Annotated in this window: 50 protein-coding genes (2 of these 50 running past the window's edge); 20 read left to right on the top strand and 30 right to left on the bottom strand. The window is 75.5% G+C overall.

Features of this window, described 5'->3' with window-relative positions; all coding sequences use genetic code 11:
- Window positions 1-1270, top strand: partial view of a PLP-dependent aminotransferase family protein gene (locus HUT16_RS29090; RefSeq protein WP_176191015.1) — the 3' portion only. 146 nt of this gene lie to the left of the window's left edge; the window shows 1270 of its 1416 coding nt (coding positions 147-1416); the start codon falls outside the window, past its left edge; its stop codon occupies window positions 1268-1270.
- 18 nt (window positions 1271-1288) lie between these two features.
- On the opposite strand, the gene HUT16_RS29085 is transcribed toward HUT16_RS29090, so the two are convergent.
- The gene (locus tag HUT16_RS29085; protein ID WP_176191014.1) at window positions 1289-2137 is read right to left on the bottom strand and encodes a DMT family transporter; all 849 of its coding nucleotides are present in this window, start codon (window positions 2135-2137) and stop codon (window positions 1289-1291) included.
- A 276-nt stretch (window positions 2138-2413) separates the two neighbouring features.
- Between HUT16_RS29085 and HUT16_RS29080 the strand changes: the two genes are divergently transcribed.
- From HUT16_RS29080 to HUT16_RS29065, 4 genes are all read left to right on the top strand, one after another.
- A complete protein-coding gene (locus tag HUT16_RS29080; protein ID WP_176191013.1) occupies window positions 2414-3346 on the top strand; it encodes a 1-phosphofructokinase family hexose kinase in 933 nt (310 codons plus the stop codon).
- 118 nt (window positions 3347-3464) lie between these two features.
- Window positions 3465-4403 (top strand): ROK family protein, encoded by a 939-nt coding sequence (locus HUT16_RS29075; protein ID WP_176191012.1) that lies wholly within the window; start codon window positions 3465-3467, stop codon window positions 4401-4403.
- 193 nt (window positions 4404-4596) lie between these two features.
- Window positions 4597-5415 carry an AraC family transcriptional regulator gene (locus tag HUT16_RS29070; protein WP_254898035.1) on the top strand — a complete coding sequence of 273 codons (819 nt, stop codon included), beginning with the start codon at window positions 4597-4599 and terminating at the stop codon, window positions 5413-5415.
- Between the two features lie 56 nt (window positions 5416-5471).
- Window positions 5472-6209, top strand: coding sequence for a class I SAM-dependent methyltransferase (locus HUT16_RS29065; RefSeq protein ID WP_176191011.1), 738 nt, complete (start codon window positions 5472-5474; stop codon window positions 6207-6209).
- Here the strand turns inward: HUT16_RS29065 and HUT16_RS29060 are convergent.
- Together HUT16_RS29060 and HUT16_RS29055 are read right to left on the bottom strand one after the other, a co-directional pair.
- On the bottom strand, window positions 6199-7191 hold the full coding sequence (locus HUT16_RS29060) for a YdcF family protein (protein ID WP_176191010.1): 993 nt from the start codon (window positions 7189-7191) through the stop codon (window positions 6199-6201). The two genes, HUT16_RS29065 and HUT16_RS29060, sit on opposite strands and share 11 nt — an antisense overlap.
- A gap of 123 nt (window positions 7192-7314) precedes the next feature.
- Window positions 7315-9378, bottom strand: a complete 2064-nt coding sequence (locus tag HUT16_RS29055; protein ID WP_176191009.1) for an MDR family MFS transporter — start codon at window positions 9376-9378, stop codon at window positions 7315-7317.
- 118 nt (window positions 9379-9496) lie between these two features.
- Here HUT16_RS29055 and HUT16_RS29050 point away from each other — a divergent pair, with 118 nt between their 5' ends.
- Both HUT16_RS29050 and HUT16_RS29045 read left to right on the top strand, forming a co-directional pair.
- Window positions 9497-10024 (top strand): SigE family RNA polymerase sigma factor, encoded by a 528-nt coding sequence (locus tag HUT16_RS29050; RefSeq protein ID WP_176191008.1) that lies wholly within the window; start codon window positions 9497-9499, stop codon window positions 10022-10024.
- Window positions 10025-10111: 87 nt separating this feature from the next.
- Window positions 10112-11317, top strand: a complete 1206-nt coding sequence (locus HUT16_RS29045; protein ID WP_176191007.1) for a hypothetical protein — start codon at window positions 10112-10114, stop codon at window positions 11315-11317.
- Between the two features lie 66 nt (window positions 11318-11383).
- Here the strand turns inward: HUT16_RS29045 and HUT16_RS39405 are convergent, their stop codons facing one another.
- Together HUT16_RS39405 and HUT16_RS29035 are read right to left on the bottom strand one after the other, a co-directional pair.
- A complete protein-coding gene (locus tag HUT16_RS39405) occupies window positions 11384-13108 on the bottom strand; it encodes a serine/threonine protein kinase (RefSeq protein ID WP_303392109.1) in 1725 nt (574 codons plus the stop codon).
- A gap of 334 nt (window positions 13109-13442) precedes the next feature.
- Window positions 13443-14369: an AraC family transcriptional regulator gene (locus HUT16_RS29035; RefSeq protein ID WP_176192921.1), complete on the bottom strand. Its 927-nt coding sequence runs from the start codon at window positions 14367-14369 to the stop codon at window positions 13443-13445.
- A gap of 163 nt (window positions 14370-14532) precedes the next feature.
- On the opposite strand from HUT16_RS29035, the gene HUT16_RS29030 reads away from it, so the two are divergent.
- Complete coding sequence (locus tag HUT16_RS29030; protein ID WP_176191005.1) at window positions 14533-15696, top strand: alpha-hydroxy-acid oxidizing protein; 1164 nt, start codon at window positions 14533-14535, stop codon at window positions 15694-15696.
- Between the two features lie 262 nt (window positions 15697-15958).
- Here HUT16_RS29030 and HUT16_RS29025 read toward each other — a convergent pair whose 3' ends face one another.
- Complete coding sequence (locus tag HUT16_RS29025; RefSeq protein ID WP_176191004.1) at window positions 15959-16396, bottom strand: ATP-binding protein; 438 nt, start codon at window positions 16394-16396, stop codon at window positions 15959-15961.
- Window positions 16397-16601: 205 nt separating this feature from the next.
- Between HUT16_RS29025 and HUT16_RS29020 the strand changes: the two genes are divergently transcribed.
- On the top strand, window positions 16602-16853 hold the full coding sequence (locus HUT16_RS29020; RefSeq protein WP_176191003.1) for a hypothetical protein: 252 nt from the start codon (window positions 16602-16604) through the stop codon (window positions 16851-16853).
- Window positions 16854-16974: 121 nt separating this feature from the next.
- Here HUT16_RS29020 and HUT16_RS29015 read toward each other — a convergent pair whose 3' ends face one another.
- Window positions 16975-17457, bottom strand: coding sequence for an Lrp/AsnC family transcriptional regulator (locus HUT16_RS29015; RefSeq protein WP_254898034.1), 483 nt, complete (start codon window positions 17455-17457; stop codon window positions 16975-16977).
- Between the two features lie 111 nt (window positions 17458-17568).
- Here HUT16_RS29015 and HUT16_RS29010 point away from each other — a divergent pair, with 111 nt between their 5' ends.
- Window positions 17569-18720 carry a PLP-dependent aspartate aminotransferase family protein gene (locus tag HUT16_RS29010; protein WP_176191001.1) on the top strand — a complete coding sequence of 384 codons (1152 nt, stop codon included), beginning with the start codon at window positions 17569-17571 and terminating at the stop codon, window positions 18718-18720.
- 188 nt (window positions 18721-18908) lie between these two features.
- Here the strand turns inward: HUT16_RS29010 and HUT16_RS29005 are convergent, their stop codons facing one another.
- From HUT16_RS29005 to HUT16_RS28985, 5 genes are all read right to left on the bottom strand, one after another.
- A complete protein-coding gene (locus tag HUT16_RS29005) occupies window positions 18909-19721 on the bottom strand; it encodes a DUF1028 domain-containing protein (RefSeq protein WP_176191000.1) in 813 nt (270 codons plus the stop codon).
- A 113-nt stretch (window positions 19722-19834) separates the two neighbouring features.
- The gene (locus tag HUT16_RS29000; RefSeq protein ID WP_176190999.1) at window positions 19835-20146 is read right to left on the bottom strand and encodes a GNAT family N-acetyltransferase; all 312 of its coding nucleotides are present in this window, start codon (window positions 20144-20146) and stop codon (window positions 19835-19837) included.
- 31 nt (window positions 20147-20177) lie between these two features.
- The gene (locus HUT16_RS28995) at window positions 20178-20807 is read right to left on the bottom strand and encodes an FMN reductase (RefSeq protein WP_176190998.1); all 630 of its coding nucleotides are present in this window, start codon (window positions 20805-20807) and stop codon (window positions 20178-20180) included.
- Window positions 20804-21892: an LLM class flavin-dependent oxidoreductase gene (locus tag HUT16_RS28990; RefSeq protein ID WP_176190997.1), complete on the bottom strand. Its 1089-nt coding sequence runs from the start codon at window positions 21890-21892 to the stop codon at window positions 20804-20806. The genes HUT16_RS28995 and HUT16_RS28990 overlap by 4 nt, the downstream gene beginning before the upstream one ends.
- A 66-nt stretch (window positions 21893-21958) precedes the next feature.
- A complete protein-coding gene (locus HUT16_RS28985; protein ID WP_176190996.1) occupies window positions 21959-22522 on the bottom strand; it encodes a PadR family transcriptional regulator in 564 nt (187 codons plus the stop codon).
- 286 nt (window positions 22523-22808) lie between these two features.
- Here HUT16_RS28985 and HUT16_RS28980 point away from each other — a divergent pair, with 286 nt between their 5' ends.
- Entirely contained in the window at window positions 22809-23687 is an 879-nt protein-coding gene (locus tag HUT16_RS28980; RefSeq protein ID WP_176190995.1) for a S1 family peptidase, read from the top strand.
- Between the two features lie 81 nt (window positions 23688-23768).
- Complete coding sequence (locus HUT16_RS28975) at window positions 23769-24359, top strand: hypothetical protein (RefSeq protein WP_176190994.1); 591 nt, start codon at window positions 23769-23771, stop codon at window positions 24357-24359.
- A gap of 7 nt (window positions 24360-24366) precedes the next feature.
- Here the strand turns inward: HUT16_RS28975 and HUT16_RS28970 are convergent, their stop codons facing one another.
- Window positions 24367-26373 (bottom strand): NADPH-dependent 2,4-dienoyl-CoA reductase, encoded by a 2007-nt coding sequence (locus tag HUT16_RS28970; RefSeq protein WP_176190993.1) that lies wholly within the window; start codon window positions 26371-26373, stop codon window positions 24367-24369.
- A 135-nt stretch (window positions 26374-26508) separates the two neighbouring features.
- On the bottom strand, window positions 26509-26772 hold the full coding sequence (locus HUT16_RS28965; RefSeq protein WP_176190992.1) for a hypothetical protein: 264 nt from the start codon (window positions 26770-26772) through the stop codon (window positions 26509-26511).
- 61 nt (window positions 26773-26833) lie between these two features.
- Between HUT16_RS28965 and HUT16_RS28960 the strand changes: the two genes are divergently transcribed.
- Window positions 26834-27226 carry an RNA-binding S4 domain-containing protein gene (locus HUT16_RS28960; RefSeq protein WP_176190991.1) on the top strand — a complete coding sequence of 131 codons (393 nt, stop codon included), beginning with the start codon at window positions 26834-26836 and terminating at the stop codon, window positions 27224-27226.
- 77 nt (window positions 27227-27303) lie between these two features.
- On the opposite strand, the gene HUT16_RS28955 is transcribed toward HUT16_RS28960, so the two are convergent.
- On the bottom strand, window positions 27304-27798 hold the full coding sequence (locus tag HUT16_RS28955) for a hypothetical protein (protein WP_176190990.1): 495 nt from the start codon (window positions 27796-27798) through the stop codon (window positions 27304-27306).
- A 176-nt stretch (window positions 27799-27974) separates the two neighbouring features.
- Between HUT16_RS28955 and HUT16_RS28950 the strand changes: the two genes are divergently transcribed.
- A complete protein-coding gene (locus tag HUT16_RS28950) occupies window positions 27975-28388 on the top strand; it encodes a YchJ family protein (protein ID WP_176190989.1) in 414 nt (137 codons plus the stop codon).
- Between the two features lie 7 nt (window positions 28389-28395).
- Here the strand turns inward: HUT16_RS28950 and HUT16_RS28945 are convergent, their stop codons facing one another.
- Window positions 28396-29451, bottom strand: a complete 1056-nt coding sequence (locus tag HUT16_RS28945) for a GNAT family N-acetyltransferase (RefSeq protein ID WP_176190988.1) — start codon at window positions 29449-29451, stop codon at window positions 28396-28398.
- A 28-nt stretch (window positions 29452-29479) separates the two neighbouring features.
- Window positions 29480-30412, bottom strand: coding sequence for a polysaccharide deacetylase family protein (locus tag HUT16_RS28940; protein WP_176190987.1), 933 nt, complete (start codon window positions 30410-30412; stop codon window positions 29480-29482).
- Window positions 30413-30658: 246 nt separating this feature from the next.
- Between HUT16_RS28940 and HUT16_RS28935 the strand changes: the two genes are divergently transcribed.
- From HUT16_RS28935 to HUT16_RS28925, 3 genes are all read left to right on the top strand, one after another.
- On the top strand, window positions 30659-33148 hold the full coding sequence (locus HUT16_RS28935; RefSeq protein WP_176190986.1) for an ATP-dependent Clp protease ATP-binding subunit: 2490 nt from the start codon (window positions 30659-30661) through the stop codon (window positions 33146-33148).
- Window positions 33149-33234: 86 nt separating this feature from the next.
- Entirely contained in the window at window positions 33235-33876 is a 642-nt protein-coding gene (locus HUT16_RS28930; RefSeq protein ID WP_176190985.1) for a hypothetical protein, read from the top strand.
- 179 nt (window positions 33877-34055) lie between these two features.
- A complete protein-coding gene (locus HUT16_RS28925; RefSeq protein ID WP_217712104.1) occupies window positions 34056-35816 on the top strand; it encodes a choice-of-anchor P family protein in 1761 nt (586 codons plus the stop codon).
- An 84-nt stretch (window positions 35817-35900) separates the two neighbouring features.
- Here HUT16_RS28925 and HUT16_RS28920 read toward each other — a convergent pair whose 3' ends face one another.
- The 10 genes from HUT16_RS28920 to HUT16_RS28875 all read right to left on the bottom strand — a co-directional run bounded on the left by HUT16_RS28920 (window position 35901) and on the right by HUT16_RS28875 (window position 49769).
- Window positions 35901-36068, bottom strand: a complete 168-nt coding sequence (locus tag HUT16_RS28920; RefSeq protein WP_176190984.1) for a hypothetical protein — start codon at window positions 36066-36068, stop codon at window positions 35901-35903.
- A gap of 77 nt (window positions 36069-36145) precedes the next feature.
- Window positions 36146-37333 carry a PRC and DUF2382 domain-containing protein gene (locus tag HUT16_RS28915; RefSeq protein WP_176190983.1) on the bottom strand — a complete coding sequence of 396 codons (1188 nt, stop codon included), beginning with the start codon at window positions 37331-37333 and terminating at the stop codon, window positions 36146-36148.
- Window positions 37334-37471: 138 nt separating this feature from the next.
- On the bottom strand, window positions 37472-37672 hold the full coding sequence (locus tag HUT16_RS28910; protein WP_176190982.1) for a hypothetical protein: 201 nt from the start codon (window positions 37670-37672) through the stop codon (window positions 37472-37474).
- Between the two features lie 97 nt (window positions 37673-37769).
- Window positions 37770-39122: a DUF2252 domain-containing protein gene (locus HUT16_RS28905; protein ID WP_176192919.1), complete on the bottom strand. Its 1353-nt coding sequence runs from the start codon at window positions 39120-39122 to the stop codon at window positions 37770-37772.
- A 194-nt stretch (window positions 39123-39316) separates the two neighbouring features.
- Window positions 39317-40723, bottom strand: coding sequence for a dihydrolipoyl dehydrogenase (lpdA, locus tag HUT16_RS28900; RefSeq protein ID WP_176190981.1), 1407 nt, complete (start codon window positions 40721-40723; stop codon window positions 39317-39319).
- Window positions 40720-42135: a M1 family metallopeptidase gene (locus HUT16_RS28895; RefSeq protein WP_176190980.1), complete on the bottom strand. Its 1416-nt coding sequence runs from the start codon at window positions 42133-42135 to the stop codon at window positions 40720-40722. Before HUT16_RS28895 ends, lpdA begins: the two co-directional genes overlap by 4 nt.
- Before the next feature lie 71 nt (window positions 42136-42206).
- The gene (locus HUT16_RS28890; RefSeq protein ID WP_176190979.1) at window positions 42207-46022 is read right to left on the bottom strand and encodes a Pls/PosA family non-ribosomal peptide synthetase; all 3816 of its coding nucleotides are present in this window, start codon (window positions 46020-46022) and stop codon (window positions 42207-42209) included.
- A gap of 286 nt (window positions 46023-46308) precedes the next feature.
- On the bottom strand, window positions 46309-48297 hold the full coding sequence (locus tag HUT16_RS28885; RefSeq protein WP_176192918.1) for an APC family permease: 1989 nt from the start codon (window positions 48295-48297) through the stop codon (window positions 46309-46311).
- Between the two features lie 221 nt (window positions 48298-48518).
- Window positions 48519-49079, bottom strand: a complete 561-nt coding sequence (locus HUT16_RS28880; protein ID WP_176190978.1) for a DUF421 domain-containing protein — start codon at window positions 49077-49079, stop codon at window positions 48519-48521.
- Window positions 49080-49190: 111 nt separating this feature from the next.
- On the bottom strand, window positions 49191-49769 hold the full coding sequence (locus HUT16_RS28875) for an O-methyltransferase (RefSeq protein WP_176190977.1): 579 nt from the start codon (window positions 49767-49769) through the stop codon (window positions 49191-49193).
- A gap of 293 nt (window positions 49770-50062) precedes the next feature.
- Here HUT16_RS28875 and HUT16_RS28870 point away from each other — a divergent pair, with 293 nt between their 5' ends.
- The 3 genes from HUT16_RS28870 to HUT16_RS28860 all read left to right on the top strand — a co-directional run bounded on the left by HUT16_RS28870 (window position 50063) and on the right by HUT16_RS28860 (window position 54634).
- Window positions 50063-52300, top strand: a complete 2238-nt coding sequence (locus HUT16_RS28870; protein ID WP_176190976.1) for a PP2C family protein-serine/threonine phosphatase — start codon at window positions 50063-50065, stop codon at window positions 52298-52300.
- A 165-nt stretch (window positions 52301-52465) separates the two neighbouring features.
- Window positions 52466-53248: a VOC family protein gene (locus HUT16_RS28865; protein ID WP_176190975.1), complete on the top strand. Its 783-nt coding sequence runs from the start codon at window positions 52466-52468 to the stop codon at window positions 53246-53248.
- A 174-nt stretch (window positions 53249-53422) separates the two neighbouring features.
- Complete coding sequence (locus HUT16_RS28860; protein WP_176190974.1) at window positions 53423-54634, top strand: aminotransferase class V-fold PLP-dependent enzyme; 1212 nt, start codon at window positions 53423-53425, stop codon at window positions 54632-54634.
- A gap of 69 nt (window positions 54635-54703) precedes the next feature.
- Here the strand turns inward: HUT16_RS28860 and HUT16_RS28855 are convergent, their stop codons facing one another.
- The 3 genes from HUT16_RS28855 to HUT16_RS28845 all read right to left on the bottom strand — a co-directional run.
- Window positions 54704-55114 (bottom strand): DUF3224 domain-containing protein, encoded by a 411-nt coding sequence (locus HUT16_RS28855; protein ID WP_176190973.1) that lies wholly within the window; start codon window positions 55112-55114, stop codon window positions 54704-54706.
- A 74-nt stretch (window positions 55115-55188) separates the two neighbouring features.
- The gene (lepB, locus tag HUT16_RS28850) at window positions 55189-55848 is read right to left on the bottom strand and encodes a signal peptidase I (protein ID WP_176190972.1); all 660 of its coding nucleotides are present in this window, start codon (window positions 55846-55848) and stop codon (window positions 55189-55191) included.
- A 111-nt stretch (window positions 55849-55959) separates the two neighbouring features.
- Window position 55960 carries a 1-nt sliver of a serpin family protein gene (locus HUT16_RS28845; protein ID WP_368662747.1) on the bottom strand. It continues 1226 nt past the right edge of the window, so only 1 of the gene's 1227 nt is visible here; its start codon lies off the right edge, out of view — the gene reads right to left on this strand; only part of the stop codon is in view: it crosses the right edge, with 1 base visible at window position 55960.

The following is a 55960-nucleotide window of genomic DNA, read 5'->3' as shown; positions in this document are numbered from 1 at the left end:
GGAGGGCGTGGTGGTGTCCCGGCCGGGCGCGGGCGTGTTCCGGGCCGAACCGGGTCCGGCGCCCGCCGTGCGGGGCGACTTCTCCTGGCAGGAGGTGGCGCTCAGCGCGGAGGCGGGGGCGCCGCCGGCCCGGGTGGTGGACGCCTCGGGGGTGCTGGCCGCCCTGACGCAGGCCCCGCCGGAGGTGATCGACCTGAACAGCGGCTACCCGCACGCCTCGCTGCTGCCGGAACGGGCGCTGGCCGGTGCGCTGGCCCGGGCGGCCCGCCGTCCGGGCGCGTGGGGGCGGCCGCCGCTGGAGGGGCTGCCGGAGCTGCGCGGCTGGTTCGCCCGGGAGGTGGGCGGCGGCGTCACGGCGGCGGAGGTGCTGGTCACCGCAGGCGGGCAGAGCGCGCTGACCTGCGCGCTGCGCTCGCTGGCCCCGCCGGGTGCGCCGGTGCTGGTCGAGTCCCCCACCTATCCGGGGCTGTTGGCGATCGCCCGGGCGGCGGGCCTGCGGCCGGTGCCGGTGCCGGTGGACGCGGACGGGGTGATCCCGGAGCGGCTGACCGAGGCGTTCGCGGCCTCGGGGGCGCGGCTGTTCGTCTGCCAGCCGCTGTTCCAGAACCCGACCGGCACCGTTCTGCCCGTCGAGCGGCGGCGGGCGGTGCTGGCGGCGGCGCGGCGGGCGGGGGCGTTCGTGGTGGAGGACGACTTCGCCCGGCTGCTGGTGCACGCGGACGCGGGCGAGCTGCCGCCGCCGCTGGCCGCGGACGACCCGGACGGCACGGTGGTGCACGTCCGTTCGCTGACCAAGGCGGCCTCGCCGAGCCTGCGGGTGGGGGCGCTGGTGGCCCGCGGTCCGGCGCTGGCCCGGCTGCGCTCGGTGCAGGCGGTGGACTCCTTCTTCGTTCCGCGGCCGCTCCAGGAGGCCACCCTCGAACTGGTCGGCTCCCCCGAGTGGAGGCGCCACCTGCGGTCGCTGGCCCGGGAGTTGGGCGAGCGTCGGCAGTCGTTCGGCACCGCCCTGGCCCGGCGCGCCCCGGCCCTGCTGCCGGCCCGGCTGCCGCGCGGCGGCTTCCACCTGTGGCTGCCGCTGCCCGCCGGGGCCGAGCCGGCCGCCTTCGCCGCCGCCGCGCTGCGCCGGGGCGTGGCGCTCTCCCCCGGTTCGCACTACTTCACCGCCGAGCCCGCCCCGCACGTCCGGGTCAGCCTCGCCGCCGCCGAGACGGCCGCCCGGCTCACCGCGGCGGCGGACCACCTGGCCGACGCCCTGGAGTCGGCGGCCTGACCCGCGGCCGGCTCCGGTTCAGTGCGCGAACTCCAGCAGCGCGATGCCGGTCAGCACGGTGGCGCTGGCGGCCAGCCGCAGGGTGCCGAGCCGTTCGCGCAGCACCAGGGTGCCGATCAGGGCGGCGATCACGATGGAGGTCTCGCGCAGCGCGGCGATGGTCGGCAGGTCGCCGACGGTCTGCGCCCAGACCACCAGCCCGTACGCGGTGAGCGACATCAGGCCGCCCGCGAGCCCGACGGCGCGGCCCTCGCGCAGGGCGGGCCGCAGGGCGCGGCGGCGGACGGCGGCCACCGCGGCGAGCACGGCCAGGCCCTGGAGGAGGAACATCCAGGCGATGTACCCGGCGGTGGAGTGCGCGGCGCGGACGCCGCCCGCGTCCACCACGGTGTACCCGGCGATCAGCACGCCGTTGCCCAGCGCGGCGGCGACGGCCGGGAGCCGGGCCCGCCCGGGGAGGCCGCCGACCAGCGCGAGCCCGGCCAGGCCGAGCGAGATGACGGCGACGGCGGCGAGCTGCCCGGCGGGCAGCGGGCGGTGCAGGACGGTGGCGGCGAGCAGCGCGACCACCGCCGGGGAGGTGCCGCGGGCGATCGGGTACATCTGCCCGAAGTCGCCGAGCCCGTAGGCCCGGACCAGCAGCAGCTGGTAGCCGGTCTGGAGCGCGGCGGAGGCCAGCAGGTACGGCAGGGCGGCCGCTCCCGGCGGCGGGACGAACAGCGCGAGCGCCGCGCCGAAGGCCGCGAACACCAGGTTCATCTGCGCCGTCCCGGCCATCCGGTCGCGCACCCCGTGCACCAGCGCGTTCCACACCGCGTGCAGCAGCGCGGCGGCCAGCACCACCACCGGAACGGCGCCCTGACTCACGTGCCTCCCCCTCCAGCCGGAGCGATCCCGGAAAGATGTACAGCCAACTTAGCGTCCCGTGCGACCGGGTCGGCCACCGCCCCCGAACGTTCGCCGACCCGTCGACCGGCGTTCGGACGACCGGCGCCGGGGCGGCCGACGGGCACCCCTTCCGCTCCGGGCGGTCACAAATCCCCCAACGATGCTCGAAGCTGCGCGAAAACCGATATGATCGCGCAGATTCAGTCATTCGCTCGCTCCGGCGAGCAGCACCGAACACCCTGGGGGGCGTCCGCCGTGATCCTCACCGTCACGCCGAATCCGGCGCTGGACGTCACCTACACCGTCCCCGACTTCCGTCCGCACGCCAGCCACCGGGTCTCCGAGGTGGCCGCCCAGGCGGGCGGCAAGGGCGTCAACGTGGCCCGGGTGCTCGCCGCGCTGGGGCGGGCCGTCCGCTGCGTGCTGCCGCTCGGCGGGCCCACCGGGGACGCCGTCCGGGCCGACCTGGCCGCCGCCGGGCTCGACCACGCCGAGGTGCCGATCGGCGGCGACACCCGGCGCACCGTCACCGTCGCGGACGGCACGGACGCCACCGTGCTCAACGAACCCGGCCCGGTGCTGACCGCCGCCGAGTGGGACGCCCTGCTCGGCGAGACCGCCCGGCACCTGCCGCAGGCCGCCGTCCTGGTCCTCTCCGGCAGCCTGCCGCCCGGCGCGCCCGCCGACGGCTACGGCCAACTCGTCGCCCTGGGACGGCAGTTCGACATTCCCGTGGTGCTCGATGCGGACGGCCCGGCGCTGCTCGCCGCGCTCCCGGCCCGCCCCACCGTGATCAAGCCGAACGGCGCCGAACTCACCGCCGCCACCGGCCTGCCCGACCCCCGGGACGCCGCCCGGGTGCTGATCCGCCGCGGTGCCGAATCGGTGCTCGCCTCGCTCGGCCCGGACGGCCTGCTCGCCGTCGACCGCCAGGGCGCCTGGCGCTGCACCCCGCCCGCCGCCGTCACCGGCAACCCCACCGGCGCGGGCGACTCCGTGGTCGCCGCCCTCGCCGCCGGCCTCTCCGGCAACGCGGGCTGGCCCGCCGTCCTCCCCGACGCGGTCGCCCTCTCCGCCGCCACCGTCCTACACCCCCGGGCCGGCCACTTCGACGCCGCCTCCTACCGCCACCTGCGCGCCACCCTCACCGCCACCCGCCTCGGCGGCGTCGCCTCGGCGGCCCTCTGAGCCGACCGCGCGCCCGGGCCGCCGTCCCGGCCCTCGCGGGGCCGTCGACCTGCGGTTTCCGGTAGCCTGGCCAGTCCGACAAGTCGCACCGAGTCGGACATGTCAGGAGGTGTGCGCCGTGGCCGCCGACCCGTTCCCGTCGCCGTTGGCGGCCGCCGTCGATCTCGGCGGGACGAAGACCGCCGGTGCGCTCGTCACCGGCTCCGGCGAGCTGCTGGCCCGGGCGGAGTGTCCGACGGCCGCGGACGGGGACGCCGAGGCGGTGTTCGCGGGCGTCGCCCGGGTGCTGGAGGAGCTCGCGGGGCACCCGGCCTGGCCGGGCGTCGCGGCGGTCGGCGTGGGCAGCGCGGGGCCGGTCGACACCGCGGCGGGCACCGTCTCCCCGGTCAACATCCCGTCCTGGCGCGGCTTCCCGCTGGTGCGGCGGATCGCCGGGCGCACCGCGCTGCCGGTGCGCCTGCTCGGTGACGGGGTGGCGCTCGCCGAGGCCGAACACTGGCTGGGCGCCGCCGCCCGGTACCGGGACGCGCTGTGCATGGTGGTCTCCACCGGGGTCGGCGGCGGCCTGGTCCTGGGCGGCCGGGTGCACCCCGGCCCGAGCGGCAACGCCGGGCACATCGGCCACGTCAGCGTCCAGTGGGACGGCGAGCCCTGCCCGTGCGGCGGCCGCGGCTGCCTGGAGGGGCTGGCCAGCGGCCCCGCGATCGTCCGGCACGCCCGCGCGGCCGGCTGGCGCCCCGCCGAGGGCAGCCCGCTCACCGCCCGGGCCGTCGCCGACTCCGCCCGCACCGGCGACGGCGCCGCCCTCGCCGCGTTCGACCTGGCCGCCCGGGCCCTGGCCGCCGCGATCGCGGGCACCGCCGCCCTGGTCGAACTCCAGGCGGTCGTCATCGGCGGCGGCGTCGCCCAGTCCGGCCCCCTGCTCTTCGACCCGCTGGCCCGCCACCTCACCCACTACGCGGGCCTCCCCTTCACCCGCGGCATCCACCTCCACCCCGCCCGCTTCGGCCCCGACGCCGGCCTGATCGGCGCGGCCGCGGCCGCCCTGCGGCATTAGCGCGTTCAGGGGCCCGGGGAACGGCGGGGCCCAGGCTGCTGCGGGTTCACTGCCGTGGCGGTCATCGGCTTCTGGTTCTGTTCACTGCACACAGCAGCACGAACGTTCCGACGGGCTCCGGCCGTCAGCAGCACGAGCCCGCCGCTCCCCGGGCCCCTGGTCCGTCCCCCTTGCGTCTGCCTACGCTGGAACCGTGCAGCCATCAGCGTTGTGGGAGATCGCGACCCCGTCGCGGGGCTTACGGCTGCCCGGGGTGGCGATGGCGGGTTTCCGGGCGCGGGGGGCGGCGGACCTGGGGGTGGTGCCGTTCCCGGCGGTGACCCTGGCGATCGACCTGGGCGAGCGGCCGCTGACCGTCGCGGACGGCCGGCGGCCGGTGCGGGGCAGCGCGGTGGTCGGGCTGGGGACGGAGGGGCTGCGCGGCAGCGGGCGGGACGTGCGGTGCCTACAGGTGCGGTTGTCGCCGGTGGTGGCGCACACGGTGCTGGAGGGGTTCGCGGCGGCGGGCGGCCCGCTGGTCGGCTGGGACGAGGTGTGGGGCCGGGAGGCCGTCCGGCTGGAGGAGCGGCTGCGGGCGGAGCCGTCCTGGGAGCGCCGGTTCGCCCTGGTGGCCGGGGAGTTGGCGGTGCGGCAGGCGGAGGGCCGCCGGATGGATCCGGAAGTGGCCTACGTCTGGGGCGAGTTGGCGCGCTCGCACGGCACGGCGCGGGTGGACGCGCTGGCGGCGGAGGTGGGGTGGAGCCGAAAGCGGCTGTGGTCCCGGTTCCGGGCCCAGGTGGGGACGGCGCCGAAGCAGGCGGCCCGGCTGGTGCGGTTCGACCACGCGGCGCACCGGCTGGCGGCGGGTCGGCCGCCGGCCGCGGTCGCGGCGGAGGCCGGCTACGCGGACCAGTCCCACCTGCACCGGGAGGTCGCCGATTTCGCCCGGGTGACGCCGTCCGCGGTGGCCCGCGCGCCGTGGCTGTCGGTGGACGAGGTGGCCTGGTCCGCCCCGGGCTACCTGCGCGGCTGAAGCCCCGGGAACATTCGTCCAAGACCGGCCCGCTCCCCCGCCGTGAGACTGCGGGCATGACCGAGAACCTGTTCACCTCCCTGTCCCGCTACGGCGTCGACGCGCCCGGTTTCGTCGCCTCGACCTCCGCCCTCGGCGCGGCCTGCACGCTCGCGGCCGCCGCCCGCCCGTTCCGCGGCCGGGCGGCGGTGGCCGGGCTGGGGGCCGGGCTGCTGGCGCAGGCGGGGGTGTACCTGCACACCACGCTGCACGGCAAGTTCCGGGTGTGGGAGCGGGAGTTGGACGCGCTGGGGCTGCGCGGCGACGAACGGGCGCTGGACCTGGGGTGCGGCCGGGGCATGGTGCTGGTCGGTACGGCGCGGCGGCTGCCGCGCGGCCGGGCGGTGGGGGTGGACCTGTGGGCGTCGAAGGACCAGAGCGGCAACACCCCGGACGCGACCTGGGCCAACGCCACCGCGGCCGGCGTCCGGGACCGGATCGAGGTGCACACCGCCGACATCACCGAACTGCCCTTCCCCGACGCGGATTTCGACCTGGTCACCTCCGCCCTGGTGATCCACAACATCCCCACCGTGGCGGCCCGGCTGCGCGCCGTGGACGAGGCGCGGCGCGTGCTGCGCCCGGGCGGGCGGCTGCTGCTCGCCGACATCGCGCCGATGGTCCGCCGCTACGCCGCCCACCTGGGCGCGGGCACCGTCCGCGACCTCGGCCCGGCGTACTGGTACGGCGGACCGTGGCTGCCGGTGTCGATGCTGGAACTGGTCGAGGAGGGTCGAGGGGCGCTCAGAAGCTGAGCGACTCCAGCACCAGCAGGGTGCCCACCGCGAGGTTGGCCCACCGGTAGATCACGAGCACGGCGACGAACTCGCGGATGGTCGCGCTGGGCCAGAAGTACGCGGCGGTGGGCGAGCCGACGACGTGGCCGTGGACGCCCTCGCGGCGGGCGAAGACGGCGGCCCGGAAGGCGTGGAAGTTGTTGGTGACGACGACGCAGCGGTAGTCGGGGTCGGCGGCCTCCATGATCGCGTGGCTGAAGCGGAGGTTCTCCTCGGTGGTGCGGGAGCGGTCCTCGCGGACGATCCGGTCGGCGGGGAAGCCGCGTTCGACCAGGTAGTCGGCCATCGCGTGGGACTCGGGGAGCTGTTCGTCGGAGCCCTTGCCGCCGGAGGTGACCAGCAGCGGGGAGCGGCCCCGGTCGACCTGCCGGTCGTACAGGCGGCGGCCGCGCTCCAGGCGGCTGGCGAGCAGCGGCGGGACGCGGCTGCCGTCGAGCAGGCCGGTGCCGAGGACGACCACGTAGTCGACGTCCTCGCGCGGGGTCAGGCGGCCGTACAGGTAGGCGTAGCCGACGAAGCAGGCGAAGAGGAAGGACAGGTAGCAGGCGACCACGAAGACGGTGCGGGCGACGACCACCAGCGCCTCGGAGTCGGCCCGGGTCGCGGCCAGCAGCAGGGCGAAGACGGCCAGGATGCCGAGGCCGCACAGCAGGGCGAGCAGGCTGCCGAGGCTGCGGCCCTCCTTGCGGACCGTCTTGAGGCCGTTGGCGATGAGCAGTCCGGCGAGGACCAGGCTGCCCAGTGCGGGGGTGAGCACCACGATGATCAGGACGGTCTCGGCGGCGACCGAGTCGGCCCGGTGCAGGGTGCCGAGCAGGGCCAGGGCGAACAGGGCGACGGAGAGCCCGAGGCAGACGGCGTTGCCGAAGCGACGCCGGTCGCGCAGCATGCCGATGACGAACAGCAGCAGGGTGACGAGCGCGAGGGCGTACAGGAGCATGGGGAGAAGCCTAGGAGACGGCCCCGCCCCGCAGTGGATCTCCGCGAAACGGGGCGGGGCGGACCGAGGCGGAGCAGTGACGCGGCGTCAGCGGCGTCAGCCGTGTCAGCGGCGTCAGCCGTGTCAGCGGCGGCCGGAGAGCGCGCCGCCCTTCTCCGGCAGCCCTTCGGCGAGGTCCTCGGCGATCATGCGCTTGGCGATGGCGTCGGCGGCGGCGCGCAGTTCGGCGCTGCGCGGGCGGCCGCGGTCCTCCTCCAGGCGGTGGTTGAGCCAGTCCGCCCAGGCCCGGGTGATGGTCGCGGCCTCCCGCCGTCCGGCCTCGGTGTGCTGGTAGAAGCCGTTGCTGGCCTCCAGGAAGCCCTCGACGACCATCCGGTCGAACACCGGCTGGAGGACCTCCGGGGGGATGCGGCGGCGGGCGGCGATCAGGTTGAGGCTGGCGTGGCCGACGGTGCGGGTGAAGAGTTCGACCTGCATGACGGCCCAGCCGCCGGCCACGTCGAGCCGGGTGCCGGAGGAGTCGAGGACCTGCCGGGCGGTGTCGAGCCCGGCGGTACCGAGGAGTTTGGCCACCGAGAGTTCCAGGACCCGGGAGGAGTCGCCGGAGGAGGGCTGGGCGAAGCCCTCGCCCATGTCGGCGGAGCTGGCCCGGGCGGAGTCGCGGAGCTTGACCTGCTTGAGGAAGAGCGCGACCACGAAGCCGACCACGGCGACCGGGACGGTCCACAGGAAGACGGTGTGCAGCGAGTCGGCGTACGCCTGGATGACCGGCGCGGCCTGCTCGGGGGGCAGGCCGTGGACGCCGTGCGGGCTCTGCGCGGCGGCGGCGAGCTGCTGCGGGTCGGCGCCGGTGGCCCGGGCGGCCTCGGCGACGCCCGCGGCCAGGTTGGTCTTCAGCGAGTTGGTGTAGATGGTGCCGAAGACGGCGGTGCCGAACGAGGAGCCGAGGGTGCGGAAGAAGGTGACGCCGGAGGTGGCGGTGCCCAGGTCGGCGTAGTCGACGGTGTTCTGCACGGCGATGGTGAGCACCTGCATGGACAGGCCGATGCCGGTGCCGAGCACGAACATGTAGACGCTGGCCAGCCAGGCGCTGGTGCCGACGTCCAGCAGCGAGAGCAGGTACAGGCCGACGCCCATCACCACCGAGCCGATGATCGGGAAGAACCGGTACTTGCCGGTCTTGGAGACCACGTTGCCGGAGAAGATCGAGGCGATCAGCAGGCCGAGCACCATCGGCAGGGTGCGCACGCCGGAGACGGTCGCCGAGTCGCCGTCGACGTACTGCAGGAAGGTCGGCAGGAAGGTGAGCGCGCCGAGCATGGCGAAGCCGACGATGAAGCTGAGGATCGAGCAGACGGTGAACACCTGGTTGCGGAACAGCCGCATCGGCAGGGTGGGTTGGGCGGCCCGGGTCTCGGCCCAGCAGAACAGCGCGAGCGCGACGACGCCGGCCGCGAACAGGCCGATGATCACGGCCGAGCCCCAGGCGTACTCGTTGCCGCCCCAACTGGTGGCCAGGATGAGGGCGCTGGCGCCGATCGCCACCAGGGTGATGCCCAGGTAGTCGATGACCGGGCGGACGCCGGACTTGACCACCGGGATGTTCCGGGCGGCGGCGATGACCACCACGACCGCGATCGGCACGTTCACGTAGAACGCCCAGCGCCAGGACAGGTGGTCGGTGAACAGGCCGCCGAGCAGCGGGCCGACCACGGTGGCCACGCCGAAGACCGCGCCGATCGCGCCCTGGTACTTGCCGCGTTCGCGCAGCGGGATGACGTCGGCGATCAGCGCCATCGAGGTGACCATCAGGCCGCCGGCGCCGACGCCCTGGACGGCGCGCCAGATGATCAGCAGCAGCATGTTGGTGGACAGGCCGCACAGGAACGAGCCGACGATGAAGACGATCGCCGAGACCTGGAAGACCACCTTGCGGCCGAACAGGTCGCCCATCTTGCCGACCAGGGCGGTGGTGACGGTCTCCGCCAGCAGGTAGGAGGTCACCACCCAGGACATGTGGGAGGCCCCGCCGAGGTCCGCCACGATGGTGGGCAGCGCGGTGCCGACGATGGTCTGGTCGAGGGCGGCCAGCAGCATGCCCAGCATGATGGTGCCGAACACGACGTTCCGCTGCCGACGGTCGAGGACGGGCGGGGCCGCCTGGCTGACTTCGCTGGTGGTGGTCACCCCGGCATCGTCACATTTCGTCCCGCTTTGCCCGTCCCGACACCCCGGCCGGACGACACGCCGACGCACGATCAGCCGATGGTGCGACAAGCGGACGGGCCCGCCGCGTTAGAGGGGCATGGACAGCTCGACGACCACCGGAGCCGAAGGCGGCCCCCTGGAGTTCCGGGACTTCGCGGCCGCCCGGTCCCGCCATCTGGTGCGCACCGCGTACCTGCTGACCGGCGGTGACGCCCACCTCGCCGAGGACCTCGCCCAGGAGGCGCTCGGCAAGCTGTACGGGAGCTGGCGCCGGATCTCCCGGATGGAGAACCCGGCCGGGTACGCCCGCACCGTCCTGGTCAACACCTTCCTCAGCCACCGGCGCCGGCGCAGCAGCAGCGAGCACGTCACCGACACCTTCGCCGAGACCGCCGCGCCCCGGGACGATCCCGCGCTGCGGATCGCCCTGCTCGGCGCGCTCGCCGAACTCCCGCAGCAGGACCGGGCCGTGCTCGTCCTGCGGTACTGGGAGGACCTCGACGTCGAGGAGACCGCCCACGCGCTGCGGCTGACCTCCAGCGCCGTCCGGTCGCGCGCCTCCCGGGCCCTGGCCCGGCTGCGCACCCGCCTGGGCGACCAGTTCGACGACCTCGCCCGCTCCTGAACCCGCCCCTGAAACCGCGCCCCTGAAGCCGCGCCCCGCCCCCGGACCCGCCCCGCACCTCCCTCACCGCACGCCACGGAGCCCGCCATGCCCTCGCCTTCCGAAGAAGAAGACTTCGCCCGCGTCCTGCGGGCCGGCGCCGAACTGGCGCCCGCCGTGCCCGCCCGGGAGTTCGCGCTGCGCGCCGAGCGGCGCGGCCGCCGCCGCGTGCTGCGCCGCCGGATCGGCGTCGCCTCGGCGGTGGTCCTGGTCGCCGCCGCCGGGGCCGTCCCCAGCCTGCTGCCCGACCGCGCGAAGCCGTCTGCCCAGGCCGCCGCCCCGACGCCGCCCCGGGTCGACGACGCGTTCATGCTGGGCACCCTGACCGCGCTGCTGCCGTCGGGGGGCACCGTCAGCGACGGGCAGGGCCTGGCCCCCGATCCGAACCGGCCCGGGGTGGTCCCGCAGGCGTACCTCGGCTACGACGACGGCCGCGGCGGCCGGGTCCAACTCCTGCTGGCGATCGACCTGGTGGCCTCCCCCGTCACCACCGACGCCCAGCGGCTGCTGTGCTACGAACCGATCGTCCCCGGCAGCGCCACCTGCGACCCCGCCACCCGCCCCGACGGCTCGCGCCTGCTGACCACCGGCTACGGCGGCCCCGGCACCGACGAGCACAGCCTGAGCGTGGTGTACACCCTGGCCAACGGCCGCCAGGTACGGGTCCAGGAGGTCGCCGCCGACCGGACCGTCCAGGAACTCCCGCTGGACCAGAACGAGTTGACCGAGATCGCGACCGCCGCGCAGTGGCAGTGGGTGTTCGGCCCGCTGGGCCCCGCCCCCTCCCGGCCTCCGGCCCGGCCCGCCCCGGCCGGCGACCGGATGCTCGCCGCCCTGACCCCGCTGCTGAAGGACGTCCACCTCGACACCGGCCGCACCGCGACCGACCTGCCCGGCCGGATCCGGGTCGACGTCACCGCGAACGGCCGCACCAGCGCCCTGCTGCTCAGCGTCACCCCCGGCTGGCGCACCAGCTACCCGGCCGACCCGCAGCGCACCTTCTCCGCCATGCACCGCAGCACCGACCGCCGCCCGGACGGCACCCTGGTCAGCGCCACCACCACCCTCGGCGGCGTCCAGCACGCCGCCAACGGCGGCTACGTCGCCGACGCGCTGCTCCCCGACGGCACCGAGGTGAGCGTCCGGATCTGGAACTCCGGCACCGGACGTGACGGCGAGCGGCCCGGCGACCCCGTGCTGACCCCCGACCAGCTGTCCGCCCTGGTCGCCTCCCCGGTCTGGAGCACGCTCTGACCCCGGCGACCCCGGTGACCCCGGCGCCCGGCAGCGGCCCCCGCCGCCGGAGCACCGGCCCGCGGGTCAGTCGTTGCGCGCCATGTCGCCGGAGAAGCCCTGCTGGACGAAGTGCAGGGAGCCGTCCTTGTTCGGGGTGAGGACCGCGTCCCCGCCGATCGGGTCGCAGCCCACGCTGACGGTGCCGTTCACGGTGCGGGCGACCAGCCGGGACTTGGTGGCGGAGACCAGGGACTCCTCGTTGGTGCACAGCACCTGGCCGGTGCCGAGGCCGCCGTCGGTCTCCACGTAGGCGACCGGGTCGCCGACCGCGCCCTGGTGGATGGTGAACCGCATGACCAGCCGCAGCCCGTTCGAGGAGGCGGCCGCCCCCTCGAAGGTGCCCAGGAAGGCGTCCGCGACGGCGTCCCCGTCGTCGGCCGAGGGCGAGGGCGAAGGCGAAGGTGAAGGTGAGGGCGGCGGGTCGCTCTTGCGCCCGGCCGGGGTGACCGAGGTGTCCGGCTCCGGCGACTTCCCGCCGTCCTTGCCGGCCACCACCGCCGGACTGCCGGACGGGCTGCCCGACGCCTTGTCGCCGCCGCCCGGCCCGCCCGTCGCGGCCCACACGCCCAGCCCCGCCAGCGCCGCCGCGACGAGCCCGGTGGCGATCAGCGGCGCCGCCCGCCGCTTGGCCGGCGGCTGCACGACGACGGTCTGGTACGGGTAGGCGCCCGGCGGCGTGTGGGAGACGTACGGGTTCGGCGCCGGGTACGCCCCCGGCGGGGTCTGGGACACGTACGGGTTCGCGGGCGGCCCGAACGACGGGTGCGCCTGGTACGGGGCGGTCGGGGGCATCGGCCCGGCCGCCGTCGGGGCGGTCGGCGGAAGCTGCGGCGGGGCCTCCAGCACGGTGGGCGCGGGCGGCCGGACGGGGTCGGGCCGGGACTCCAGGTCCAGCAGCGCGACGGCCATCCGCGCCACCTCCTCGGAGACCGCGGCGGGCAGCCAGCCCCGCTCGCCGAGCCTGGTCGTCCCCGAGGCGCTGCGCGCCAGCCGCTCCCGGAGGGCGGCCGGGGTCGGCCGGCGCTCCGGCTCCTTGTCCAGGCAGTCCCGCACCAGCGCGAGCAACTCGCCGTCCAGGTCGCCGAGTTCCGGCTCCTCGTGGACGATCCGGTAGAGCAGCCCGGCCGCGCTGTCCTGCTCGCCGAACGGGGCCCGCCCGGTGGCCGCGAAGACCAGCACCGCACCGAGCCCGAACACGTCGCCGGCCGGACCGGAGGGGCGTCCCTTGGCCTGCTCCGGCGACATGAACCCCGGCGAGCCGACCACGTACCCGGACCTGGTCAGCGCGGACGTCGCGTCCAGCGCCCGGGCGATGCCGAAGTCGATCAGCCGCGGGCCGTCCAGCGCCAGCAGCACGTTCGACGGCTTGACGTCCCGGTGGACCAGCCCCAGCGCGTGCACGGCCTCCAGCGCGTCGGCCAGGCCGGTGCCCAGCGCCCGCACCGTGTCCGGCGGCAGCGCACCGAACCGCTGCACCGCGTCCGTCAGCGAGGGCCCCGCGACGTACCCGGTGGCCACCCACGGCTGCGGCCCCTCGGTGTCGGCGTCCAGCACCGGCGCGGTCCACCGGCCGCCGACCCGCTGCGCCGCGGCCACCTCCTGCCGGAACCGCTGCCGGAACTCCCGGTCCGCGGCGAACTCCTGGCGGACCGTCTTCACCGCCACCGTCCGCCCGCCGGCCGTCCGTCCGAGGAACACCTCCCCCATCCCGCCGGCCCCCAGCCGCCCGAGCAGCCGGTACGGCCCCACGGCATGCGGATCGCCATCGCCGAGAGTCTCCAACGTTCCGCGCTCCTAGACTGCTTGCCGAACCAGCAGGAAATACCCCGACCCCGCTCACGGGATCTTCACGAGGCACCCTAGGGCTTCCCCGGCGCCGAACGGCACGAGTCCCCCCTTTCCGGACCAGATCGGAACCTGACGGTTACTCTTCCACGACAGGACCGACCCCCCCCGCCCCACCAACCCCACGGCCCCGCCCCGCCCTCACCCCGCCGGAGGCGTCCCCCCGCCCGCGCCGCGCACCGCCGCCCTTCCCCTCGCCCTCCCCACCCCGCCGGAGGCGTCCCCGCCCTCACCGCCCTCACCCCGCCGGAGGCGTCCCCCCGCCCGTGCCGCGCACCGCCGTGCGGAAGGCGATCGGGGTGGTGCCGGTGCGCTGGTGGAAGAACTTGGCGAAGTTCGCGGCGTCGGCGAAGCCCAGGTGGTCGGCGATCCTGGCGGCGGAGCTCTCGCTGTGGGCGAGCAGGCGCTTGGCCTCCAGGACGACGCGGCGGTCGATGAACTCCTTGGCCCCGACGCCCGCCGCGGCGAGGGTGGCCCGGGAGAGGGTGCGCGGGGAGTAGCCGAGGTACTTCGCGTAGTCCTCGACCCGCCGGGTGTGGGTGAAGTGGTGCTCGACGGCCTGCCGGAAGCGCCGGTAGGTCTCGCCCGGTTCGGTCGCGGCGCTGCCGCACGGCACCGCCGGGTTGGCGAGGCGCAGCAGCAGCGCGGCGAGCAGGTGGCGCAGCAGCGCGTGGTGGATCTCGGCGGGCAGGTCCGCGCCGGAGGCGTACTCGCGGTGGAGGTGCCGCACCGCGTGCCGCAGCGCTTCGCGGTCCGGTCCGTCGGCGTGCAGGACGGCGGCGGCGAAGGGGTCGTCGAGCCTGGCGGCGGCGACCGTCGCGGGGTCGGGGAAGCCCGGCTCGAACAGCACCAGGGTGCCGTCGGCGTCGCCGAGTTCGCCCCACTGCTGGACCTGTCCGGGCCGGACCCACAGCCAGCTGCCGGGTTCGACGGTGTGCGCGGTGAAGTCGACGGTGTGGCGCAGGCTGCCGCGGTCGAGGGTGAGCAGGTGGTGGAAGGCGGGCCGTTGCGGCCGGTGGAAGTCGTCCGCGGGGGCGGCGGTGGCGCGGCGGTGGCGGAGTTCGGCGAGCGTCATGACTTCGACGCCGGCCGGTCCGCCGGGGGGCGCGGTGAACGGGACCTCGGGGATCACCGTCCCGGACGCCTGGAGTTCGTTCGCTCGCATGGTCACCACATCCGCTGCCAGGCTACCTCCGGTTGATCTTCCACCGGGAGGGCTGCGGTCCGGCCCGGGTCGGTGCGGTCGGCCCGCCCTTGACTACCGCCGGGTAACCGGTGGAGCGTGGCCCCACCCTCACCCCGACCCCGACCACCCCCGAGGAGCGCGGATGGCCCCCCAGTTCGGCGACTACCAGAACGAGATCTACTTCGAGGCGCTGTTCGGCGTCGCCCCGAAGTACCCGATGACGTACGCGGGCCTGGCCGAGCGGGCCCGGCACGCGCTGGCGCCGGAGCTGTGGTCGTACGTGGCGGGCGGGGCGGGCGACGAGCACACCCAGCGGGCGAACGCGGCGGCGTTCGAGCGGTGGGGGCTGGTGCCGCGGATGCTGGTGGGCGCGAAGGAGCGGGACCTGCGGGTGGACCTGTTCGGGCTGGAGCTGGCCTCGCCGCTGTTCCTGGCCCCGGTGGGGGTGCTGGGGCCGTGCGCGCCGGACGGGCACGGGGACGTGGCGACGGCCCGGGCGGCGGCCCGCACGGGGGTGCCGATGGTGGCGTCCACCCTGTCGGCGGACCCGATGGAGGCGGTGGCGGCGGAGCTGGGCGGCACGCCGGGCTTCTTCCAGCTGTACACGCCGACCGACCGGGCGCTGGCCGAGTCGCTGGTGCACCGGGCGGAGGCGGCCGGGTTCAAGGCGCTGGTGGTCACCCTGGACACCTGGGTGACCGGCTGGCGGCCGCGCGACCTGGGCAGCGGCAGCTTCCCGCAGCTGCGCGGGCACTGCCTGGCGAACTACACCTCCGACCCGGTGTTCCGGGCCCGGCTGCAGGACCCGGACGGGGACCCGCGCGGCGCGGTGATGGACTGGGTGCAGGTCTTCGGCAACCCGCTGACCTGGGACGACCTGCCGTGGCTGCGGTCGCTGACCGGCCTGCCGATCGTACTGAAGGGCCTGTGCCACCCGGAGGACGTGCGCCGGGCGAAGGACGCGGGCGTGGACGGGGTCTACTGCTCGAACCACGGCGGCCGGCAGGCGAACGGCGGCCTGCCCGCGCTGGAGTCGCTGGCCGAGGTGGTGGCGGCCGCGGACGGCCTGCCGGTGCTGTTCGACTCGGGCGTGCGCAGCGGCGCGGACGCGGTGAAGGCGCTGGCGCTGGGCGCGACGGCGGTCGGCGTGGGTCGGCCGTACGTGTACGGGCTGGCGCTGGGCGGCGAGGCGGGCGTGGTGCACGTGCTGCGCTCGCTGCTGGCGGAGGCGGACCTGCTGATGGCGGTGGACGGCTACCCGTCGCTGGAGAGCCTGCGCGCGCCGGGCGCACTGCGGCGCTGCTGAGCGCCCCACCCGCTCCGCCCGCGCCCGGCCCGTCGCCCGGCCTATTGCCCGGCCTTCCGCCCGGCCCGTCGCCCGGCTTATTGCGAGTTACTTGCAATAACTTGATGCGTGCAGCAGAGTGGAGGCTGCGGGGTCGTCCGACGATCGTCTTCCCAACCGGCGCCCGCCGGGACAACGGCGCCGGCCCCGCGCCAACCTCCCCCGGGCCCGCACGGCCGTGCGCCCGCGGCCCGCCCGAACGGAGTTTCCGGCGCCGCCGCGCTCAGGGCTCCAGCGGGAGCCGCACCAGCATGGTCTTGCCGCCGCCGTCCTCGTCCGCCACGGTCTCCACCAGACCGCCGGCCAGCGCGGCCACCTCGTGCACCAGGGCCAGGCCCCAGCCGCCGCTGCCGTCCTGGTGCGGCACCTGCGGGCGCTGCGGACAGTGCGGGTGGCGGTCGTGCACACGAACCGTCAGTTCCTCGGCACAGAAGTCGAGTTGGAGCGTGGTGCGGGGTGATCGGGGGGCGGCGTGGCGGACCGCGTTGGTGACCAGTTCGCTGACCACCAGCAGCACCGTGTCGGTCAGTGGATGATCCGCGTCCAGCCCGCGGGCGGCGAGTTCGGTCCGCGCGCCGCGACGCGCCTCGGGCACGGACGCGGGTACGGTCGCCAGGCTCAGGCGGTAGCGCACGGTCTGGGGTGGGTCCGCGACAGCCATGGTCGGTCCCTTCACAACGGGGGCGACCGGGTGGGAGCGGGAGGGCGCCGTCGTCCGGCCGCGTCGGAGCTCGGCAGCGCTGCCCCGTCCGGAGGAACCGGACAGATTACCGATACTCAGTACGGTAAGGCCGAACCCCCTGAACTGCGGCGGCGGATGCTGGACAGTGGCCACAACTCGCCACCGCCGCCACATCCCGGGGATCATGTCCGACGACCTGTTGGAACCACTCGGCCTCGGCCCGCCGGAGAGCGCGCTGCACCTGCGGGTGCCGGCCTCCCCGCGCTCCGCCTCCACCCGGCTCGCCGAGTCGGTGGACGGCTCCCCCGGCGCGCGCTCTCGTACGCCGACCTCGGGCCGTCCGTCTCCAGCAAGGGGGCACCTCCCGGCCGAAGGCTGGGAGATGGTCGAACCGATCGAGGGCCAGGACGCGCTGCGGCACCGCAGCGCACCATGACCCGCCGGATCGCCCAGCCGATGGGCGAGCTGAACGCCCGGACCCGCTTCCAGGCCGGGCCGCAGGCCGCCAAGTGCGGCTGGTTGTAAGCAAGTTGACGCTGCGTCAGCCGATCGGCCGGTCAGAACGACGGCCCCGCGCCCGGGACGCGCTCGAAGACCAGGTTGGTGCGGGTCTGCGCGACCGCCGGATGGGCCGTCAGGTGGTCGACCACGAAGCAGCGCAGCGCCTCCGGGTCGGCCACCGCCACGTGCAGCAGGTAGTCGTCGCTGCCCGCCATGTGGAACACCGCCAGCACGCCCGGCAGTCCGGGCGCGGCGGCCCGGAAACTGCCGTTCTGCTCCCTGGTGTGGGCCCGCAGCCGCACCGAGATCATCGCCTGCAGCGGCAGCCCGACCGAGGGCAGGTCCACCTCCGCGTGGTAGCCGGCGATCACCCCGCGCTCGCGCAGCGCCCGCACCCGGGCCAGGCAGGTGGACGGGGCGATGCCGACCCGTTCCGCCAGCGCGTTGTTGGGCGTCCGGGCGTCGGCCAGCAGCACCCGGACGATCGCCCGGTCGACGGCGTCGAGCCCCGCCGCGCGGGCCCGTGGAATGTTCGGCACGCCACCAGCCTGGCCGTCCGCGCCGAACATCCGCAAGGGCGCCCCCGCCCGGACCGAATCATCTGCCGCCGCTCTGGCCACCGGACGTCCGGGCGTTCACCATCGGGCGCCATGAGCCGACTCGACACCCGAGCCGTGCACGCCGGCCGCGAAGACCTCGCCGGACTCGGTGCGCACGTCCCCCCGCTCGACCTGTCCACCACCTACCCGGTGCCGGACCTCGCCGCCGGCGGTGACGCCTACCAGGCGCTGGCCGGCGGCGGACGGCCGCCCGCCGACGGCGGCCTGGTCTACCAGCGGCTGTGGAACCCCACGGTCGCCCGCTTCGAACGGGCGCTGGCCGAGCTGGAGGGCTGCGCCGAGGCGGTGGCCTTCTCCTCCGGCATGGCCGCGCTCTCCGCCTGCCTGCTGGCCGCCGCCGCGGACGGCCGCCGGCACGTGGTCGCGCTGCGCCCGCTGTACGGCGGCTCCGACCACCTGCTGGACTCCGGGCTGCTCGGCACCGAGGTGACCTGGGCCGCCCCCGGCACGCTGGCCGCCGCCCTGCGCCCGGACACCGGGCTGGTCCTGGTCGAGACCCCCGGCAACCCCACCCTGGACCTGCTGGACCTGGCCGCCGTCGCCGAGCACTGCGGCCGGGTGCCGCTGCTGGTCGACAACACCTTCGCCACCCCGGTGCTGCAACGGCCCGCGGCGTTCGGCGCCACCCTGGTGCTGCACTCGGCGACCAAGTCGATCGGCGGGCACGGCGACGTGCTGGCCGGGGCGGTGGCCTGCACCGCCGAGTGGGCCGAGCGGCTGCGCCGGGTCCGGGCGGTCACCGGCGCGGTCCTGCACCCGCTGGCCGGCTACCTGCTGCACCGCGGCCTGCAGACCCTGCCGCTGCGGGTGCGGGCCGCGTCCGCGTCCGCCGCGCTGATCGCCGACCGGCTGGCCGGGCACCCCGGGGTCGCCGCCGTGCACTACCCCGGCCGCTCCGGCTCGCCGCTGCTGGGCACGCAACTGCTGGGCGGCGGCAGCACGCTGGCCTTCGAGGCGGCCGGCGGCTTCGCGCACGCCGCGGCGGTCGCCGAGCGCTGCCGGTTGATCACCCACGCGGTGTCGCTCGGCGGCGTCGACACCCTGATCCAACACCCCGCCTCGCTCACCCACCGCCCGGTCGCCGCCGCCCACAAGCCGTCCCCGGCCCTGCTGCGGCTGTCCGTCGGCCTGGAGGACCCGGACGACCTGGTCGCCGACCTCACCGGGGCGCTGGCCCGCTGACCGGCCGCACCGCTCCCGCCGGGCTCCGGCGGCCGGTGCGGGGACCGGCCCGGCACCGCGCACGGCCGCCGACGCCGGGATCGACGCCGACGTCCTGCCGACCGGCGGCGGGGAGGACGACGGGCAGGACGAGGCGTCCCGCTCCGCGGTCGTCCGGCCCGGGCCCGGTGCGCACCCGCGGAGGGCCGTCACGCCCCGGCGGCGGCCGTCCGCAGGTGTTCCAGCACCAGCGGGTCTATCCGGCCCTCGGCGAGGCGGCCCTCCAGGTTCTCCACGCCCGCCCAGCGGTCCAGCGAGTCGTAGCCGAGACCGCCCAGCAGCCCCCGCACTTCCTCGGCCAGCGCCCCCTCCAGCGGGAGCAGCGCGGCCGGGTCGGAGGCCCCGTGCAGCACCTCGTGGACGGTGAGCAGCCGACGCAGCTCGGCCACCGGGTCCGCGTGGTCGTCCACCCGCAGGTCGTACGCGGTGTCGCCCCAGCCGCCGACGCCCCGCCCCGGGTCGAGCACGTACAGCGCGGCGCTCTGTCGGCCCCGGGCGTCCCCGCCCGCCGCGTCGCCCGCCGCCAGTGCGGCCACCAGCCGTTCGGCGAAGGGCAGTTCGGCGGAGGCCAGCCAGACGGCCGCCATCTCCCGGACCACCTCGGGCCCGGTCAGGATGTTCCCCTGGACCGCGTACCCGTCCCCGGCCAGCCCGCCCGCCCAGGGCAGGCACTCCGCGCCGGTGTACGTCACCGCGGCGCCGTCCGCCCCGACCACGCCGACCTGCCGGTGCGCCCGCCCCTCGTCCGCCGCCAGCAGCGCGGCCAGCACCCCGGCCGGTGCGACACCGCTGCGCAGCATCGCCAACCCCTGCGGCCGGTAGGCGACGTTGGCCCAGGCCTGCGTCGCCAACGCGCCGGCACCGACCTCCGCCGCGGGCACCAGCGCCCCGACGGACAGGAACTTGCTCGCCACGGCGACACCGAGCGCGGTGCCCTGGCGGGCCACGATGGAGAAGGTCACGACCGGCGACGATAGCCCCCGCCCGGCGGTTCGTCCACGCTTCGAACCGCCCCGGCACACCCTGGCAAGAACCACCGGGAAGCGGTGCCGGGGGCGGGTCCCGGCAGCGGGTCTCAGAGGTCGAACTTGGCCCGCTTCTCCTCCGGGACCAGGTCCACGTACTCCGGGTGCTTGGCGATCCAGCCGCGGATGAACGGGCAGTACGGCAGGACGCTCGCGCCGCGCGCGCGGACGGCGTCCAGCGCGGCGCGGGCCAGCCTGCCGCCGAGGCCCTGGCCCTCGAACGCGGGGTCGATGACGGTGTGCACGAAGGCCACCGTCCGCCCCTCGTCGCGGAGTTGGTACTCGGCGAAGCCGGCGGGCCCGGCGTCCGTGCTGATCTCGAAGCGGGACTGCTCGGCGTTGTCGTGGACCTGGGGTTCCATGGTGATGACTCCTCGGGTGTCGGCGGGGGTGTCAGTGGGCGCGCAGCGCCGCGAGCTGCTGGGCGAAGGGGACGACCTGCCCCGGCTCGGCCGCCCGGGCCCGGGCGGCGGCGGGCCGGCCGGTGAGGCTCTCGGCGAGTTCGCCGGCCGCGCGGGCGATCCGCCCGGCGAGCGAGCCGTCGGCACCGTTCGCGCCCCAGTCCTCGGAGGCGGCGAAGACGGCGGTGGGGACGACCGCGGCCCGCAGGTACGCGAACAGCGGCCGCATCGCGTGTTCGAGGGCGAGGCTGTGCCGGGCGGTGCCGCCGGTGGCGGCGATCAGCACGGGCTTACCGGTCAGCGCGTCCCGGTCGAGCACGTCCACGAAGGACTTGAACAGGCCGCTGTAGGACGCGGAGAAGATCGGCGTGACGGCGATCAGCCCGTCCGCCTCCTCGACCGCCCGGACGGCGTCGCGCAGCGCGGGCGGCGGGAAGCCGGTGACCAGGTTGTCGGCGATGTCGCGGGCGAGTCCGCGCAGTTCGACCACCTGCACGTCCACCTCCCGGCCGGTTCCGCGCAGGTCGCGGGCGGTGGCCTCGGCGAGGCGGTCGGCGAGCAGCCGGGTGGAGGACGGGACGCTGAGCCCGGCCGCCACCACGACGAGCTTGAGGGTGTTCACGGGGTGGTCACCTCCTCGCGGGCGGCGACCCGCGCGGCGTGGGTGGGCCCGTCGGGCACCTCGGCCGGCCGGTTCTTGGCGAACTCGGCGCGCAGCACCGGGACGACCTCCTCGCCGAGCAGGTCGAGCTGCTCCAGGACGGTCTTGAGCGGGAGCCCGGCGTGGTCCATCAGGAACAGCTGGCGCTGGTAGTCGCCGAAGGTGTCGCGGAAGGCGAGGGTCTTCTCGATGACCTCCTGCGGGCTGCCGACGGTCAGCGGGGTCTGCTCGGTGAACTCCTCCAGCGAGGGGCCGTGGCCGTAGACGGGGGCGTTGTCGAAGTACGGGCGGAACTCGCGGACCGCGTCCTGGGAGTTCTTCCGCATGAAGACCTGGCCGCCGAGGCCGACGATCGCCTGCTCGGGGGTGCCGTGGCCGTAGTGGGCGTAGCGCTCCCGGTAGAGCTCGATCAGCCGCTGGAAGTGCTCCTTGGGCCAGAAGATGTTGTTGGCGAAGAAGCCGTCGCCGTAGTAGGCGGCCTGCTCGGCGATCTCGGGGCTGCGGATCGAGCCGTGCCAGACGAACGGCGGGGTGTCGTCGAGCGGGCGCGGGGTGGAGGTGAAGGACTGCAGGGGGGTGCGGAAGCGACCCTGCCAGTCGACGTTCTCCTCGCGCCACAGCTGGTGCAGCAGCGCGTAGTTCTCGACGGCGAGCGGGATGCCCTGGCGGATGTCCTTGCCGAACCACGGGTAGACCGGGCCGGTGTTGCCGCGGCCCATCATCACGTCGACCCGGCCCTCGGCGAGGTGCTGGAGCATCGCGAAGTCCTCGGCGATCTTCACCGGGTCGTTGGTGGTGATCAGCGTGGTGGAGGTGGAGAGGATCAGCCGCTCGGTCCGGGCCGCGACGTAGCCGAGCATGGTGGTCGGCGAGGACGGGACGAACGGCGGGTTGTGGTGCTCGCCGGTGGCGAACACGTCGAGCCCGACCTCCTCCGCCTTGAGCGCGATGGCCACCATGGCCTTGATCCGCTCGTGCTCGGTGGGGGTCCGCCCGGTGGTGGGGTCGGTGGTCACGTCGCCGACGCTGAAGATGCCGAACTGCACCGTTCTCAACTCCTTCGAGGTTGATTCAACATTCAACCACTCGCGACAACGGGCCGCCACTCCCGCCTATTCCCGCCCCCCTTCCACCGCCTCCCCCGGCGCCCCGCCGAGCGCCTCGCCCAGTGCCTCGTCCAGCCACGCCAGCCAGAACGACTCCAGCTGGATGCCGCCGCGCAGCACCAGGTGCTGCAACCGGTTCTCCCCGGCCGCCGCCTCGGGCGGGAAGTCCCGCCGCTCGATCTCCAGGTACTGCGCCAGCTGCGCCCGGTGCAGTTCGCGGTGCCGGACCAGCTCCGCCTCCAGCCCGTCCAGGCCCAGCACGGCCGCCGCCCGCAGGCGCAGCAGCAGCGGGTCCCGGACGGGCTTCGGGTCCTGCGGCAGGGCGGCCCAGCGCGCCAGCTCCGCCCGCCCGTCCGGCAGCACCTCGTACTCCTTGCGCTGCCCGCGCCCCGCCCCCGGCCCGGACGCCCGGACCAGGCCGGTGCGCTCCAGCCGCCCCAGCTCGCGGTAGATCTGCTGGTGGGTGGCCGACCAGAAGAACCCGATCGACCGGTCGAACCGCCGGGTCAGCTCCAGCCCCGAGGACGGCTTCTCCAGCAGGGCGGTGAGGATCGCGTGCGGCAGTGACATGCGGCGATCGTACGGGCGGCCCGGGGCCGGACCGCCGTGCGGCCGGGGCCCGGCACCCTGACGGGACGGCAAGTGGGGGGTGCTGCAAGGGCGTTGACGCCCGGCCGGGCGGGCAGGAAAGCTCTTGCGGGGCCTTGCGCAGTCCGGCCGGGTGTCCGCATACTCCCGGGTAGCGCCTGTCAGGGGCACATCAACAACCGGCCCATGAGGCTGCCCCGACCGCCCCTGCCCGCGCCTCACGGCCCCCGACCCCCGGGGCCTCTCCCACTCCCCCAGGAGGAGATCTGTGAGGACCACGCGCACCGCTTCCCGTCCGCGCCGCACCGGCGGCCGCCTGCTCGCCGTCGCCGCCGCCCTCGCCGCGGCGACCGCCCTCGCGGTGCCCGCCGCCGGGGCCGCCACCCCGGCGCCGGACGCCGCCGCCGCGCTGGCCCGGGTCAGCGACTCGGTCGGGCTCAGCGGCGTCAACGGCATCGCCTGGCACACCGACCCGGCCACCGGGCGGGTCGTCGTGACGGCCGACAGCACGGTCACCCCGGCCGCCCTGGCCCGGCTGACCGCGGCCGCCGGGGCCGACGCCGCCCGGCTGGAGGTCGAACGCACCTCCGGCACCTTCAGCCCGCGGCTGTCCGCGGGCGCCGCGATCTACGGCGGCGGCTACCGCTGCTCGCTGGGCTTCAACGTGGTCAAGGGCGGCACGTACTACTTCCTGACCGCCGGGCACTGCGGCAACATCGCGAGCACCTGGTACACCAACTCCGGCCAGAGCACGGTGGCCGGCACCACCGCGGGGTCCAGCTTCCCGGGCAACGACTACGCCCTGGTCCGCTACACCAACACCTCGCTCAGCCACCCGGGCGGCTTCACCGCCGCGAACGCGTACGTCGGCGAGGCCGTCAAGCGCACCGGCTCGACCACCGGCACCCACAGCGGCAAGGTCACCGCCCTGAACGCCACCGTCCGCTACTCCGACGGCGGCACCGTCAGCGGTCTGATCCAGACCACCGTCTGCGCCGAGGGCGGCGACTCCGGCGGCCCGCTGTACGACGGCAGCAAGGCCCTGGGCCTGACCTCCGGCGGCAGCGGCGACTGCTCCTCCGGCGGCACCACCTTCTTCCAGCCCGTCACCGAGGCCCTCTCCGCGTACGGGGTCTCGCTCTACTGACCCCCCGGCCCGCCGCCCACCGGAGCCCCGGCCCCGGTGGGCGGCGGCGCGCTGTCGGCGGGCCGCGCTAGCGTGCGCGGCATGGGGATGTACCTGGTGAGCGTGGACGCGGACGAGTGGTTCGGCGCGGCGGAGGAGGAGCGGCCCCTTCTGGCCGCGGCACTGGACGAGGAGCTGGCCCGGCGCGGCCTGCCGCCGTACCGGTCGGTGCCGCCGCCCGCGGAGTTCGTCCGCGGCTCGGGGCAGTCGTTCGAGGAGAAGCTCGTCCCGCCGATGGACTCCTTCGCCGAGCTGTGCCAGGAGCTGCTGACCCCCGACGAGACGGGGACGCTGCTCGGCTGGACGGTGCTGGTGCCGGTGCCGCTGGCCGAGGAGATCACCCTGCCGGTCGGCTCCGCCTACACCGACGAGACGGTGGTGGCCTCGGCGCACCGGGTGCTGCCGCTCGCCGAACGGCTGGCCGCCGCGCTGGAGCTCCCCGCCGACCTGCCGACCGCCTGCGACAACCTGGACCTGTCCTCCTGGTTCCTGGACGGCCCGGGCGGCGCGCCGGAGGCGTCCGGCCGCCCCGGGCGCTGGGCCCGGGACGCGGACGCCGCCTTCTACGCCGCGATGTACCTGCGGGCGGCCCAGCACTGCCTGCGCCGGGGCTGCCCGCTGACCTACTGCTGACGGCCGGTCAGAGCGCGGCGGCCAGCCGGGTGCCCTGGTCGATGGCGCGCTTGGCGTCGAGCTCGGCGGCCACGTCCGCGCCGCCGATCAGGTGCGGTTCGACGCCGCGCCCGCGCAGGACGTCGAGCAGCTCGCGGCGGGGCTCCTGCCCGGCGCACAGCACCACGGTGTCCACCGGCAGCACCTGCTCCTCGCCGTTCACGGTGACGTGCAGGCCCGCGTCGTCGATCCGGCGGTACTCGACGCCGGGGACCATCACCACGCCGCGGTGGCGCAGTTCGGTGCGGTGGATCCAGCCGGTGGTCTTGCCGAGCCCGGCGCCGACCTTGCCGGCCTTGCGCTGGAGCAGGAAGACCTGGCGCGGGCTCGCCGGCCGGTCGGGGGCGGCCAGGCCGCCGGGGGTGGTGTGCTCGCGGTCGACGCCCCACTGGGCGAGGAAGTCGGGGGCGCCCTCGCCCGGGTCGGTGAGGTACTCGGCGACGTCGAAGCCGATGCCGCCCGCGCCGATCACCGCGACCCTCCCGCCGGCCTTCGCGCCGCCCTGCAACACGTCCAGGTAGCCGAGCACGCTGGGGTGGTCGACGCCGTCGATCGCCGGGGTGCGCGGGGTGACGCCGGTGGCGAGCACGACCTCGTCCCAGCCGGTCAGGGCGTCCGCACCGACGACCGCGCCGAGGCGCAACTCGACGCCGGTGCGGGCGAGTTCGTGCCGGTAGTAGCGCAGCGTCTCGTCGAACTCCTGCTTGCCGGGCACCCGCCGGGCGACGTTCAGCTGGCCGCCGATCTCGTCCGCGGCGTCGAACAGGGTGACGCGGTGGCCGCGGTCGGCGGCGGCGGTGGCGAAGGCGAGCCCGGCCGGTCCGGCGCCGACCACGGCGATCCGCTTGGCCCGGCGGGTGGGGGCGAGGACGAGTTCGGTCTCGTGGCAGGCGCGCGGGTTGACCAGGCAGGAGGTGATCTTCGCGCTGAAGGTGTGGTCCAGGCAGGCCTGGTTGCAGCCGATGCAGGTGTTGATCGCCTCCGGGGTCCCGGCGGCGGCCTTGTTGACGAAGGCGGGGTCGGCGAGCATCGGCCGGGCCAGCGAGACCAGGTCGGCGTGGCCGGTGGCGAGCAGTTCCTCGGCGACCTCGGGGGTGTTGATCCGGTTGGTGGTGACCAGCGGGATGCCGACCTGCCCCATCAGCTTCCTGGTCACCCAGGCGTAGGCGCCGCGCGGCACCGAGGTGGCGATGGTGGGGATGCGGGCCTCGTGCCAGCCGATGCCGGTGTTGATGATGGTGGCCCCGGCCGCCTCGACCGCGCGGGCCAGCCGGACCACCTCCTCGAAGGTGGAGCCGCCGGGCACGAGGTCGAGCATGGACAGCCGGTAGACCAGGATGAAGTCCGGCCCGACCCGCTCGCGCACCCGGCGGACGATCTCGACCGGGAAGCGCATCCGGTTCTCGTGGCTGCCGCCCCACCCGTCGGTGCGGTGGTTGGTCTGCGCGGCGGTGAACTCGTTGATCAGGTAGCCCTCGGAGCCCATCACCTCGACGCCGTCGTACCCGGCGGAGCGGGCGAGTTCGGCGCAGCGCGCGAAGTCCTCGATCGTCTGCTCGATCTGCTCGGCGGTCAGCTCGTGCGGGACGTACGGGCTGATCGGGGCCTGGATCGCGGACGGCGCGACCAGGTCCTCGTGGTAGGCGTACCGGCCGAAGTGCAGGATCTGCAGCGCGATCTTCCCGCCCGCGGCGTGCACGGCGTCGGTGACGACGCGGTGCTCGGCGGCCTCGGCCCCGGTGGTGAGCTTGGCGCCGCCCGCCCAGGGCCGCCCGGCCTCGTTGGGGGCGATGCCGCCGGTGACGATCAGCCCGACGCCGCCGCGGGCGCGCTCGGCGTAGAAGGCGGCCATCCGCTCGAACCCGTGCTCGGCCTCCTCCAGCCCGACGTGCATCGAGCCCATCACCACCCGGTTCGGCAGGGTGGTGAAGCCCAGGTCGAGCGGGGCCAGCAGGTGGGGGTACGCAGCGGTCATCGACGCCTCCGGTCAGGATTTGTTACCCAACGGTAGGGCGCGGCGGACCAGCAGTGCAACTAGTTGCAAAAACGGCGGCCGGTGCGGACCCGCCCCACGGGTCCGCACCGGCCGAGGATCCTCCCCGCGGCGGGATCACCCGTGCCGGGGGTGCCCCGCGTCCCCGCCCACCACGACCCGGTCGGCCCCGGGCTCCTCGGCGCGCTCCACGATGGTCACGTCGACCTCGCCGTCGCCGGTGGTGTCGAACTGGTAGAGGTCGGCCTTGCCGTCGCCGGTGGTGTCGGTCAGCCAGACGTCGGGCCTGCCGTCACCGTTGGTGTCGGCGCTGAGCAGGAGGTGGTCCTCGCCGCCCTGGGTCTCGATCGGCTCTTCGGTGCGCTCGGTGGTGGTCTCCATGGCCCCCGGTTGCCCCCGTCGCACCGCCCGAAACGGCCCCCCGCGGCACTAGAGTCGTGCCATGAGTGCGGACGAGGCGAGCGCGCGGATCGACAGCTGGATCTGGGCGATCCGGCTGATCAAGACCCGCTCGGCGGCGGGCGCGGCCTGCCGGGCCGGGCACGTGAAGGTGAACGGGGCGACGGCGAAGCCCGCGCAGCACGTCAAACCGGGGGACGACGTGCGGGTGCGGGTCGAGGGGCGGGAACGGATCGTCCAGGTGGTGCGGCCGATCGCCAAGCGGGTCGGCGCCCCGGTCGCCGAGACCTGCTACGTGGACCACAGCCCCCCGCCGCCGCCGCGCGAGGAGCGGCCGGCCGCGGTCGCCCAGCGCGACCGGGGCGCGGGGCGGCCGACCAAGCGCGAGCGGCGCGACCTCGACAGGCTCAAGGACGGCTACCGCCCGTACTTCTGACCGCTCCGGCCGCGGCGGCGGGCGCCGCGACGGCTCCGGCGGCCGCCGCGGCGCACGCGCCCGGGGCGCGGGGCCGGTCAGTCCTCCGGGGTCCTCTCCTTGGCGATCCGGACCTGCTCGGCGAACTGCTCGGCGGAGATCCGCTCCACCGAGGCCCCGTACTTCGCGGCCAGTTCGTCGGCGGGCCCGCTCTCGTGCTCGACCAGGTCGGCCACCAGCAGCGCCCGCCCGTTGTCGACCCGGGAGGAGAGCACGATCAGGCCCGCGCCGCCGTCGGTCATCTCGGTCTGCTCGGCGGCGTTGCCGATCGCCGCACCGGCGGCGAAGCCCAGCAGCACGCCGATCGGCCCGCCGAGCAGCCCGACCAGGCCGCCGACCAGGCCGGAGCCGACGGTGGGGACGCCGGCGCCGCGGATGTGGCTCTCCGGGATGTCGACGATGCCCTCGGCGTCCCGTTCCAGCACCGCGACCTGCCGCAGCCCGGGCAGGTGCATCGCGTCCTCGTAGGCCCGGCGGCACTCCTCCCGGTCGGTGAAGCCGAGCAGCAGCACGTTGTGGTGGTGGTCGCTCATCGTGGTTCCCTTCGCCCTCGCCGACGGTCGTCCTCTCCGCTGCCGCGCCGGGCGCGGCACCCGCCCATCCTGCCCGCGACGCCCGGACCCATGCCTGCGCCGCGCCGGGACGGACCGGGCGGAAGCCGACCGCCGCGCCGCCCGGCCGGGGTGCGGCCCGCGCGATAATGGACCGCATGGCCCGCCGACGCACCCCCGCCCCCGCCGCCCCGACCGACTGCCCCTGCGGCCGCCCCGCCCGGTACGCCGAGTGCTGCGGCCGCCTGCACCGCGGCGAGGCCGCGGCGAGCAGCGCCGAGCAGGTGATGCGCTCCCGGTTCAGCGCCTTCGCGGTCCGCGACGAGCCGTACCTGCTGCGCTCCTGGCACCCGGACACCCGGCCCGCCTCGGTCGACTTCGACCCCTCGCTGCGCTGGGAGCGCCTGGAGATCCTGGGTTCGGCCGAGGGCGGCCCGTTCCACACCGAGGGCACCGTCGAGTTCCGCGCCCACTACCTGGAGGGCGGCCGGGCCGACGCGCTGCACGAGCACAGCCGCTTCGTGCGCCACCGGGGCGAGTGGGTCTACCTGGACGGCGACGTCCGGGCCTGACGCCCGGTCAACCTGCCGCCCGCAGGCGGTGCTTGAGCGATAGCAGCGCCCCGCCGGGGCCGCGCGGCAGCAGCCAGCCGGTGTCGGTGCGGTCCACCGCGCCGAACCGGTACTTGTACGGCTCCCGGCCACGCAGGAAGTCGAAGGTCCGCACGCCCTCGGCGGCGCAGCTGCGGATCGCCGCGTCGACCAGCGCGGTGCCCAGCGACTCGGCGGCCCAGCGCGGGTCCCAGCCGGTCTGGTAGTAGGCGAACCGGTCGGCCCAGCGGAAGCCGTACAGCACGCCCACCACCTCGTCGCGGTGCCGGGCGATCTGGAGGGCCGGTCCGCAGCCGGGGGCGGCGCCGCGCAGCAGCAGCCGGTGCAGCGGCAGCCGGTCGGCGGCGAAGCTGCTGGCCCCGCCCGCCCCGCCCGCCACGGCCTCCCGGCGGAGCCGGTGCAGCCGCAGCAGGTCGTCCAGCAGGTCGCCGGAGGAATCGGACCCGGTGGCGGTGCCGGGCGGCAGCCAGTGGAAGCTGACCCCGGCGGCGGCGAGCCGGCGGTGGGCGCGCCGGTTGGCGGCCCGGAAGTCCCGGGAGCCGAGCCGGTCGGGGCCGTCGGTCAGGTCGGCGCGCGGGCAGGCGGAGCGGGTGACGGGGCGGGCGCCGGGCGGCAGCAGGTCGGTGTGCGCGGCGTCCAGTTCGGGCAGCCACAGGGTGCTGCGGCGGGCCCGTTCGGCGAGCCACACGGCGACGTCGGCGCGCCGGTGCGGGCGGACGGCGGGCCCGCAGTGGTCGGCGGCGCCCGGGCCGGTGCCGAGCAGGGTGAGCGCGGGCACCTCGACGGGCAGCCGGCGGTGCGCGCGCAGCCGGGTGGCGGTGAGCGGCAGCACCGCCTCGGCCCGGCCGTCCGGCCCGCGCCACACCGCGATCTCGCCGTCCTGTCCGGCGCCCAGGGTGCGCCACCAGGCCAGCACCCAGTCCGGCCCGGCGAACCACGAGCCCTCCGCGTCCTGGGCGATCAACTCCCGCCAGTCGTGCACGAGTTCGCCGTCCAGTTCGGACGTGCGGTGGATCTCCGGCACTGCTCCCCCACCCTCTTCCCGGTGTCTTTCAGCGCCCGCCGCGCAACCGGTGCACGGCCGGGTGCAGTCCGGACAGGATGGTGTCGAAGCGGTCCCGCCCGGTGTGCGAGTTGACCCGCAGCCGGCTGATCCGCAGCCGGTGCGCCGGGGCCAGTTCGGCGTGCCGGTGGTCGAACAGGAACCCCGTACGGTACCCGAGGGTGCGCAGCACCCGGTCGGCGCGCGGGTCGTAGTTGCCGTTGGGGTAGGCGAAGCTGGTCGGCGGGCTGCCCATCCACTGGGTCAACCGGTCGTGCGCGCCGACGAGTTGGGCGTCGAGGTCGGCGTCCTCGCAGCGGTCGAGGCAGGGGTGGGAGGCGGTGTGGTTGCCGATCGCCAGCCCGGCGTCGGCCAGGGTGTGCAGGTCGTCGCGGCTCAACTGCCGCTGCCGGGGCGCCGGTCGGGCGGCGGTGGCGCGCAACTCGGCGAGCGCGTGCTGCCGTTGGGCGTCGGGCAGCGCCTTGAGCCGGCGGACGGCGGCGGCCGGGTCGGGGCCGGGCAGCGCTCCGGCGCGGCCGCCGTGGGCGACCAGGTGGGCGGCCTCGGCCCACCAGTAGGGCTGGTCGCCGCCGATCAGGTCGGTGATCACGTAGGCGGCGGCGGGGATGCCGAGCCGGGCCAGGACGGGCAGCGCCTCGGTGAGCACGGTGCGGTCGCCGTCGTCGAAGGTGACCAGCACGCTGCGGTCGGGCAGCGGGCGGCGGTGCTCGGCGGCCCGGGCCACCTCGTCGACCCCGACCGGGCGGGCGGTGCGGGCCAGCCGCTCCATCTGGGCGCGGAAGGCGGCCGGGTCGTCGACGCCGTGGTAGGCGAGCACGGCGAGGCGGCGGGCGGCGCGGGCCCGGAAGACGGGCTGGAGCGGGGAGCGGCGCAGCAGCGCGTCGACGCCCCGCCGCCTGGCGGCGCGATCCGTGGTCGGCATGGCCTGTCCCCCTCCGTGGCGCGTGCGGGCACCCCGGGCGGTCGGCCCGGGGTGCCCGCTGGAGCATGTTGGTCATCAGAGTCCCATGGGCGGGTAATGCCTGTCCCAAGTTCCCGGAAGCCGACCGGGAAGCGGCCGGGCGCGGCCCCCGCCACCTGTCCGGATCACCCCGTCGGGCGGTGTATGTCCGGCCTTGGAATAGTTCGGGGGGACTGCTGCCCGTCCGCCCATGGGAGTGCCCTCACGATGACCGTGCCCGGCTTCGGCTCTTTCGGCTCCGACGACGCCTTCTCCGAACTGCTCAACCGCTTCTTCGGCCTCAATCCGGCCGCCTCCCCGCCGGCCGTGCAGCGCGTCCCGATCGGGCGGCTGCTGACCGAGTCCGCCCGCGACCTGATCGCCCGCGCCGAGCTGCGCGCCCAGGAGGACGGCAGCGCCGACCTGGACACCCCGCACCTGCTGTGGGCCGCCACCCGGGTCGAGCCGTCCCGGAGCCTGCTGGCCCAGGCCGGCGCCGACCCGGACCAGCTGGCCGCCGCCCTGGAGCGCAGCCTGCCGGCCGGCGCGGCCGACCCGTCCGTGGACCCGGGCCTCACCCCGGCCGCCAAGCGCGTCCTGATCGGCGCGCACGCCCGCTCGCAGGCCGCCGGCGTCTCCTACATCGGCCCCGAGCACGTGCTGGCCGCCCTGCTGGACGACCCCGACTCGGCGGCCGGCCGCCTGCTCGGTGCCCAGGGCGCCGACGCCTCCCGGCTGCGCAGCGGCGCCGAGGCCGCCGCCCGGGGCGAGCGGGCGCCCGCGAAGGCCGAGAGCAGGACGCCGACCCTGGACGAGTACGGCCGCGACCTCACCGAGGACGCCAAGCTGGGCCGGCTGGACCCGGTGGTCGGCCGGGCCGAGGAGATCGAGCAGACCGTCGAGATCCTCTCCCGCCGCTCCAAGAACAACCCGGTGCTGATCGGCGAGCCCGGCGTCGGCAAGACCGCCATCGTGGAGGGCCTGGCCCAGCGGATCGTCTCCGGCGACGTGCCCTCCACCCTGAAGGACCGGCGGGTGGTCTCGCTCGACCTGTCCGGGCTGGTGGCCGGCTCCAAGTACCGGGGCGAGTTCGAGGAGCGGCTGAAGAACGTCATCGACGAGGTCCGCGAGGCCGCCGACTCGACCGTCCTGTTCATCGACGAGCTGCACACCGTGGTCGGCGCGGGCGCCGGCGGCGAGGGCGCGATGGACGCCGGCAACATGCTCAAGCCCGCGCTGGCCCGCGGCGAGCTGCACGTCATCGGCGCCACCACCATCGACGAGTACCGCAAGCACATCGAGAAGGACCCCGCGCTGGAGCGCCGCTTCCAGCCGGTGCTGATCCCCGAGCCCTCGGTCGAGGAGACCGTGCAGATCCTGGAGGGCCTGCGCGACTCCTACGAGGCGCACCACCAGGTCCGCTTCACCGACGAGGCGCTGCGCGCCGCCGCCGACCTCTCCGACCGGTACGTCTCCGACCGCTTCCTGCCCGACAAGGCCATCGACCTGGTCGACCAGGCCGGCGCGCGGGTCCGGCTGCGCGGCCTGGGCCGCTCCACCGAGGTGATCGGCCGCGAGGACGAGCTGGCCAAGCTGCGCCGCGAGAAGGACGAGGCGGTGGCCGCCGAGGACTTCTCCCGGGCCTCCGAGCTGAAGTCCCGGATCGCCGACCTGGAGGCGCAGACCGCCGAGATCGAGGAGCGCCGCGAGGGCGTGGTCTCGGTGACCGTCGACGACATCGCCGACGTGCTCTCCCGGCAGACCGGCATCCCGGTCTCCCAGCTCACCGAGGACGAGAAGGCCCGGCTGCTCAAGCTGGAGGACGAGCTGCACGCCCGGGTGATCGGCCAGGACAAGGCGGTGGTCGCGGTCTCCGAGGCGGTGCGCCGCAGCCGGGCCGGCATGGCCGACCCGAACCGCCCGGTCGGCTCCTTCCTGTTCCTCGGCCCGACCGGCGTCGGCAAGACCGAACTCGCCAAGGCCCTGGCCGAGCTGATCTTCGGCGACGAGGACCGGCTGGTCCGCTTCGACATGAGCGAGTTCCAGGAGAAGCACACCGTCTCCCGCCTGGTCGGCGCCCCGCCCGGGTACGTCGGCTACGACGAGGCCGGGCAGCTCACCGAGGCGGTGCGCCGCCGCCCGTACAGCGTGCTGCTGTTCGACGAGGTCGAGAAGGCCCACCCGGACGTCTTCAACGCGCTGCTCCAGGTCCTCGACGACGGGCGGCTGACCGACGCCCAGGGGCGCACCGTCGACTTCCGCAACACCGTGGTCATCATGACCTCCAACATCGGCTCGCAGCTGATCCTGGCCCACAAGGGCGAGACCGAGGAGATCCGCGACCGGCTGATGGAGGAGCTGCGCGGGCGGTTCCTGCCCGAGTTCCTCAACCGGATCGACGACATCATCGTCTTCGACGCGCTGGACGCCGAGGACCTGATGCGGATCGTCGACCTGATGCTCGCCAACTCCGAACGCCGGGTCAGGGCCCAGGGGATGGAGCTGGAGGTGACCGCCGCCGCCAGGCAGTGGCTGGTCGACCGGGGCCACCAGCCCGAGTTCGGCGCCCGCCCGCTGCGCCGCACCATCCAGACCCAGCTGGACAACCGCCTCGCCACCCTGCTGCTCGGCGGCGACCTGCGCCCCGGCGACACCATCGTCGCCGACGCGGAGGACGGCGAACTCATCTGCTCGATCGGCCGCCCCGACCCCTCCTGACCCCACCCCGCCGGAGCCCCCGCCGACCACCCCCGACGGGGGCTCCGGCGCGTCCGCCGACAGTGCCGCCCGGCAGACTCCCGGCCATGAACATCACTACCGCGCCCACGAGTTGGGACGCATGCGTCGCACTCTTCGACGCCCGCGCTCTGCCCGTCTCCAGCTACCGGAACCTCTACGAGGAGACGTACGACGTCCACTCCGGCGCGCTGTCCGTGCCCGGGCCGCTCGACCTGGACGCCCTGGACCTGGAGGGCACCGGCCTGGTCGTCGACGGCGACCTGACGGTGGCGGGCGCGGTGCTCAACGCGGACGACGGCTGCCCGGCGCTGGTCGTCCTCGGCGACCTGACCGCGGCCGCCGTGCACCTGGAGGGCGACGCCAAGCTGCTGGTGCGCGGCCACGTCCGGGTCGGCGCGTTCGTCGGCCACATGACCGACAAGCTGGTGATGATCGGCGGCGACCTGGCCGCCGGGGTGACCGTCCTCTCCGCCGGGTTCTTCCCCGACCTGGTCGGCGGCGCCCTGACCGGCCCGGTGCTCGCCCGGCCGTACGCCCTGGCCGAGCTGGACCGCGAGGTGGCCGCCCCGCCCGCCGCCGAGGTCCTCGTCCCCGAGGTGCTGCTCGCCGACGGCGAGCAGGAGGAGGACAGCTGCTTCGACGCCCCGGGCGTCCACGGCGACCGCCTGTACGACCGCCTCGCGGCGGGCCGCCCGGTGCTGCGCTAGCCCGGGCGCGTGGCGGCACGCACCGGATCGCACGGCGCGCGTGCGCGCACCCGCACCGGTCGCGGCGCCGTACGCCCGTGTGCGGAAGGCCCCCCGGCCGGGACAGTGGCCGTGGACGCCCGTCGCGTCGTCCCGGTGCGGCCGGGGCGAGCGGCCGGGCGGCACGAAAGGGGTACGGGATGAGGGGTCACGGACCGAGGGGAGACCGGGCGGGGGCGGCCGGCGGACGGTGGCGGGGCCGGGCGGCGAGCGCCCTGCTGGGAGTCGCCGCGCTGGCCGCCGGATCGCTGGCCGCGATCGGCCCGGCGGCGGCGAACGCGCCCGGGAACCCCGGCACGCCGAGCGCGCCGGTCACCGTGTTCACCGAGGACTTCGAGAACGGCCAGGGCGCGGCCGTCACGACGCTGACCGACTACACCGGCGCCGCGCCGACCGCCGAGCAGTACACCGCCGACCCGGCCTGGCTGACCGCCTGCAACGGCCTGATCGTCTCCGCGCAGGGCCCGGCCGCCCCGCCGCCCGGCGTCTACTGCGGCAGCTACTGGGCCGCCAACAAGCAGATGGCCGCCGCACTGGGCAGCTGGGCGGGCGGTGACGCCACCACCAACCACTCGCTGACCGCCTACACCTCGGCCGACCCGGGCGCCGGGCGCACCGAGCTGGAGACGGTGCGGCCGGTCCCGCTGAGCGCGGAGAACCGCTTCCTGACCTTCTCGGTGGACGCGGCCGCCCAGAACTGCTTCGCCAGCCACCCGCTGCTCGCCTTCTACCTGCTGGACGGCGCCACCCCGCGGGCCGCGTTCAGCTCCCCCATCGACCCCTGCCAGGACCCGGGGCGGGTCATCGGCGGCACCTCGGTGGGCACCTACACCAGCAACGGCTCGGTGCTGTTCAGCGGTGATTCGGCCGGCATCCGGCTGGTCAACGAGCAGGCCAGCGGCGGCGGCAACGACGGTGCGATCGACAACATCCGGCTGCTGGACGCCACCCCGCAGCTCGACCAGGCCTTCTCCCCCGCCCAGCTGCCGGTGGGCGCGCCCGCCACGCTGACCTTCACCGTCACCAACACCGCCGAGCTGGCCGCCAAGCAGGGCTGGTCGTTCACCGGTCGGCTCCCCGCCGGGCTGGTCCTCGACCCCGGCAGCGCCACCACCGACTGCGGCTCCGGCACGGCCGTCGCGGACCCCGGGCCGGGCACCGTGACCGTGCACGGCGACCTGGCCGCCGGACAGCCGTCCTGCACCGCCACCGTCCGGCTCACCTCGCTCACCGGCGGCACCTACCGGGTGTGCACGGCGGACGTCACCGCCCGGATCGGCCTCGACCCGCCCGGCTGCACCTCGGTGACCTTCACCGCGCCCGTCTTCGACGCCCGGGCGCACGGCGTGCGGCTCACCACCCCGCTGGGCGGCATCGGCCCGCTGCCCGCCTCCGCCCACTCCTGCACCCCGCTGCCGGGCGAGGACGACCACGCCGTCCTCGACGCCGGGCTCGGCGCCGTCGGCACCCTCGGCGTCCTCACCACCGACGCCTCCGGCACCGTCGACACCGACGGCACCCGCACCGCCTCGGCCCACGCCCAGGTCACCGGGATCAACCTGCTCGGCGGCCTGATCACCGCCGACCTGGTCGGCACCTCGGCCCGGGCCCGGCAGCCGCTCACCGCCGACGGGCCGGGCGCGGTCGACACCGGCGGCGCGACCACCCTGGTCAACCTGCGGGTCGCCGGGGTGGCCGTCTCCGCCGACGCGGCGCCGAACACCACCATCGCCCTCCCGCTGGTCGGCTCGCTGGTCGTCAACCAGCGGACGCCGCTGGCCGGGGGCAAGGGCGTCCGCGTCACCGCGCTCTCGCTGACCCTGCTCACCGGGACGCGGCTGACCATCGCCCAGAGCAGCGCGGCGCTGCTCACCACCGCCGACGCCTGCCCGGCGTCCTGACCCCGCATCCCTTCGCCCACCGCGTCCTGCCCGCGCGACCGCGCCGCGGGCAGGACGCGCCGTACCGGGCCGGACGGGTCCCGGTCAGCGTGGGGCGGAGTGCCTGCGGCGGCCCATCCGGGCGCCGGTCACCAGCAGGGCGCCGACGAACAGCACCGCGCCGATGACCAGCAGCCACAGCAGGCCCTTCACCAGCACGCCGACGAAGCCGCACACCACGGCGACCAGCAGGATGACCAGCAGCCACGCCATGTCGTTCGTCCTCCCTCGGTCCGTTCCGTCCGCCGCCGGCGGGGCCCGGCGCTACGGCCGGGCCCCGCCGGACGGGGTCACCGGTGGCGCCCCTGGCCGGGGGTGTCCTTGCCGGTGGTGTCCTTGCCGGTGGCCCGCGGCATCTTGCCCTGGTCGTCCGGCAGTTCGGCCTCGATGCGCTCCTTGCGCACCTCGCCGGTGACGGTCCGCTGCTCGACGTGCTCCTCGGTCACCAGGCGCACCCGTTCCACCGGCACGGCCTCGGTACGCACCACCGGGCGCTCGCCGTGCAGGGTGACGTCGTACTCGGCCTCCGAGATGGGGTCGCCGGACAGCGCCTCGCCCCGGTTGGCCTCGGTGATCGGCTCGCGCACGACCCGGACCTCCTCGTGCCGCACCGGCACGGTCTGCTGCTCCTCCTCGGTGACGACGTACTTGCGCAGCCGGGCGTGCCCGGTCTCGTAGCGCTCGATGCCCACCTGCATCCGCTCCTCCGAGCGGGTCATCGCCTCGTCGCCGTGCTCCGGTCGGCCGGTGTCGGCGCCCCGGGCGGCGTGGCGCGGGGCCGTGGACGCCTCGGACGCCGCCGACGTGGCGGACGTGGCGGACGCCGTGGTGGGGGGCCCGGAGCGGGTGCTCGCCGCGCCCGCCGTACCGGCCGCCGCGGTACCGGCCGCGGTGGTGCCGGACATCCCGGCAGTGCCGGACGCGCCGGTGGTGCCGGACGTCCCGGTGGTGCCCGGGGCGGCGGGGGTGCCGGTCAGGCGGGTGTTGGACGGGCCGGTGCCGGTGCCGGTGGAACGGGCCGTCGTGGGCTTGGACGCCGCCGCACCGGCCGCACCGGCCGCTCCGGCCGCGCCTGCGGTTCCGGCCGCGCCGGTGGCGGTGCCGTCCGTGCGGGCCCAGCCGCCCTCGCCCGGCTCGTTGGCCGCCTTCCAGGCGTCGTCCCAGGCGATGCCGTAGTGGCTGTACAGCCGGCGCTCCTCCTGCTCGGAGAGGTGGCCGCCGCTGTCCACGTCCACGTTGGGCGCGTCCTTGACCTTCTCCTTGGCGTAGGGGACCTGGAGGTGGCCGTCGACCACGTCCGCGTCCCGGATCGGAACGAAGGACTCGCTGGACCCGAACCAGCCGGTCTTCACGCTGACCCACTCGGGCTTGCCGGTGGAGTCGTCGAGGTAGAGGTGGTCAGCCTTGCCTATCTTGTTGCCCTGGGCGTCGTGGACGGGCTGGTGCAGCATGGAACGAATCTGTTGCTCGGTGATCATTTGCACACGCCTCCTTCACATTCCAGCACTGGGCGCGTGGCCGTCCGGCGGAAAACGAAACACTCCCGCACGGCTCACCCCCGGATCGGCATATGCCAAACCGGGGGTGCTGGTTGACGTGCGCACGGAAAGTGCGAGCTAGACCGCCCCGTCGCCGTCCCCCTCGCCGTCTCCGTCGCCGTCGCCGTCCCCGCCGGGGTCGGGGTCCAGGCCGACCTCCGCGCGGTCCTCCTCGGTGCGCTCCTCCAGTTCGACCTCGTCGGGCCGCCGCGGCAGGCCGCCGCCGTGGCCGGTGTCGGGGTCGCCCTCGACCGCCTTGTTCGACTTGTGGTGGGTCACGATTGCCTCCGGCAGTGGTGCGGACGTTCTCCTCCCCCCATCACCTCCTGCGCCGGGACGGTGCGCAAACGGGGCGGTGCCCGAGCGGGGCGGCGGGTCAGGCGTCCTCGGCCTGGACCTCGCCGGAGGCGACGGCGGCGGCGAGCCGGGCGTGGTCGGCCGCGTTCAGCTCGGCGTAGTGGTGGGCGAAGGCGGTCACCGCCCGGTCGAAGGCGTCGCCGCGGCCGAGGTAGGCGGCGATCGCGATCCGGTCGCCGGAGCGGGCGTGGGCCCGGGCCAGCGCGGTGCCGCACAGGGTGGCGTAGGCGCGCAGGCCGCCGGTGGTCATCCGGCCGACCTCGGCGGAGCCCTTCATGTCGCGCAGCTGGCGCCAGTAGAAGTGCCGCCCGTCGGGGCCGGTCATCCAGCCGAGGAAGATGTCGCTCGCGGCCTGGGTGAGCCGCTGCCCGGCGACCACCCGCTGCCCGTGGTGGGTGTACCGGCCGGGCCCGGCGTAGGGCTCCAGGACGGACGCCTGGGCCTCCTTGACCTGGAGCACGAGCAGGTCGTCGGCGTCCCGGCCCTGGAGCAGGACGACGAAGCAGCGGGTGCCGACGCTGCCGACGCCGACCACCTTGCGGGCGGCGTCGACGTACCGGTAGCGGTCGAGCAGCCGGCCGCGCTCCTCGGGGAGGGTGGCCCGGTAGTCGGCGAGCATGCCGCGCACCTCGTCGGCGTCGAAGCCGACGTGCTCGATCAGCGGGGGCTGGTCCTTGAAGCGGCGGCGCCCGTTCGCGGTGGTCCCGGTGAGCTTGCCCGCGGCCTGGAGGCTGTCGCGGCGGCGGGCGGCGGCGAGGCCGGCCTCGATGCGGCGGCGGGGCTTGCCCTTGAGCCGGGCGGACAGCTCGTCGGCGTCGATCCGCCGGTACCAGACCGGGAGTTCGCCGAGCGCGGCGAGCTCCCGGACGTGCTCGCGGTAGGCCCGGACGGCCCCCAGCACGACCCGGTGGGCCTCCTCGGGGCTCTCACCGTTCTCCCGGGCGGCGACGGCGAGGCTGGCGGCCAGGCGCTGCACGTCCCACTCGAACGGGCCGGGCAGCGTCTCGTCGAAGTCGTTCAGGTCGAACAGCAGGGCGCGCTCGGGCGAGGCGAACAGCCCGAAGTTGACCAGGTGGGCGTCGCCGCAGAGCTGGACGGTCAGCCCGCTGTCGGGGGCGGTGGCCAGGTCGCCGGCCATCACGGCGGCCGCGCCGCGCAGGAAGGCGAACGGGGAGGCGGCCATCCGGCCGTTGCGGATCGGCACCAGGTCGGGCAGCCGGCTCTCCGCCTGGGCGCGCAGCACCGCGAGCGGGTCGGCGCGGTCGGCGGCGGGCCGCCAGTGCCCGGCGGTGGAGCGCGGGGCGCGGGCCCGGGCGGCGCGGCCGGCCTCGGTGCGCTCGTCGACCGTCAGGTAGGGGGCGGGGGCGTCCATCACGGCGGCGTCCGTTGCAGGTGTGTCCATCGCGGGTGTGTCCATCGCGGGTGCGTCCATCACGGGTGCGTCCAGCGCGGCGGCGTCCATCGGCGGCTCCTGGCTTCCTCGGGGGACCGAAGAGGTACCGCCCCGGCGCGCCGCCGTACCGGTGGCGGGCACCGGGGCGGCGGTCGCTCACCCGGACGGCGGAGCTACATGTTGATCATGTGCCCGGCCAGGCCGTGGATCGCCTCCTTGACGGCCTCGCCCAGCGTCGGGTGGGCGTGCACGTTGCGGCCGACCTCGTGCACCGTCAGGTCCCACTGCTGGGCCAGCGTCAGTTCCGGCAGCAGCTCGGTGACCTCGGGGCCGATCAGGTGGGCGCCGAGCAGTTCGCCGTGGGTCTCGTCGCAGATCACCTTGACGAAGCCGACCGGGTGGCCGAGGCCGTGCGCCTTGCCGTTCGCGGTGAACGGGAACTTGGCGACCTTGACCGCGTACCCCTGCTCCCGGGCCTGCGCCTCGGTGTAACCGAAGCTGGCGACCTGCGGCTGGCAGTAGGTGGCGCGCGGGACCATCACGAAGTCGATCTCCATGGTCTCGGCCCCGGCGATGGTCTCGGCGGCGATCACGGCCATCGCCTCGGCGGCGTGCGCGAGCATCAGCTTCGCGGTGACGTCGCCGATCGCGAAGATGTGCTCGACGCTGGTGCGGCCGCGCCCGTCGACGGCGATGGCGCCGCGCTCGGTGAGCTGCACGCCGGTGACCTCCAGGCCGTAGCCCTGCACCCGCGGCACGAAGCCGATCGCCTGGAGCACCTTGTCGGCCTCCAGCACCTCCTGCTTGCCGTCCCGGGTGACGGTGACCTTCACCGGCCCCGCCGGGTCGGAGTCGTCGATCGCGTCGACCCGGGTCGAGGTGAGCACCTTGATGCCCAACTTGCGGTAATGCTTGGCGAGTTCGGCGGACACCTCGGCGTCCTCCAGCGGCACCATCCGGTCCAGGAACTCGACGATGGTGACCTGCACGCCGTAGTTGTGCAGCACGTACGCGAACTCGACGCCGATCGCGCCGGCGCCGGCGATGACGATCGACTCCGGCAGCCGCTCGGTGAGGATCTGCTCCTCGTAGGTGACGACCCGTTCGCTGAGCGAGGTGCCGGGCAGCAGCCGGGTGGTGGCGCCGGTCGCGACGATGCAGTGGTCGAAGGTGACGACCTCGAAGCCGCCGCCGTTGAGGGCGACCTGGAGGGTGTGGTCGTCGACGAAGGTGCCCCGGCCGTCGTACTCGGTGATGCCGTTCTTCTTCATCAGGTAGTGGACGCCCTTGACCCGGCCGTCGGCGACCTGCCGGGAGCGGCTGAACGCCTTGCCGTAGTCGAAGGAGACCTTGCCGTCGACCTCGATGCCGTACAGCCCGGCCTCGTTCAGCACGGTGTGCGCGAGCTCGGCGTTGCGCAGCAGGGCCTTCGAGGGGATGCAGCCGACGTTGAGACAGACGCCGCCCCAGTACTTGCCCTCGATCACCGCGGTGCGCAGGCCGAGCTGGGCGGAGCGGACGGCGGCGGTGTAGCCGCCGGGGCCGGCGCCCAGGACGACCACGTCGTAGTGCGTGCTCATGTTCCTCGATCCTTCAGGAAGCGACGGACGGCCTCACGGCCCGTGCCTCCCAGTACACCAGGCCGGGGGGCCGGGGACGGCTCCGGCTCCGGGACGGGCAGGTCGGGCAGTGCGCCCCGGTGCAGCCAGGCGTCGAGCAGCGGGCCGAGCGGGCGGTCGGTGTAGCGGGCGGCGTGTGCGGCGAAGTCGGCGGTGGTGACCACGGCATGCCGGTAGGCGGTGGCCCAGTCGCGCAGCAGCCGGAAGAACCCGGTGTCGCCGAGGGCGCAGCGCAGCGCGTGCACGGTCAGGCCGCCGCGCTCGTAGACCCGGTCGTCGAACATGTGCCGCTTGCCGGGGTCGCCGATCGCCAGGTCCTGCGGGAGGGCGCGCAGCTGCCGGTGCGCTTCGGCGGCCCGGTGCTGGGCGGTGGGGCCGCCGGTGCGCTCGGACCACAGCCATTCGGCGTACTTGGCCAGGCCCTCGTTGAGCCAGATGTGCCGCCAGTCGGCGACGGTGACGCTGTTGCCGAACCACTGGTGGGCCAGCTCGTGGGCGACCAGGCGCTCCCAGCCGCGCCGCCCGTCGACGTGGTTGCGGCCGAAGGTGGCCATGCCCTGCGCTTCGACCGGCACGTCCAGGTCCTCGTCGACCACGGCGACGGTGTAGCCGTCGAACGGGTACGGGCCGAACAGCTCCTCGAACAGGCGCATCATCTGCGGCTGCCGGGCGAAGTCGTGCTCGAACCGGGCCACCAGCGGCTGCGGCACCCAGCCGCTCTGCGGGACGGTGCCGGGGGCGCGCTCGGCCAGCGGGACCTGCCGCAGCGGGGCGATCGCCAGCCCGACCAGGTAGCTGGCGGTGGGCGCGGGCTGCTCGTACACCCAGGTGGTGGCGGAGGAGCGGGTGGTGCGGCTGAGCAGGCGGCCGCCGGTGACCACCGCGTACGGGGACGCGGTGGTGACGCTCAGCTGGTAGGCGGCCTTGTCGGCGGGGCTGTCGTTGCAGGGGAACCAGGACGGGGCACCGGTGGGCTGGGAGGCGACCAGCGCGCCGTCGGTGATCTCCTCGAAGCCGAGGCCGCCCCAGGGGCTGCGCACCGGGCGCGGGTTGCCGGACCAGTGCACCTCGCAGGTGAACACCGCCCCGGCGGCGGGGGCCTTGGCGGGCTTGATCCGCAGCTTGCCGTCCCGGTGCGTCCAGTGCGCGGCCCGGCCGTCGACCAGCACCTTGCCGATCCGGAAGGCCGCCAGGTCGAGGGCGAACTCGCGCAGCGGCTCGGGCCCGGCGATGGCGGCGATCCGGGCGGAGGCCGCCAGCCGGTTGGGCCCGGGCCGGTAGTCGAGCGCGATCTCGTACCGGTGGGCCCGGTAGCGCCGGTCCCCGTGCCGGGGGAAGTACGGGTCGGCGGCGGAAACCTGCTGGGAGCTCAACGCGGGGGTTCCTCCTGGCGCGGGGCGGTCACGGTGCTGGGCGGGCCCGGCGGGGGGCGCCGGAGGCGCGCCTACTGCCAGGCCTCGATCGGGTTGCCGAGCCAGCGGGTGTCGGCGGGCACCGTCTCGGCGCGCATCACCAGGGAGGCCGGGCCGAGGGTGGAGCGCTCGCCGACGGTGCTGCCGGGCAGCACGATCCCGCCCGGGCCGAGGGTGGCGCCCGCGCGGAGCTCCACAGTATCCAGCCGCATGATCCGGTCGTGGAAGAGGTGGGTCTGTAGCACGCAGCCGCGGTTGACGCTGACGCCGTCGCCGAGGGTGACCAGGTCGGCCTCGGGCAGCCAGTAGCTCTCGCACCACACGCCGTGGCCGATCTTCGCGCCGAGCGCGCGCAGCCACAGGTTCATCAGCGGCGTCCCGGCGGTGCGGCCGACCAGCCAGGGCACGGCGAGCACCTCGGTGAAGGTGTCGGCCAGCTCGTTGCGCCACACGAAGCCGGACCACAGCGGGTGCTCGACGGCCCGGAACCGGCCGACCAGCAGCCACTTGGCGGCGGCGGAGACCAGGCAGGCGGCCAGGCCCGCGCCGAGCAGCACCAGGCCGGACAGCAGCGGCTGCCCGAGGGCGCACAGCGCGGCGGCGGTGAGCACGGCCAGCGCGGCGGAGGCGAGCACCGGGACGATCCGGGCCAGTTCGGTCAGGCCGCGGGCCCAGCGCAGCCGGGCGGGCGGCTCGTAGGTGAGGGCGAGGTCGGCGGTGTCGGCGGCCCGGGGCAGCCTGACCGGCGGCATGCCCAGGTAGGAGCTGCCGCGCTTGGCCTTCTTGGGCGTCGCGGAGAGCACGCCGACCAGGCCCCGGTCGGGGACGGCCCGGCCGGGCGCGGTCATCCCGGAGTTGCCGAGGAAGGCCCGCTCGCCGATCTCGGCCCGCCCGATCCGCACCCAGCCGCCGCCCAGCTCGTACGGGGCGATCAGGGTGTCGTCGGCGAGGAACGCGCCGTCGCCGACCTTGGTCAGGCTGGGCAGCGCCAGCACGGTGGACACCTCGGCGCCCTTGCCGACCCGCATGCCGAGCAGCCGCAGCCACACCGGGGTGATCAGCCCGGCGTACAGCGGGAACAGCGTCTCGCGGGCCAGGTCCATCAGCTGGCTGACCGTCCAGGCCTGCCAGCCGACCCGGCCGTGCAGCGGGTGGTAGCCGGTGCGCAGGCCGAGCGAGAGCAGCCGGACGCCGACCAGTACGAGCGCGGCGTAGGCGAGCCCGTAGGAGAGGGTGGCGGGGACGAGGGCGATCAGGGCGCCGCGGACGGCCTGGCCGAGGCCGTCGCCGGGGTGGACGAACCACCCGGCGATCAGCAGGCCGGGCAGCGCGGCGAGCAGCGGCAGCAGGGCGAGGGCGAAGCCGGTGGCGCCGTAGACGGCGGCCCAGCGCGGGGTGCGCGGCGGGCGCTGCTTCGGCCAGCCGCGTTCGGCCTTGCCGGTCTTGACGGCGGGCGCGCCGGCCCAGCGCTGGCCGGTGGGGACGGCGCCGGTGACGCCGGAGCCGGGGGCGACCTCGGCGCGCTTGCCGACCTTGGCGCCGGGCAGCAGGGTCGAGCGGGTGCCGACCACGGCGCCGGCGCCGATCCGCAGCGCGCCGATCTCCAGCCGGTCGCCGTCCAGCCAGTGGCCGGACAGGTCGACCTCGTTCTCGACCGCGCAGCCCTTGCCCAGGCGCAGCAGGCCGGTGACGGGCGGCAGGGCGTGCAGGTCGACGTCGGGGGCGACCCGGCAGCCGAGCGCCCGGGCGTAGCGGATCAGCCAGGAGCCGGAGAGGCCGACCGCGCCGGTGGCCTCGGCGAGCCGTTCGGCGGTCCACAGCCGCAGGTGGACGGAGCCGCCGCGCGGGTAGCTGCCGGGGCCGACGCCGCGCAGCAGCAGCCGGGCGCCGCCGGCGGCGAGCGCGAGGCGGCCGGGGGCGGAGTACAGCAGCAGGGCGCCGGCGGCCAGCAGCCACCAGGGCGCGACGGGGGCCCACGGGTAGTCGCCGAGCAGGTTCAGCACGGTGCCGAGGACGCCGAGGGCGAGCGTCCAGCGCAGGCCGGTGAGGGTGGCCAGCGGCAGGGTGAGCAGCAGTTGCAGCGCCTGGGCGCGGCGGGGCACGGGAGCGACGGTGCGGGCCGCTCCCCCGGACTGGGCGGACTTCTCCAGCAGCCGGGCGAGCTTGCGCAGGGTGGGCTGCTGGTAGACGTCGAGGACGGAGGCGGCCGGGTAGCGGGCGCGCAGCAGGGTGGTGAGCTGGGCGGCGGCCAGCGAGCCGCCGCCGATCGCGAAGAAGTCGTCGTCGGCGCCGCGGACGGGGGTGCCGAGGATCTGCGCCCACTGCTCGGCGAGCCAGGCCTCGGTGCCGTACAGCTGCTCGGCGGGGCCGGAGGTCTCCAGGTCGGGCAGCGGCCAGGGCAGCGCGTCCCGGTCGACCTTGCCGGAGGTGCGGGTGGGCAGGTGCGCGACGGTGGCGAGCAGCGGGACGAGGGCGGCGGGCAGTTCGGCGCGCAGCCGGGCGACGGCGGCGTCCCGGTCGAAGCCGTCCTGGACGACCAGGTAGCCGACCAGCAGCTGGTTGCCGCTGCGGGCGGTGCGGACGGCGGCGGCGGCGCCGGAGACGGCGGGCAGCGCCTGGAGGGCCGCGTCGACCTCGCCCAGTTCGATCCGGCGTCCGCCCAGTTTGATCTGCTCGTCGGCGCGGCCGAGGAAGACCAGGCCCTCGGGTTCGGCGCGGACCAGGTCGCCGGAGCGGTAGGCGCGCTCCCAGCCGAGGGAGGTCAGCGGGGCGTACTTCTCGGCGTCCTTGGCCGGGTCGAGGTAGCGGGCCAGGCCGACGCCGCCGATCACCAGCTGGCCGCTGCCGCCCATCGGGACGGGTTCGCCCGCCTCGTCGACGACGGCGAGCTCCCAGCCGTCCAGCGGCAGGCCGATCCGGATCGGGGCCCGGCCGTTCATCAGGGCGCCGCAGGCGACCACGGTGGCCTCGGTGGGGCCGTAGGTGTTCCACACCTCGCGGCCCTCGGTGACCAGGCGCTCGGCGAGTTCGGGCGGGCAGGCCTCGCCGCCGAAGATCAGCAGCCGGACCTCGTTCAGCGCCTCGGCGGGCCACAGCGCGGCCAGCGTCGGGACGGTGGAGATCACGGTGATCTCCTGCTCGGCCAGCCACGGGCCGAGGTCGGCGCCGGAGCGGACCTGGGCGCGCGGGACGGGCACCAGGCAGGCGCCGTGCCGCCAGGCCAGCCACATCTCCTCGCAGGAGGCGTCGAAGGCCACCGACAGCCCGGCCATCACCCGGTCGCCGGGCCCGATCGGCTCGTCCCGGAGGAACATCGCGGCCTCGGCGTCGACGAACGCGGCGGCGCTGCGGTGCGTGACGGCGACGCCCTTGGGCTTGCCGGTGGAGCCGGAGGTGAAGATGATCCAGGCGTCGTGGCCGGGCTCGGGCGGCCGGGCGTCGTGGCCGGACGGCTTGACCCGGTCGAGGGCGTACTCGGCGCCGATCACGGCGTTGACGTCGGCCTCGCCGAAGACCAGTTCGGCCCGCTCGTCCGGGTCCTCGAAGTCGACCGGCACGTAGGCGGCGCCCGCGGCGAGCACCGCCAGGATCGCCACGTACAGCTGGTTGCCGCCGGAGGGGACGCGGACGCCGACCCGGTCGCCGAGGCCGACGCCCGCCCTGGCCAGGTGCCGGCGGACGCGTTCGACCTCGGTGAGCAGCGCCGCGTAGCCGAGCGTCTCGCGCCCGTCGTCCAGCGCGGGCTCCTGCGGGTGCGCGGCGGCGGTGGCCGCCAGCACGTCGACCAGGGTGCGCGGCGCGGGCGCGTCCTGGGCGCGGAACAGCGCGGTGTCGGGGGCGGTGATCATGGCTGCAACGGTCCTCGTCCTGGGTTCCCCGGCGGCCGGTGGAAGCGGTCCGCCGAAGGCGTCGAAAGCGCGACAACCTGGGCAAGTTTACCGGTCAGGGCGGGTGGACGGCCGGAGGCGGCGGCCCGCGGGGCCGCCCGCCGCGGGGGCGGGGAGGGGCGGCGCGGGCCGACGGGGCGTCAGCCCGCACCGCTGAGCGGCAGGTTGCGGGGGTCGGGCGGCCGGGCGGGCTGACGGGCCGTCAGGTTCCCGACACGCCGCCGTACTCCGGGAGTTCACCCACTGTTCACGCCCCCGCCTTCTCCGCGTGGTCGGCCGGACCGGTGGGCTCGCCGCGGCGGAGGGCGCCGGGGGCCCGGCGGGCGGGGCGGTCGGCGCGGCCGGCCGAAGTGAGCTGCCAGGGAACGGAGATGACCATCACGCCGGGGGTGAACAGCAGGCGGCTCTTGAGCCACAGCGCGGACTGGTTGTGCAGCAGGTTCTCCCACCAGTGGCCGACCACGTACTCGGGGACGATGACGGCCACCGCGTCGCCGGGCCGGGCCGAGGCCAGTTCCCGGACGTGCGCGACCACCGGCTTGGTGATCTCCCGGAACGGCGAGTCGAGCACCCGCAGCGGCACGTCCAGGCCGCTGTCCGCCCACCGGGCACGCAGTTCGGCGGTGGACTCGGGCTCGACGTCCACGGTGACGGCCTCCAGGGTGTCGGGCCGGAACGCCTGCGCGTAGCCGAGCGCGCGCAGGGTGGGCCGGTGCAGCGTGGAGACCGGCACGACGGCGTGCACCCGCCGGGGCCGGGGCGCCCGCACCTCCTCCCCGTCCCCGACGGCCAGCTCGGCGGCGACGGCGTCGTAGTGGCGGCGGATGCCGCGCATGGTCAGCCACAGCAGCAGGGCGGCGGCCACCGCCAGCCACGCGCCCTGGGTGAACTTGGTGATCAGCACGATGACCAGCACCAGCGCGGTGGTCACGGCGCCCAGCCCGTTGATCACCCGGGCCCGCCGGGCGGCGGAGCGGGCGGCCGGGTCGGCCCCGGCGGCCAGCACCCGGTTCCAGTGCCGGACCATCCCGACCTGGGAGAGCGTGAAGGAGGTGAACACGCCCAGGATGTACAGGTGGATCAGGCTGGTGACGTCCGCCCGGTAGAACCAGAGCAGCGCCCCGGCCGCCACCGCGAGCGCGAGGATGCCGTTGGAGAACGCCAGCCGGTCGCCCCGGGTGTGCAGCTGCCGGGGCAGGTAGCGGTGCCGGGCGAGGATCGAGGCGAGCAGCGGGAACCCGTTGAAGGCGGTGTTCGCGGCCAGGATCAGCACCAGCGCGGTGACCGCCTGGACGAAGTAGAACAGCACGCTGTCGGAGCCGCCGAAGACGGACGCGGCCAGCTGGGCGATCACGGTCTGCTGGGTGTGGGCGTGGCAGTCCCCGGCCAGGCCGGTCAGTTGGCAGGGGTCCTCGACGTAGTGGACGTGCGAGGTGAGCGCGAGCAGCGTGACGCCGGCGAACATCACCACCGCGACGACGCCCATCACCGTCATGGTCGCGGCCGCGTTGCGGGACTTCGGGGCGCGGAAGGCGGGCACGCCGTTGGAGATCGCCTCGACGCCGGTCAGCGCGGTGCAGCCGGAGGCGAAGGCGCGCAGGCCCAGCATCAGCAGGCCCAGGCCCTGCACGGCGTCCTTGCCGTGCTCGGCCGCGACGCCCAGCTGCGCGGTCGGCGCCTGCGGACCGTCGCCGAAGGCCAGCCGGACCAGGCCGGTGACGACCATCAGCAGGATGCCGCCGATGAACAGGTACGTCGGCGCGGCGAACGCCCGCCCCGACTCGCGCACGCCGCGCAGGTTGACCGCGGTCAGCAGCAGGGTGAAGCCGAGCGCCAGCGCCACCCGGTGGTCGGCCAGCGAGCCGAACGCGGAGATGACGTTGTCCACGCCGGAGGCCACCGACACGGCGACCGTCATCACGTAGTCGACCAGCAGCGAGGCGGCCACCACCAGCCCCGGGTTCGCCCCGAGGTTGCGCGAGACCACCTCGTACGAGCCGCCGCCGCTCGGGTAGGCGTGCACCACCTGCCGGTAGGACAGCACCACCACGGCCATCAGGGCGACCACGCCCAGCGCGATCCACGGCGTCAGGTACAGGAACGCGGTGCCGCCGACCGTGAGCACCAGCAGGATCTCGCCGGTGGCGTAGGCCACCGAGGAGAGCGGGTCGGAGGCGAAGACCGGCAGCGCCAGCCGCTTGGGCAGCAGCGTCTCGCCGAGTTCCTCGCTGCGCATGGCGGGGCCGATCACGAGGCGCTTGAGCGCCTGGGGGAGGTTGAGCACAGCACGGGAGCGTATGCGCCACCGCTGATCGGGCAATCAGCCGGTCAGATCGGCATATTTCTTGGATTTCCGCAGGCCAGCGGCGGTTCGGACGGCCGAATCGAAGGCTCCGGGCCGGAACGGGCCTGCCGTTAAGGATTCGTCAATATCGTCGGGCCGCCGCGTTCCGCCGGTCAGCGGTCGGCGGGCAGCCGGGCCTCGATCGCGGCCAGCGCCGCCCGGAGCGCCGCCACGTCGTTCTTGTCGGCGACCTGGTCGCCCCGCTTCAGCTTCACCAGCAGCGTCCCGCTGGGCTCCAGCACGATCAGCGAGGTCTCCTCGATCGCGTCGCCGCCCTGGTGCCGGACCGCCACGTCCAGGTCGGCCACCCGGATGCCCTGCCGGGCGATCGTCCGCCGGTCGTACGCGCCGTCCCGGGCCAGCACCGTCGGCGTCCCGTCCAGCAGCCGGTTGAACCAGTCCCAGCGCGCCGCCTGCCGCACCAGCAGCCAGTCGGTGGCCAGCAGCACCAGCGCCCCGTACAGGCCGCCGCTGACCGAGTCGTCGTCGCCGATCACCGCGTTCTGCACCACGTTCGACAGCAGCAGCATCACCACCAGGTCGAAGGTGTTCAGCTGGGCCAGGCCGCGCTTGCCGATCGCCCGCAGCAGCACCAGCAGCGCCAGGTAGACCAGCACCGTGCGGATCGTCTTCTCGGCGTACGGGATACCCGCGACGAACATGGCCTGCCACATGGCGGCCACCGTAGGCGCCGGTGCGACCGCCGCACCGGCGCCCACGCCCGCCGTCCCCCCAACGGCCCACGGCCCCTGCGGGGCCGGGGGGCTGCGGGCGGGGCCCGGGGGCTACGGGCGGCGGGTGGCCAGCAGCAGGCCGGTGGAGCAGTCCAGGTAGCTGGCGTGCAGGCGCGGGTCGGTGGTCAGGCGCTCGACCAGGGCGGTGACGGACGCGGCGTGCTCCTCCGGCCAGGTCGGCTGCGGCAGCAGGTCGTCGACCAGGTACAGCCCGCCCGGGGCGAGCAGTTCCAGCGCCTGGTCGAGGTGGTGGAACTTGCCCGGCCAGGTGTCCGCGAAGACCAGGTCGAAGCCGCCGGGCGCCAGCGAGTCGATCAGCTCCGCCCCGTCCCCCACCACCAGCTCCAGCCGCGGGTCCGCCCCCAGGTGCCGGGCCGCGACGGCGGCCACCGCCGGGTCCAGCTCCCCGCTCACCAGCGAGGCCCCCGCGTCCATCCCGCTCAGCAGCCAGCTCGTCCCGGCCCCGGCCCCCGTGCCCAGCTCCAGGACGCGCCCGCCGGGCCGGGCCGCCGCGAGCGTGCGCAGCAGCTGCCCGGTGGCCCGGTCGCACGACATCGCGAACCCGAGCGCCGCGCACTCCTCGGCGATCGCGGCCAGCACGGCGGGGTGGGAGTCGGTGGTGAGCGTCATGGTGCGGCCTCCGTCGGTGACAGTCCGTCAGTGAGCGGCACACGCTAGCGACGCCCCGGCGCCGCCCGCGGCGAATTTCGCCCCGCGGACGGCCCGCCGGTCGCAAGCCGGTCGGAACCCGGGCGCAAGCCGGGCGAGGAGGGCCGGGCGCCCTCGTGGTCGGTGCCCCCGCGGCCGGGTGCTTGGCAGACGCCGAATAAGGGATAAATATGACTTTTGTGACCTTTTTCCCTTCTGGTCGCCCCGGGTCTCTGCAAGCCTTGCTCCCATCTCACCTGCCGAAGGAGACCCCCGTGACCGGCACCCCCCGGCGCGCCGTCCGTCTGCTGCTCATGGCCGCCGCCTCGCTGAGCGTGCTGCTGCCACTGCTGCGCGGGGCGACGGCCGCGGGGGCGGTGGCGGAGTTCGGGATGGGACGGGGGGAGGCGGTGGCCGCGCAGCTGGCCACCGCGCTGGTGATGCTGACCGCCTTCCTGCTCTCCGGCCGGGCGGCGGACCTCTGGGGCTGGCCGCGGGTGCTGCGGTGGACGCTGGGGATGATGGTGGCCGGCGGGGCGGTCGCGGTGACGGCGGACCGCCCCTGGACGTACCTGGCGGGGCGGACCGTGGAGGACGCCGGAGCCGCCGGGGTGCTGATCGCCGCGCTGGCGTCCGTCCCGGTGCTGAACCTGCCCGGACGGATCACCCGGGTGGTGGGCGGGGCCGTCGCGGGCGTCGCCACCGCCTTCGTGCTGGGCGCGAACATCGCGGTGCGGATCGACTCGGTGGCCGGCTGGCGGCTGGGCGAGTCGGTGCTCCCGGCGGCCGCCGCGCTGCTGCTGCTCGCCGCGCTGCGCCTGCTGCCGCGCGACCGGCTGCCCGGACCGGCGGTCCGCGCCCTGCCGGTGTGCGGGCCGGGCGTCGCGGTGGCGGCGCTACTGGCCGTCGCGGGCCTGGAGCTGGGCCCGCTGCGCGACTGGTCGGACCCCCTGGTCGGGGGGCTGCTGTGCGCCGCCGTGGCGCTGTTCGCCGCCTGCCGGGCCCGGAGCGTGCTGCTGGCCCGCCGGAACCCGGGGCCGCCGGCGCCGGGGGTGCCCGCCCTGGCGGCGGGCGGGGCGATGGCGGCGGGTGCCACGCTCGGGTTCACCCAGCTCGCGCTGTCCGCAGCCGTCCCGGTGGTGCTGCTGCAGCGCGGGGTGACGCTGGCGCACGTGACGCTGGCGATGTCGGGCTACGGGCTGGGCATGCTGGCGGCCGGGCTGGTGGCCCGGCACTGGCGGCTGACCCCGCTGACGAGCTCCTCGCTGGGCCTGCCGCTGGCCGCCGTCGGCCTGGCCGCGCTGCACTTCCTGCCCGCCGACGCCGGGCGGGCGGCGCTGGTGGCGGGCGCGGTGGCGGTGCTGGTCGGCTTCGGCCTGGTGGTCGCGCAGATCCCCTACCTGGCCGGGTTCCTGGCGGCGCTGCCCCGGCAGCGCCGGGCGGCGGCGTCGGCGCTGTACCCGGTGTCCATCCTGCTCGGCGGGGTGCTGGCCCAGGCGGTGCCCGGCAGCACGGAGCTGCTGACCGGCCGGGGCGGCCCGCCCGCGCTGGGCACCGTGCTGTGGGTGGCCTGCGGCGTGGTCGCGGTGGTGGCGATGCTGCTGGGCCGCCCGGTGGTGTCGCTGGCGGTGGCCGCGGCGGCCGGGCTCCAGCACCTGCTGCTGGTCGCGCTGGCGGGCGAGCGGGTCGCGGACCGTCCGGGGGCGGCGGTGGCGGCGCTCGCGGTGGGCGCGGTGATGGGCCTGGTGGCCTGGAGCCGGCGCCAGCAGTCCGAGCGGCTGGCGCGCGTCCGGGCCAGCGAGATCGCCCTGCAACAGGCGGTGCTGCACCCGATCCCGCCGCTGCTGGGCGAGCTGCGGCTGACCGGCCACTACCAGCCGGCGACGGCGGGCACCGGGGTCGGCGGCGACTTCTTCGAGGCGGTGCGCACCCCGCACGGCACCCGGCTGCTGATCGGCGACGTCCGGGGCAAGGGGCTCCAGGCCGTGCAGACCGTCACCGACCTGCTGGGGTGCTTCCGCTCGCAGGCGCACGAGACCGCCGACCTGGGCGAGCTGGCGGCCCGGCTGGACCGGCAGCTGACCCGGCTGGCGGCGGCCCGCGGCGACGAGGAACTGTTCGCGACGGCGCTGCTGCTCCAGCACCGGGACGGCGTCGACCAGGTCGAGGTGGTCAACTGCGGGCACCTGGCCCCGCTGCGGGTCGGCCCGGACGGGGTGCGCACCACCCCCGTCCCGGCGCTGCTCCCGCTCGGCCTGGGCGCGCTGGGCCTGGGCCGGGGCCCCGTCCCGACCCCGCTGGCCCTGCCCGGCGGCTCGGCGCTGCTGCTGCACACGGACGGGCTGAGCGAGGCCCGCAACTCCTCCGGCGAGTTCTACCCGCTGGGCGAGCGGCTGTCGGTGCTGCGGGCCGCCGACCCGGGCCGGCTGGTCGCCGGGCTCGCCGCGGACGTCCACGACTGGACGCACCAGCTCTCCGACGACATCGCGCTGATCGCGCTCACCCGGGCGTAGCGCCCGCCCGGGGGCGGGGGCCCGGTGGGCGGGAGGTGCGCCCGGGGTCGGCGGGGGTGCGCCTGGCGGAGTGCGGGGCCGCGCCCCGGTGGCGGAACCGGGGCCGCGCCGGGAGGGTGGCTGGCGGGGGACGCACCGGATGACCCGAACCGGAAAGAGCGAGAGATGCCCGAAGTCACCACCCCGTACGCGACCGGCACCCCGTGCTGGATCGATCTGATGGCGAAGGACCAGCAGGCCGCGCTGGACTTCTACCGCGACCTGTTCGGCTGGCAGGGCAGTCCCGGCCCGGCCGAGTTCGGCGGGTACGCGGTCTGCGAGCTGGACGGCCGGGCCGTCGCCGGCATCGGCCCTGCGATGGCGCCCGAGGGGATGCCCGAGCCGCCCACCGTCTGGACCAGCTACCTGGCCAGCACCGACGCGCAGGCCACCCAGGACGCGATCGTCTCGGCGGGCGGCACGCTGATCGTCCCGGTCGTGGACGTCGGCAACCTGGGCCGGATGCTGGTCGCCGCGGACCCGCAGGGCGCGGTGTTCGGCGTGTGGCAGCCCGGCGAGTTCTTCGGCGCGCAGGTGGTCAACGAGGCCGGCGCGCTGACCTGGAACGAGCTGCACACCAGTGACGTGCCGGCCGCCACCGCGTTCTACGGCGAGGCGTTCGGCATCGAGATCGAGCCGCTGGACGGCGCCGACTCGTACTGGGAGCTGCGGGTCGGCGGGCGGGCGGTCGGCGGGGTCACCCTGCTGGCCAACGACCCGCCCGGCACCCCCGCGCACTGGCTGACGTACTTCGCCGTGGACGACGTGGACTCCACCGTGGACGCGCTGGTCCGCTCCGGCGGGACGGTGCTGGCGCCGCCGTTCGACATGATGGCGGGCCGGATGACGGTGGTCGCCGACCCGCAGGGCGCGCCGTTCGCGATGATCAAGCCGCAGCCGATGGCGTAGGCCCGCACCGCACCGCGCCGCGCCATGCCGCGCCACGCCGCCCGTCCCGGACCGCCGTCCGGGGCGGGCGGTTCGGTGCGTCCGGGGCCGCCGTCCGGGGCGGGGGTCGGCTGTGTCAGGATCTTCGCAGGTCAACGGGGCGGTGTCGCCCCCCTGCCGGATCGGAGAGTCGTCGTGGCCACCCCTGTCGCACCCGAGCCCCTGCTGTTGCGCGACGGCCGTCCCGCCGCCGCCGGGTGGTCGCTGGACCCGGCGATGCGGCACCTGAACCACGGGTCGTTCGGGGCGGTGCCGCTGGTGGCGCAGCGGGAGCAGCAGCGGCTGCGGGAGGAGATGGACGCCTCGCCGGTGGTCTGGTTCCCCGGGCTGTCGCGCCGGGTGGCGGCGGCCCGGGCGGCGGTCGCCGACTTCCTGCGGGTGCCGGCCGGCTTCACGGCGCTGGTGCCGAACGCGAGCGCCGGGGCGAGCGTGGTGTACGGGAGCCTGCCGCACCGGGACGGCGGGGAGGTGCTGGTGACCGACCACGGGTACGGGGCGGTGACCATGGGCGCGGAGCGGCTGGCCCGGCGCTGGGGCGGGGCGGTGCGCACGGTGCACGTGCCGCTGGGGGCGGGTCCGGAGGAGGCCGCGGCGGCGGTGACCGGGGCGGTGACCGGGCGGACGGCGCTGATCGTGCTGGACCGGATCACCTCGGCGACGGCCCGCTACCTGCCGGTCGACCTGGTCGGCGCGTTCGCCCGGGAGCGCGGCGTCCCGCTACTGGTCGACGCCGCGCACGTGCCGGGGCTGGACGGGGACCCGCTGGCGGGGGCGGACTGCGACGCCTGGGTGGGCAACCTGCACAAGTTCGGCTGCGCGCCGCGCGGCACCGCCGCGCTGGTCGCCCGCGGCGAACTCCGGGACGCGCTCTACCCGTTGATCGACTCCTGGGGTGCCGAGGAGCCGTTCCCGGAGCGCTTCGACAGCCAGGGCACCCTGGACGTCACCGGCTACCTGGCGGCGCCGACCGCGCTCGACTTCGTGGCCGAGCAGTGGGGTTGGGCCGGGGCCCGCCGCTACATGGGCGAACTCGCCGACTACGCGCAGGAGTTGATCGGCGCGGCGTTCACCGCCGCCACCGGGGAGCCGGCCGCGGCGGATGTCGGCATGCCGGTGAACGCGCTGCGCCTGGTGAAGCTGCCGCCCGGGCTGGGCCGCACCCGGCTGGAGGCGGACGCGCTGCGCGACCGGATGGCGGCCGAGTGCGGCGTCGAGACGGCGTTCACCAGCTTCGGCGGGACGGGGTACTTCCGGCTGTCGACACACGTGTACAACACGGCCGAGGACTACGAGTACTTCGCGGAGCGGTGCGTGCCGGTGCTGTGCGCGTGGGCGCGCGGGCGCTGACGGTGCGGCGCCCGCGCGGGGCCGGCACGGGGGCTACGGGTGCTGCGGGTGCTGCGGGTGCTGCGGGTGCTACCCGGCGGGGAGGGTGTAGTCGAGGTGGATGCGGTGGGTGCCGTCCTCGTCGACGACGATGCCGCCGGTGCCGGTGATGCCGGTGAGGTCGGCGGTGCCGCTGCCGGGGACGATGACGAAGTACTCGCCCTGCCGGTCGGTGCCGGAGGTGGTCGCGGAGTGCGCGAAGTTGAAGGTGCCCCCGAGGCCGTGCAGGGCACCGGCGAAGGACTCCATGGCGAGGTAGGTGCCGACGCCGGCGGCCTGGTCGTAGGCGGCGGTGAACAGGGTGTCGGCGCGGCCCTCGACCTCGCCGTGGAACTCCTTGCGCATGGTGGCCACGCCGACGCCCGTGCCGGTCTTGACGCCGCTCTCGGGGACGGGCGCGGGGGTGAACTCGAGGACGGTGAAGGTGCCTGATGCTCGCATGGGCGCGATGTTAGGCGCCCGCACTGACAACCCGTCAGCGGCGAGTCCGGCGGCGGGGCTGCGGGCCGGGAGGGTCAGGGCGTCCGTTCCAGCGCCCAGTCCGGGTAGGCGGAGGTCTGCGGCGGGGCGGTGCGCCGACGGCGGCGGGCGATCAGCGAGAGGACCAGGGCGACCGGGAGGAGCAGCAGGCCGAGCACCAGGAGCAGGCCCACGGTGGTCAGCGCGGCGGCGCTCCCGTGGTCGCGGCCGATCACCGAGGAGACCGGGAAGGTGCCCCGGTAGCGGGAGTCGAAGGAGAGGGGCCGGTTGTCGCCCATCGCGAACATCTCCCCGGCGGGGACGGTGACGTCGAAGCAGCGCTCGCCGCCGGGCTTGTTGTCCCGCAGGTAGGGCTCGTCGAGCGAACTGCCGTTCAGCTGGACGGGCTGGTCACCGCACTGGGAGACGTGGTCGCCGCCGAGGGCGATCACCCGGTTGAGGGTCCGCACGGGCGGACCACCGGGCTCCATGGGGACGGTGAAGAGCACCACGTCGCCACGGCGGACATCCCCGGGTTCGACGGCGTAGGTCAGGACCCGCTGGCCGGACCGGTAGGTGGGGGCCATGCTGTTGCTGCTCAGCACGCTCGAACGCGGCCCGAGGGTGAACCCGTAGGCGATCGCACCGACCGGGAGCAGCACCCCCACGATCAGGATGACCAGCGCGGCCTTGCCGAATCCGCTCCACCGTCTCATGCCGTTCCCGCTCCCCTGGTCGCCGTGCGGCGCGTTCCGTCACCGTGCCGTTCGCACGGGATCGAGCGGGGAGTCTAGCGAGCGCCCAGGACGCCGGGGCGCCAGGGGGCGT

It is taken from the genome of Kitasatospora sp. NA04385, from assembly GCF_013364235.1.
Lineage (GTDB): Bacteria > Actinomycetota > Actinomycetes > Streptomycetales > Streptomycetaceae > Kitasatospora.
The sequence above is the reverse complement of the archived record's forward strand: the minus strand, read 5'-3'. Positions and strand labels throughout refer to the sequence as shown.

Bases quoted from the DNA above. Each gene is read 5' to 3' on its own strand.
- HUT16_RS29065 (WP_176191011.1), top strand. From the start codon at position 5,472: ATGACCGAGAACCTGTTCACCTCCCTGTCCCGCTACGGCGTCGACGCG.
- HUT16_RS29060 (WP_176191010.1), bottom strand. From the start codon at position 7,191: ATGCTCCTGTACGCCCTCGCGCTCGTCACCCTGCTGCTGTTCGTCATC.
- HUT16_RS29050 (WP_176191008.1), top strand. From the start codon at position 9,497: ATGGACAGCTCGACGACCACCGGAGCCGAAGGCGGCCCCCTGGAGTTC.
- HUT16_RS29045 (WP_176191007.1), top strand. From the start codon at position 10,112: ATGCCCTCGCCTTCCGAAGAAGAAGACTTCGCCCGCGTCCTGCGGGCC.
- HUT16_RS29035 (WP_176192921.1), bottom strand. From the start codon at position 14,369: ATGCGAGCGAACGAACTCCAGGCGTCCGGGACGGTGATCCCCGAGGTC.
- HUT16_RS29030 (WP_176191005.1), top strand. From the start codon at position 14,533: ATGGCCCCCCAGTTCGGCGACTACCAGAACGAGATCTACTTCGAGGCG.
- HUT16_RS29025 (WP_176191004.1), bottom strand. From the start codon at position 16,396: ATGGCTGTCGCGGACCCACCCCAGACCGTGCGCTACCGCCTGAGCCTG.
- HUT16_RS29020 (WP_176191003.1), top strand. From the start codon at position 16,602: ATGTCCGACGACCTGTTGGAACCACTCGGCCTCGGCCCGCCGGAGAGC.
- HUT16_RS29010 (WP_176191001.1), top strand. From the start codon at position 17,569: ATGAGCCGACTCGACACCCGAGCCGTGCACGCCGGCCGCGAAGACCTC.
- HUT16_RS29000 (WP_176190999.1), bottom strand. From the start codon at position 20,146: ATGGAACCCCAGGTCCACGACAACGCCGAGCAGTCCCGCTTCGAGATC.
- HUT16_RS28985 (WP_176190996.1), bottom strand. From the start codon at position 22,522: ATGTCACTGCCGCACGCGATCCTCACCGCCCTGCTGGAGAAGCCGTCC.
- HUT16_RS28975 (WP_176190994.1), top strand. From the start codon at position 23,769: ATGGGGATGTACCTGGTGAGCGTGGACGCGGACGAGTGGTTCGGCGCG.
- HUT16_RS28970 (WP_176190993.1), bottom strand. From the start codon at position 26,373: ATGACCGCTGCGTACCCCCACCTGCTGGCCCCGCTCGACCTGGGCTTC.
- HUT16_RS28965 (WP_176190992.1), bottom strand. From the start codon at position 26,772: ATGGAGACCACCACCGAGCGCACCGAAGAGCCGATCGAGACCCAGGGC.
- HUT16_RS28960 (WP_176190991.1), top strand. From the start codon at position 26,834: ATGAGTGCGGACGAGGCGAGCGCGCGGATCGACAGCTGGATCTGGGCG.
- HUT16_RS28955 (WP_176190990.1), bottom strand. From the start codon at position 27,798: ATGAGCGACCACCACCACAACGTGCTGCTGCTCGGCTTCACCGACCGG.
- HUT16_RS28950 (WP_176190989.1), top strand. From the start codon at position 27,975: ATGGCCCGCCGACGCACCCCCGCCCCCGCCGCCCCGACCGACTGCCCC.
- HUT16_RS28940 (WP_176190987.1), bottom strand. From the start codon at position 30,412: ATGCCGACCACGGATCGCGCCGCCAGGCGGCGGGGCGTCGACGCGCTG.
- HUT16_RS28935 (WP_176190986.1), top strand. From the start codon at position 30,659: ATGACCGTGCCCGGCTTCGGCTCTTTCGGCTCCGACGACGCCTTCTCC.
- HUT16_RS28930 (WP_176190985.1), top strand. From the start codon at position 33,235: ATGAACATCACTACCGCGCCCACGAGTTGGGACGCATGCGTCGCACTC.
- HUT16_RS28925 (WP_217712104.1), top strand. From the start codon at position 34,056: ATGAGGGGTCACGGACCGAGGGGAGACCGGGCGGGGGCGGCCGGCGGA.
- HUT16_RS28920 (WP_176190984.1), bottom strand. From the start codon at position 36,068: ATGGCGTGGCTGCTGGTCATCCTGCTGGTCGCCGTGGTGTGCGGCTTC.
- HUT16_RS28915 (WP_176190983.1), bottom strand. From the start codon at position 37,333: ATGATCACCGAGCAACAGATTCGTTCCATGCTGCACCAGCCCGTCCAC.
- HUT16_RS28905 (WP_176192919.1), bottom strand. From the start codon at position 39,122: ATGGACGCCCCCGCCCCCTACCTGACGGTCGACGAGCGCACCGAGGCC.
- lpdA (WP_176190981.1), bottom strand. From the start codon at position 40,723: ATGAGCACGCACTACGACGTGGTCGTCCTGGGCGCCGGCCCCGGCGGC.
- HUT16_RS28890 (WP_176190979.1), bottom strand. From the start codon at position 46,022: ATGATCACCGCCCCCGACACCGCGCTGTTCCGCGCCCAGGACGCGCCC.
- HUT16_RS28885 (WP_176192918.1), bottom strand. From the start codon at position 48,297: ATGCGCAGCGAGGAACTCGGCGAGACGCTGCTGCCCAAGCGGCTGGCG.
- HUT16_RS28880 (WP_176190978.1), bottom strand. From the start codon at position 49,079: ATGTGGCAGGCCATGTTCGTCGCGGGTATCCCGTACGCCGAGAAGACG.
- HUT16_RS28875 (WP_176190977.1), bottom strand. From the start codon at position 49,769: ATGACGCTCACCACCGACTCCCACCCCGCCGTGCTGGCCGCGATCGCC.
- HUT16_RS28865 (WP_176190975.1), top strand. From the start codon at position 52,466: ATGCCCGAAGTCACCACCCCGTACGCGACCGGCACCCCGTGCTGGATC.
- HUT16_RS28855 (WP_176190973.1), bottom strand. From the start codon at position 55,114: ATGCGAGCATCAGGCACCTTCACCGTCCTCGAGTTCACCCCCGCGCCC.
- lepB (WP_176190972.1), bottom strand. From the start codon at position 55,848: ATGAGACGGTGGAGCGGATTCGGCAAGGCCGCGCTGGTCATCCTGATC.